The 57,104-nt window shown below is 64.4% G+C and carries 54 protein-coding genes and 1 pseudogene (1 of these 55 running past the window's edge); 30 read left to right on the top strand and 25 right to left on the bottom strand.

Features of this window, described 5'->3' with window-relative positions:
• On the top strand, window positions 1-1,431 hold the 3' portion of the coding sequence (locus CH286_RS10405) for a long-chain-fatty-acid--CoA ligase (protein ID WP_037153015.1). The gene continues 117 nt to the left of window position 1, outside the view; only the last 1,431 of its 1,548 coding nucleotides appear in the window; its start codon lies off the left edge, out of view; its stop codon occupies window positions 1,429-1,431.
• Between the two features lie 21 nt (window positions 1,432-1,452).
• On the opposite strand, the gene CH286_RS10400 is transcribed toward CH286_RS10405, so the two are convergent.
• From CH286_RS10400 to CH286_RS10385, 5 genes and pseudogenes are all read right to left on the bottom strand, one after another.
• Window positions 1,453-1,968 (bottom strand): class II aldolase/adducin family protein, encoded by a 516-nt coding sequence (locus CH286_RS10400; protein ID WP_052058621.1) that lies wholly within the window; start codon window positions 1,966-1,968, stop codon window positions 1,453-1,455.
• Window positions 1,968-2,525 (bottom strand): carbohydrate kinase family protein, encoded by a 558-nt coding sequence (locus tag CH286_RS28160; protein WP_255182633.1) that lies wholly within the window; start codon window positions 2,523-2,525, stop codon window positions 1,968-1,970. Before CH286_RS28160 ends, CH286_RS10400 begins: the two co-directional genes overlap by 1 nt.
• Window positions 2,465-2,839: pseudogene (locus tag CH286_RS28155) on the bottom strand (carbohydrate kinase family protein); the annotation flags it as partial. The pseudogene CH286_RS28155 and the gene CH286_RS28160, both read right to left, overlap by 61 nt.
• Window positions 2,840-3,439: 600 nt before the next feature.
• Window positions 3,440-3,670 carry a hypothetical protein gene (locus CH286_RS10390; protein WP_094609172.1) on the bottom strand — a complete coding sequence of 77 codons (231 nt, stop codon included), beginning with the start codon at window positions 3,668-3,670 and terminating at the stop codon, window positions 3,440-3,442.
• 8 nt (window positions 3,671-3,678) lie between these two features.
• Window positions 3,679-3,957, bottom strand: a complete 279-nt coding sequence (locus tag CH286_RS10385; RefSeq protein WP_094609171.1) for a hypothetical protein — start codon at window positions 3,955-3,957, stop codon at window positions 3,679-3,681.
• Between the two features lie 81 nt (window positions 3,958-4,038).
• Here CH286_RS10385 and CH286_RS10380 point away from each other — a divergent pair, with 81 nt between their 5' ends.
• Window positions 4,039-4,218, top strand: a complete 180-nt coding sequence (locus CH286_RS10380; protein ID WP_094609170.1) for a hypothetical protein — start codon at window positions 4,039-4,041, stop codon at window positions 4,216-4,218.
• Between the two features lie 12 nt (window positions 4,219-4,230).
• Here CH286_RS10380 and CH286_RS10375 read toward each other — a convergent pair whose 3' ends face one another.
• Window positions 4,231-4,803, bottom strand: coding sequence for a TetR/AcrR family transcriptional regulator (locus tag CH286_RS10375; RefSeq protein WP_094609169.1), 573 nt, complete (start codon window positions 4,801-4,803; stop codon window positions 4,231-4,233).
• A 102-nt stretch (window positions 4,804-4,905) separates the two neighbouring features.
• Here CH286_RS10375 and CH286_RS10370 point away from each other — a divergent pair, with 102 nt between their 5' ends.
• The 4 genes from CH286_RS10370 to CH286_RS10355 are packed head-to-tail and all read left to right on the top strand — an operon-like array spanning window position 4,906 to window position 9,304.
• Window positions 4,906-5,820, top strand: coding sequence for a metal-dependent hydrolase (locus CH286_RS10370; RefSeq protein ID WP_094609168.1), 915 nt, complete (start codon window positions 4,906-4,908; stop codon window positions 5,818-5,820).
• Window positions 5,821-5,864: 44 nt separating this feature from the next.
• Window positions 5,865-6,926, top strand: a complete 1,062-nt coding sequence (locus CH286_RS10365; RefSeq protein WP_094609167.1) for a PDR/VanB family oxidoreductase — start codon at window positions 5,865-5,867, stop codon at window positions 6,924-6,926.
• A gap of 12 nt (window positions 6,927-6,938) precedes the next feature.
• A complete protein-coding gene (locus CH286_RS10360; RefSeq protein ID WP_094609166.1) occupies window positions 6,939-8,474 on the top strand; it encodes a flavin-containing monooxygenase in 1,536 nt (511 codons plus the stop codon).
• Complete coding sequence (locus CH286_RS10355; RefSeq protein ID WP_094609165.1) at window positions 8,471-9,304, top strand: SDR family NAD(P)-dependent oxidoreductase; 834 nt, start codon at window positions 8,471-8,473, stop codon at window positions 9,302-9,304. Before CH286_RS10360 ends, CH286_RS10355 begins: the two co-directional genes overlap by 4 nt.
• 18 nt (window positions 9,305-9,322) lie before the next feature.
• Here CH286_RS10355 and CH286_RS10350 read toward each other — a convergent pair whose 3' ends face one another.
• Window positions 9,323-9,976 carry a TetR/AcrR family transcriptional regulator gene (locus tag CH286_RS10350; protein ID WP_094609164.1) on the bottom strand — a complete coding sequence of 218 codons (654 nt, stop codon included), beginning with the start codon at window positions 9,974-9,976 and terminating at the stop codon, window positions 9,323-9,325.
• 123 nt (window positions 9,977-10,099) lie between these two features.
• On the opposite strand from CH286_RS10350, the gene CH286_RS10345 reads away from it, so the two are divergent.
• Genes CH286_RS10345 through CH286_RS10330 form a run of 4 tightly spaced genes read left to right on the top strand, consistent with a single transcriptional unit; the run spans window position 10,100 to window position 14,599 of the window.
• Window positions 10,100-11,233, top strand: coding sequence for a VOC family protein (locus CH286_RS10345; protein WP_094609163.1), 1,134 nt, complete (start codon window positions 10,100-10,102; stop codon window positions 11,231-11,233).
• Window positions 11,230-12,165, top strand: coding sequence for a fumarylacetoacetate hydrolase family protein (locus CH286_RS10340; protein ID WP_094609162.1), 936 nt, complete (start codon window positions 11,230-11,232; stop codon window positions 12,163-12,165). Before CH286_RS10345 ends, CH286_RS10340 begins: the two co-directional genes overlap by 4 nt.
• The gene (gene mhpA, locus CH286_RS10335) at window positions 12,162-13,787 is read left to right on the top strand and encodes a bifunctional 3-(3-hydroxy-phenyl)propionate/3-hydroxycinnamic acid hydroxylase MhpA (protein ID WP_094609161.1); all 1,626 of its coding nucleotides are present in this window, start codon (window positions 12,162-12,164) and stop codon (window positions 13,785-13,787) included. Before CH286_RS10340 ends, mhpA begins: the two co-directional genes overlap by 4 nt.
• On the top strand, window positions 13,784-14,599 hold the full coding sequence (locus CH286_RS10330; RefSeq protein WP_094609160.1) for an SDR family oxidoreductase: 816 nt from the start codon (window positions 13,784-13,786) through the stop codon (window positions 14,597-14,599). The genes mhpA and CH286_RS10330 overlap by 4 nt, the downstream gene beginning before the upstream one ends.
• Here the strand turns inward: CH286_RS10330 and CH286_RS10325 are convergent.
• From CH286_RS10325 to CH286_RS10310, 4 genes are all read right to left on the bottom strand, one after another.
• Window positions 14,596-15,699, bottom strand: coding sequence for a lipase family protein (locus tag CH286_RS10325; RefSeq protein ID WP_141215828.1), 1,104 nt, complete (start codon window positions 15,697-15,699; stop codon window positions 14,596-14,598). The two genes, CH286_RS10330 and CH286_RS10325, sit on opposite strands and share 4 nt — an antisense overlap.
• Window positions 15,700-15,752: 53 nt before the next feature.
• Entirely contained in the window at window positions 15,753-16,880 is a 1,128-nt protein-coding gene (locus CH286_RS10320) for a HoxN/HupN/NixA family nickel/cobalt transporter (protein ID WP_080737395.1), read from the bottom strand.
• A 43-nt stretch (window positions 16,881-16,923) separates the two neighbouring features.
• Window positions 16,924-17,472 (bottom strand): dihydrofolate reductase family protein, encoded by a 549-nt coding sequence (locus tag CH286_RS10315; RefSeq protein ID WP_094609158.1) that lies wholly within the window; start codon window positions 17,470-17,472, stop codon window positions 16,924-16,926.
• Window positions 17,473-17,598: 126 nt separating this feature from the next.
• Complete coding sequence (locus CH286_RS10310; RefSeq protein ID WP_080737392.1) at window positions 17,599-18,216, bottom strand: SACE_7040 family transcriptional regulator; 618 nt, start codon at window positions 18,214-18,216, stop codon at window positions 17,599-17,601.
• A 90-nt stretch (window positions 18,217-18,306) separates the two neighbouring features.
• Between CH286_RS10310 and CH286_RS10305 the strand changes: the two genes are divergently transcribed.
• From CH286_RS10305 to CH286_RS10280, 6 genes are all read left to right on the top strand, one after another.
• The gene (locus CH286_RS10305; RefSeq protein WP_094609157.1) at window positions 18,307-19,884 is read left to right on the top strand and encodes a carboxyl transferase domain-containing protein; all 1,578 of its coding nucleotides are present in this window, start codon (window positions 18,307-18,309) and stop codon (window positions 19,882-19,884) included.
• A 5-nt stretch (window positions 19,885-19,889) separates the two neighbouring features.
• Window positions 19,890-21,884 carry an acetyl/propionyl/methylcrotonyl-CoA carboxylase subunit alpha gene (locus CH286_RS10300; protein ID WP_094609179.1) on the top strand — a complete coding sequence of 665 codons (1,995 nt, stop codon included), beginning with the start codon at window positions 19,890-19,892 and terminating at the stop codon, window positions 21,882-21,884.
• Window positions 21,881-23,047 carry an acyl-CoA dehydrogenase family protein gene (locus tag CH286_RS10295; RefSeq protein ID WP_032405089.1) on the top strand — a complete coding sequence of 389 codons (1,167 nt, stop codon included), beginning with the start codon at window positions 21,881-21,883 and terminating at the stop codon, window positions 23,045-23,047. Before CH286_RS10300 ends, CH286_RS10295 begins: the two co-directional genes overlap by 4 nt.
• Window positions 23,044-23,526: a MaoC family dehydratase gene (locus tag CH286_RS10290; RefSeq protein ID WP_037153056.1), complete on the top strand. Its 483-nt coding sequence runs from the start codon at window positions 23,044-23,046 to the stop codon at window positions 23,524-23,526. The genes CH286_RS10295 and CH286_RS10290 overlap by 4 nt, the downstream gene beginning before the upstream one ends.
• Window positions 23,523-24,341 (top strand): HpcH/HpaI aldolase/citrate lyase family protein, encoded by an 819-nt coding sequence (locus tag CH286_RS10285; protein ID WP_094609156.1) that lies wholly within the window; start codon window positions 23,523-23,525, stop codon window positions 24,339-24,341. Before CH286_RS10290 ends, CH286_RS10285 begins: the two co-directional genes overlap by 4 nt.
• 71 nt (window positions 24,342-24,412) lie before the next feature.
• Window positions 24,413-24,865, top strand: coding sequence for a MarR family winged helix-turn-helix transcriptional regulator (locus tag CH286_RS10280; protein ID WP_032405086.1), 453 nt, complete (start codon window positions 24,413-24,415; stop codon window positions 24,863-24,865).
• Window position 24,866: 1 nt separating this feature from the next.
• On the opposite strand, the gene bla is transcribed toward CH286_RS10280, so the two are convergent.
• Window positions 24,867-25,796 (bottom strand): class A beta-lactamase, encoded by a 930-nt coding sequence (gene bla / locus CH286_RS10275; protein ID WP_094609155.1) that lies wholly within the window; start codon window positions 25,794-25,796, stop codon window positions 24,867-24,869.
• A 103-nt stretch (window positions 25,797-25,899) separates the two neighbouring features.
• Here bla and CH286_RS10270 point away from each other — a divergent pair, with 103 nt between their 5' ends.
• Window positions 25,900-26,754, top strand: coding sequence for a LysR family transcriptional regulator (locus CH286_RS10270; protein WP_094609154.1), 855 nt, complete (start codon window positions 25,900-25,902; stop codon window positions 26,752-26,754).
• Entirely contained in the window at window positions 26,751-27,656 is a 906-nt protein-coding gene (locus tag CH286_RS10265) for a serine hydrolase (RefSeq protein WP_176458205.1), read from the top strand. Before CH286_RS10270 ends, CH286_RS10265 begins: the two co-directional genes overlap by 4 nt.
• Here the strand turns inward: CH286_RS10265 and CH286_RS10260 are convergent.
• From CH286_RS10260 to CH286_RS10250, 3 genes are all read right to left on the bottom strand, one after another.
• On the bottom strand, window positions 27,629-28,324 hold the full coding sequence (locus CH286_RS10260) for a hypothetical protein (RefSeq protein WP_094609152.1): 696 nt from the start codon (window positions 28,322-28,324) through the stop codon (window positions 27,629-27,631). The two genes, CH286_RS10265 and CH286_RS10260, sit on opposite strands and share 28 nt — an antisense overlap.
• 114 nt (window positions 28,325-28,438) lie before the next feature.
• Complete coding sequence (locus CH286_RS10255; RefSeq protein WP_255182632.1) at window positions 28,439-29,248, bottom strand: enoyl-CoA hydratase/isomerase family protein; 810 nt, start codon at window positions 29,246-29,248, stop codon at window positions 28,439-28,441.
• The gene (locus CH286_RS10250; protein ID WP_255182631.1) at window positions 29,232-30,767 is read right to left on the bottom strand and encodes an acetyl-CoA acetyltransferase; all 1,536 of its coding nucleotides are present in this window, start codon (window positions 30,765-30,767) and stop codon (window positions 29,232-29,234) included. Before CH286_RS10250 ends, CH286_RS10255 begins: the two co-directional genes overlap by 17 nt.
• 61 nt (window positions 30,768-30,828) lie before the next feature.
• On the opposite strand from CH286_RS10250, the gene CH286_RS10245 reads away from it, so the two are divergent.
• Complete coding sequence (locus CH286_RS10245; RefSeq protein ID WP_032405118.1) at window positions 30,829-31,434, top strand: TetR/AcrR family transcriptional regulator; 606 nt, start codon at window positions 30,829-30,831, stop codon at window positions 31,432-31,434.
• A gap of 54 nt (window positions 31,435-31,488) precedes the next feature.
• Here CH286_RS10245 and CH286_RS10240 read toward each other — a convergent pair whose 3' ends face one another.
• From CH286_RS10240 to CH286_RS10225, 4 genes are read right to left on the bottom strand one after another with little or no spacing between them, the layout of a single operon-like run.
• Window positions 31,489-32,595 carry an ABC transporter substrate-binding protein gene (locus CH286_RS10240; protein ID WP_032405081.1) on the bottom strand — a complete coding sequence of 369 codons (1,107 nt, stop codon included), beginning with the start codon at window positions 32,593-32,595 and terminating at the stop codon, window positions 31,489-31,491.
• Entirely contained in the window at window positions 32,595-34,355 is a 1,761-nt protein-coding gene (locus CH286_RS10235) for an ABC transporter permease (protein WP_080734495.1), read from the bottom strand. The genes CH286_RS10240 and CH286_RS10235 overlap by 1 nt, the downstream gene beginning before the upstream one ends.
• Complete coding sequence (locus CH286_RS10230) at window positions 34,352-35,467, bottom strand: ABC transporter ATP-binding protein (protein ID WP_032405080.1); 1,116 nt, start codon at window positions 35,465-35,467, stop codon at window positions 34,352-34,354. The genes CH286_RS10235 and CH286_RS10230 overlap by 4 nt, the downstream gene beginning before the upstream one ends.
• 45 nt (window positions 35,468-35,512) lie before the next feature.
• Window positions 35,513-36,643 carry a PrpF domain-containing protein gene (locus CH286_RS10225; protein WP_037153078.1) on the bottom strand — a complete coding sequence of 377 codons (1,131 nt, stop codon included), beginning with the start codon at window positions 36,641-36,643 and terminating at the stop codon, window positions 35,513-35,515.
• A gap of 182 nt (window positions 36,644-36,825) precedes the next feature.
• Between CH286_RS10225 and CH286_RS10220 the strand changes: the two genes are divergently transcribed.
• Window positions 36,826-37,722: a LysR family transcriptional regulator gene (locus CH286_RS10220; protein WP_094609149.1), complete on the top strand. Its 897-nt coding sequence runs from the start codon at window positions 36,826-36,828 to the stop codon at window positions 37,720-37,722.
• Between the two features lie 10 nt (window positions 37,723-37,732).
• Here CH286_RS10220 and CH286_RS10215 read toward each other — a convergent pair whose 3' ends face one another.
• Together CH286_RS10215 and CH286_RS10210 are read right to left on the bottom strand one after the other, a co-directional pair.
• Window positions 37,733-38,869 (bottom strand): PrpF domain-containing protein, encoded by a 1,137-nt coding sequence (locus CH286_RS10215; RefSeq protein ID WP_032405116.1) that lies wholly within the window; start codon window positions 38,867-38,869, stop codon window positions 37,733-37,735.
• Between the two features lie 112 nt (window positions 38,870-38,981).
• Complete coding sequence (locus CH286_RS10210) at window positions 38,982-40,373, bottom strand: SLC13 family permease (protein ID WP_094609148.1); 1,392 nt, start codon at window positions 40,371-40,373, stop codon at window positions 38,982-38,984.
• 136 nt (window positions 40,374-40,509) lie between these two features.
• Between CH286_RS10210 and CH286_RS10205 the strand changes: the two genes are divergently transcribed.
• Entirely contained in the window at window positions 40,510-41,445 is a 936-nt protein-coding gene (locus CH286_RS10205) for a LysR family transcriptional regulator (protein WP_037153086.1), read from the top strand.
• On the opposite strand, the gene CH286_RS10200 is transcribed toward CH286_RS10205, so the two are convergent.
• The gene (locus CH286_RS10200) at window positions 41,429-42,100 is read right to left on the bottom strand and encodes a GntR family transcriptional regulator (protein ID WP_032405075.1); all 672 of its coding nucleotides are present in this window, start codon (window positions 42,098-42,100) and stop codon (window positions 41,429-41,431) included. The two genes, CH286_RS10205 and CH286_RS10200, sit on opposite strands and share 17 nt — an antisense overlap.
• A gap of 166 nt (window positions 42,101-42,266) precedes the next feature.
• Between CH286_RS10200 and glyA the strand changes: the two genes are divergently transcribed.
• The 8 genes from glyA to CH286_RS10160 are packed head-to-tail and all read left to right on the top strand — an operon-like array spanning window position 42,267 to window position 51,254.
• Window positions 42,267-43,547 carry a serine hydroxymethyltransferase gene (gene glyA, locus CH286_RS10195; RefSeq protein WP_094609147.1) on the top strand — a complete coding sequence of 427 codons (1,281 nt, stop codon included), beginning with the start codon at window positions 42,267-42,269 and terminating at the stop codon, window positions 43,545-43,547.
• Window positions 43,544-44,782: a sarcosine oxidase subunit beta family protein gene (locus tag CH286_RS10190; RefSeq protein ID WP_032367894.1), complete on the top strand. Its 1,239-nt coding sequence runs from the start codon at window positions 43,544-43,546 to the stop codon at window positions 44,780-44,782. Before glyA ends, CH286_RS10190 begins: the two co-directional genes overlap by 4 nt.
• A 51-nt stretch (window positions 44,783-44,833) precedes the next feature.
• Complete coding sequence (locus CH286_RS10185; RefSeq protein ID WP_032377699.1) at window positions 44,834-45,112, top strand: sarcosine oxidase subunit delta; 279 nt, start codon at window positions 44,834-44,836, stop codon at window positions 45,110-45,112.
• Entirely contained in the window at window positions 45,109-47,952 is a 2,844-nt protein-coding gene (locus CH286_RS10180) for a 2Fe-2S iron-sulfur cluster-binding protein (RefSeq protein WP_094609146.1), read from the top strand. Before CH286_RS10185 ends, CH286_RS10180 begins: the two co-directional genes overlap by 4 nt.
• Entirely contained in the window at window positions 47,945-48,520 is a 576-nt protein-coding gene (locus CH286_RS10175; RefSeq protein WP_094609145.1) for a sarcosine oxidase subunit gamma, read from the top strand. The genes CH286_RS10180 and CH286_RS10175 overlap by 8 nt, the downstream gene beginning before the upstream one ends.
• 39 nt (window positions 48,521-48,559) lie before the next feature.
• Window positions 48,560-49,468: a dihydropteroate synthase gene (gene folP / locus CH286_RS10170; RefSeq protein ID WP_176458207.1), complete on the top strand. Its 909-nt coding sequence runs from the start codon at window positions 48,560-48,562 to the stop codon at window positions 49,466-49,468.
• A complete protein-coding gene (locus CH286_RS10165) occupies window positions 49,465-49,875 on the top strand; it encodes a glycine cleavage system protein H (RefSeq protein ID WP_094609144.1) in 411 nt (136 codons plus the stop codon). The genes folP and CH286_RS10165 overlap by 4 nt, the downstream gene beginning before the upstream one ends.
• On the top strand, window positions 49,872-51,254 hold the full coding sequence (locus CH286_RS10160; protein WP_094609143.1) for an L-serine ammonia-lyase: 1,383 nt from the start codon (window positions 49,872-49,874) through the stop codon (window positions 51,252-51,254). The genes CH286_RS10165 and CH286_RS10160 overlap by 4 nt, the downstream gene beginning before the upstream one ends.
• 173 nt (window positions 51,255-51,427) lie before the next feature.
• Here CH286_RS10160 and purU read toward each other — a convergent pair whose 3' ends face one another.
• From purU to CH286_RS10145, 3 genes are all read right to left on the bottom strand, one after another.
• Window positions 51,428-52,276, bottom strand: a complete 849-nt coding sequence (gene purU / locus CH286_RS10155) for a formyltetrahydrofolate deformylase (protein ID WP_032405069.1) — start codon at window positions 52,274-52,276, stop codon at window positions 51,428-51,430.
• Window positions 52,277-52,301: 25 nt separating this feature from the next.
• Window positions 52,302-54,767 (bottom strand): GcvT family protein, encoded by a 2,466-nt coding sequence (locus CH286_RS10150; RefSeq protein WP_094609142.1) that lies wholly within the window; start codon window positions 54,765-54,767, stop codon window positions 52,302-52,304.
• Window positions 54,768-54,944: 177 nt separating this feature from the next.
• The gene (locus CH286_RS10145; RefSeq protein WP_052058634.1) at window positions 54,945-56,456 is read right to left on the bottom strand and encodes a BCCT family transporter; all 1,512 of its coding nucleotides are present in this window, start codon (window positions 56,454-56,456) and stop codon (window positions 54,945-54,947) included.
• 495 nt (window positions 56,457-56,951) lie between these two features.
• Between CH286_RS10145 and CH286_RS10140 the strand changes: the two genes are divergently transcribed.
• On the top strand, window positions 56,952-57,104 hold a 153-nt coding region (locus CH286_RS10140), incomplete at its 3' end, for an alcohol dehydrogenase catalytic domain-containing protein (RefSeq protein WP_176458206.1).

Here is a 57,104-nt window from a genome sequence, read left to right as displayed (position 1 = left end):
GCGGCAGGCCTGCAGGCCATCGGCGTGGAGTCCGGCGATCGAGTTGCGATGCTGGCGTTCAACAGTGACCGATACTCCGAATACCTGCTCGCGGTGCCGTGGGCAGACGCCGTGCTCAACCCCGTCAACATCCGGTGGTCGCCTGTGGAGGTCGCGTATGCGCTCAACGACTCCGACACCAAGGTCCTGCTGGTCGACGACACCTTCGGTGCCATGGTCCCGGCACTGCGCCCCGCATGCGCCGGCCTGCAGACCATCGTCTACTGCGGGGACGGTGCCACCCCCGAGGGCATGGTCTCGTACGAGGACCTCGTCGCATCCCACGATCCCGTTCCCGACGCGCGACGCAGCGGCGACGCCCTTGCCGGCCTCTTCTACACCGGTGGCACCACCGGCTTCCCCAAGGGCGTCATGCTCTCGCATGCGAACCTCGTCACCTCGGGCCTGGGAACGGTGGCAACCGGACAGCTGCTCGACGACGCCTCCGTCCTTCTCCACGCAGCCCCGATGTTCCACCTGGCCGATCTGGCCGCGTGGGTGGGTCAGGTCATGCTCGGTGGCACCCATGTCATGGTTCCGTTCTTCGAGCCGACCGCGGTCCTCGGCGCGATCGCACAGCACTCAATCACCGATGTGTTGTTGGTGCCCACGATGATTCAGCTGCTCGTCGATCACCCCACGTTGAGCGCGTTCGATACCTCGTCGCTGAGCCGCGTGCTCTACGGAGGATCACCCATCTCCGCCGGCGTCCTCGAACGCACCCTCGCCCGGCTCCCGCAGGCCCGCCTCACTCAGGCCTACGGCATGACAGAACTTGCGCCGGTCGCGTCGCTGCTGTGGCCCGAACACCATGTGGGCAAACGCATCGGCTCGGCCGGACGCGCGGCCCCGCACTCCGAGATCCAGATTCTCGGACCCGACGACGAGCAGATGCCCACCGGCTCGGTCGGCGAGATCTGTGTCCGCGGTGGACACGTGATGCTGGGTTACTGGAACAAGCCGGAAGAGACTGCCGCGGCAATTCGCGACGGATGGATGCACACCGGCGACGTCGGCTACCTCGACGCCGCTGGATTCCTGTTCGTCGTCGATCGACTCAAGGACATGATCATCACGGGCGGCGAGAACGTCTACAGCGCCGAGGTGGAGAGCGCGTTGAGCCTGCACCCCTCGGTGCTGGCCTGCGCTGTGATCGGTGTGCCCGACGAGGAGTGGGGCGAGCGCGTACACGCGTGTGTCGTTCTGGCCGAGGGACTCTCGCCCACTACTGCCGAACTGCGCGAGCACACCCGCAGCTACGTTGCCGGATACAAGACCCCGCGCACCATCGAGTTCGTCACCGCCCTCCCCATGAGCGGGGCAGGCAAAATACTCAAGCGGGACTTGCGGGATGCGCACGTGGCGAAGGATGCGCTCGGAGCGTCCCTGTGACACCGACGTTATCGGTCGGTCTCATGGCACGGGTGACGTGGTTCCGTAAGCCCGACGCACCACCTCGTCCAGAGTTTCCGCTAGTTGTGCGTCGGTGAGAGCACGTGGGCGGGCCACCGACGCAGCCGATAGGTATACCCCGCACAGCCATTCGAGCAGTTCGATGTTCGACAGCGCCGCCTCGAGATCGTGACCGGTAGCCACCGACCCGTGGTGGGCCATGATGACCGCCGACTTGGAGTCCATCGCCGCCACCACCGCGTCCGCGAGCATGACTGTGCCGAACGGCGCGAACGGCACCACCGGGACCCGGCCGCCGAGGGCCAACTGCGCGTAGTGCACGGGTGGCAGTTCGTCGGTGACGAGCGAAAGAGCAACTGCCGCAGAAGAATGCGCATGCACCACAGCCCGAACCTCGGACGACGAATAGATGCCCAAGTGCAGGCCCAGTTCCGATGTCGGCTCGTATGCGCCCGCGTGCACGGCGCCGTCCATCCCGACGAGCGTGACGTCCTCGATCGTGGCGTCGGCCGGCATCAGATGGTCCTGCAGGTGCGGGCAAATTTCCGAACGAAGTCGAGGTCGTAGGTCCCGACGTCGGTACCGAGACCCTGCGCAACCTGTGCGGCGGTCGCGTTGCCCAACTCGGCTGAGTCGACGAGGCTCATGCTCAGCGACAAGCCACGAACGAACCCTGCCGAGAACGCATCTCCGCATCCACTGGTATCCACCACGTCCACAGCGAACGCGGGTACCTCGACGGTCTCGTCCGGCGTAACGACGAGCGTCGGCGAGGCCCCGGCAGTGGCGACGACGCAGGACGCACCGAGCTCGAGCAGTCGGCGGCGCCCCTCCTCGAGGGTCGCGCAGCCGGTCCAGCCGAGGACCTGCTCGTCGTTCGGCAGTAGGTAGTCGACGTACGGGAGTGCGGGCGCGAAAGCACCGAGGCCCTCGGGAACAGACGGCGCAAGCTGTCGACGGTCACGACGACACCGTCCTCGTGGGCGCGGCGCGCGATGTCGCGCGCGGTGTCCGGTCCGAAGAACTCCGGTCCATCGAGATGCAAGAAGTCGACGTTGTGAAACATCTTCCACGGAACATGCTGAGACAGATAGCCACTGGCACTGATCACTGGCAAGGCCGGTCGCGAGCCATCCGGCCGAATCGGCAACACCGACGCCGAGGTCTGCACCCCGTCCAGACGATGCACCAGGGAGACGTCCACTCCGTCATCGGCGAGGAGCTGGAGGAGAAACGTGCCTGCCGAGTCACCACCGACGACTCCCGCGGTGTGTACCGCAGCACCCAGTCGGGCCAGCACCAGTGCCGTGCCCCCGGCGGTTCCCGCGGCCGACATCGCGATCTGCTCGGGATGTACGGCCTGCTGCCCGGCGGGTATCTCGGTCACCGGACGGACAAGAGTGTCGAGTACATGCACACCCAAGGTGAGCACCTCCGATCTCTCGCCTGTCCGTCACTGTTGCTGGAGTGTGACCGTTCAGCATGAACGGTCACGATTCCGAACGCTTACCGGGAGTTTGGCCCCAGGCTTGTACGCCGGTAGGTAGACGCGGAAGCCCGAGGCTGGTGCAGCGTTTGACTGTTGCAGTGACCACGTGGGAATGCGAACAGCCGAGTTGAGGCGGCGGCCACGGGTGATGGATGCTCGGATAAGCCACCAACGTCAACAGAAATTGATTCTTTTTGACGCTGTTGAGTGCGCAGCGCAGTTCGAATCGGTGCAGCCCGCAGGGGTGCGTGTGGCCCGCTAGGGTCTGCCTGCGAGCTGTGGCGTTGTGTTGCCGGGACGTGGGACGCCGCCGGAGCTGGTGCTCTACGGCGGCGCGATGTGGGGTACGGCTGTAAAGGTGATTGTGCGGGAGCGACGGAGCGTGACCGGGCTCGGTGTCGCGGCAGCTTTCGTTTTCTGTCTGTGGTTGTTCGTCTCGTGAGGCATGTGCAGGGTGCCCCGCAACCTGATTGTGGCGGGGCACCACGGGTTGGTGGGTTAGAAGCCGAACGATCCGGTGGGGAGGCAGACGGAGCCGGTGCAGACGGGTTCGGGTTCCTCGGGTACGACTGCTGGGACCACGAGTGTCGACGGCGCGCTGTAACCGTCCTGCCCTACAGGTTGTGAGGTCCCGTCGACACCGCCGTTGTCGTTACCGTCTTCTGAGAGTAGGCAGAACCAGTCGATTGTGTAGGTGCCATCGGGTACGTCGGTATCGATGACGGTCATGCTGGGAGTCAACGAGTCAACGAGTCGACGTCGTATGTGTTGGCGATAAGTAGGTACTGGCCATTTGCACCGAAGGCACCGCCGTCGAACATCGTGCAGGTGTACGGAATGGTGTCATCTCCGGTGGCGGTGAAGGTGCCGGTGACGGTGTTGCTGCCGCCGGGGTTCGGTGTGGTGGTGAAGACGGCGCTGATGTCGCCGGGTGCTGCTGATGCTGGTGTTGCGGCGAGGAAGGTCAGGGGTATCGCGGCCGCCGCGGCGAGCGTTGCAGTGAGAGTCTTGCGCATGGTGGGCTGCTTTCGGTTGCGTCTGGCTTCCCGACCATTGGTCTGATGCTGCCATAGGCGCTGGATGCACGCGGGGTTTCGGTGGCGTCGGCGCTCGGGGCATTCGGCATCCCGGAACCACATCTACCGGCTCGGCATTTCCTGGCTTTGATCGACGGCTACACCCTGCACGAGATCGCCAGGCCTACACCGGGTGGCAATCGGGCCGAACTGAAGGATCTACTGCTGCGGGTGCTCGACTCGTACGTGCCGCGAGCCTGAGACCGGAGCTCGCTAGCCAGCACCTACGAGAAGCGGCACGATGCTGCGGTGCGCAAATGCAAGCAAGTCGTCGTACGTATCCAGGGCTGCGCCGGCGGCAGGCGTCAACAGAATCGAATGCACGACGCGAACCACGATTTCCGGGGCGTCGGGTACTGCGAAACTATCCGAGCCCACCCCTCCCCGGGCAATCTGGGCGGCAGCGTCTATCGCGGACGCGAGCAATGTCGATGCATTGGTCGTCAACTGTTCGAGCACCATCGCACTCTCGGAATCGAACATCTTGAGCAGAACAGGGTTGGTTCGCACCGAATCGATCGTCGTCGCGAATCCGTGCGCGGCTCGATCCGCCGGTGACGACTGCTCGGCGGCCGCTGCCGCCACGGCGACGAACAGCCTCGTCGATTCACGCGCCATGACCGCCCGCACCAGCTCGTCCTTGGAGCCGATACGGCGGTAGACGGTCACCCGGTTGATCTTGGCGCGCTTGGCCACGTCCCCGATGGTCGTTCTGGGAATCCCGACCTCGCCGAACAACTCCAACGCGGCATCGAGGATCGGCCCGTCGTCACCGTCTGGATGCATTGTCCGATCCTAACGTCACCCTCGGTCGCAGAATGTAACATTGCAACACTAGTTGTTGCTATGTAGCATCAATGCATCAGCATCTCGACGAATGGAGCTCGAATGTCTCGCGACAGAGCGATCGACCCGAACGCGCGCCACACGGACGAGTCCTACGCGATCGTGGCCCGTGCTGTGACGTTCGACTGGACCTGCGTTCCGCTGCAATACATTCCGCACGAGTGGTACGCCACCCACTTCTGGAACGTGATGCATCTGGTTCTGCCCGAGGGCGAACGGGCGATGGCCGACGTGTTCGCCCTCGCGCTCCCCTACATCGACGACCGCAGACTGCACGAAGAGGTGGTCGGATTCGTCGGACAGGAGGCCACTCACGCGTCCTCCCACGAAAGCTTCCGCACCTACCTCGTTGCCCACGGAGTCGACATCGATCCGATTCTGCAGCGGATTCGATTCGCGGTGGGCGTGGTGTTCGGCGACCACGGTCTCACCGGCCGCGCAGGCAAAGCGTGGCTGAACGAGCGACTCGGAATCTACGCAGCGGCCGAGCACTTCACTGCCGTGGTGGGCGAATGGCTCTTGGACAACACCGAATTCGACCGCCTCGGCGTCGACCCCACGATGCTGGACCTGCTCCGCTGGCACGGTGCCGAAGAACTCGAACACCGGAACGTGGCATTCGACGCATTCCAATACGTCGACGGTGGTGGATTTCGCCGCGCCCGCACCGCAGTGATAGCCAGCGCGGGGTTGGCGGTGTTGTGGTTCAGCACCGCCGCGTACCTGTACGAGAATTCGGTCGCCACCCCTCGCACCGGGAAACGCCGACTTCGCGCCCCGTGGCCTCTCGCCTTCGCACGAGCGTCCCGTAAGCAGCTCATCCCGGGCCTGTCGTTCCTGTTCGTCCAACTCGCCCTGTACATCCGTCCGGGTTTTCACCCATCGAAGATGGGCGACATCGACAAGGCCGTGCGATACCTGGCAGTGTCCCCCGCGGCCTTGGCGGCCCAGCAGTGACGACTACAGCGGCTCCGATTCACAGCCATCTGGGTGAGTTCACGGTGACCGAACCCGGTCGCGGTCTGCGAGCCATCGCTGCGGCATCACGGATGTACGCCAGATTGGTCACCGACTCGTCCCTCGTGAGCGCCCTGTCCCCGGCCCGACCACGCAGATGCATCGGCTACGAATTCGAGACCACCATCGACGAGACAGTCGACGAGGCCGAGGACGTACGCTCATTGTTGCTCCGTCGCAGCGACGGAGCTGCATTGCCGACGTGGTTACCCGGTGCGCACATCGACGTCACCACCCCCTCCTGTTCGGTGCGGCAGTACTCGCTCGCCGGGCGCCCCGGCGCAGGCGATCGCTACCGCATCAGCGTCCGCAAGATACCCGGCGGCACGGTCTCCACAGAGATCCACACCCTCTCCCGTGGAGACGTTCTGCGAGTTCGTGGACCCCGCAACGCTTTTCCGATGGCCGCCGCCGACCACTACCTCTTCGTGGCCGCCGGCATCGGCATCACCCCCATCCGGTCCATGATCGAACGCGCGGTCGCCGACGGCATACGGTGGACGCTCTACTACCACGGAAGATCGCGTGCGAGTCTGCCGTTCGTCACCGAACTCCAGCAGATGGCTCTCGTCTCGCATGGTCACGTGATAGTGAAAACCGATGACGTCGAGGGACTTCCGAATCCTGCGGATATCGTCGATCTCGGAACGGGGTCCTCGGCCCTGTACGTCTGCGGCCCCGCGGCGCTCTCACGCAGGTTGCGCGAGGAGGCCGCCCGCAGCACCGCGGTTCGCGAATTCCACACCGAATTGTTCGCACCTGCACCGGTGGTCGACGGCACTCCTTTCGTACTGAAGCTCGACCGCTCCGGCGACACCATCGAGGTCGGTGCGCAGGAGACTGCCCTCGACGCCCTCCGAAAAATTCGACCGGATCAACCGTTCTCGTGCCGGCAGGGCTTCTGCGGGGCCTGCGTCGTGGGTCTCGTCGGCGGACGCGTCGAGCACCGCGACCGCGTACTGAGCAACACCGAGCGCGAAAGCTCACTCACCCTGTGCGTCTCACGTGGCGCGGTCGACGGCGAAGTTCTCGTCCTCGATCTGTAGAAGGAGACCCTCATGACTGCACCACATTCCACTGCCGATACGGCGGTGCCGCACATCGACGTCGCAATCATCGGCGCGGGCTTCGGAGGTCTCGGGGCAGCGATCAGGCTCGAGCAGGAAGGCCGCGGCGACTTCTTGATCTTCGAGCGCGATACGGCCGTCGGTGGAACCTGGCATGTCAACACCTATCCCGGTGCCCAATGCGACATTCCATCGGCGCTGTATTCGTTCTCGTTCGCGCCCAATCCGAATTGGACGCGCTTGTATCCGCTGCAGCCCGAGATCGAGCAGTACCTCGACGAATGCACCGATCGGTTCGGTATCCGCGATCGCATCCGTTTCGGACACGAGGTGCTCGACGCGACGTGGGACGACGAGCGAGTGCATTGGGTGGTACGCACGAGCGGTGGTACATGGACTTCTCGGATTCTGATCGGAGCCCTCGGCCCGTTCAGTGAACCGGCGACTCCCACTATCGCAGGGCTGGATTCGTTCTCGGGCTCGGTGTTCCACTCCGCGAACTGGGACCATGGCTACGACGTGAAGGGGCGACGCCTCGCCGTCATCGGCACCGGTGCATCGGCGGTGCAGTTCGTCCCGCGCCTGGCCCCCGAGGCCGGGCATCTCACGTTGTTCCAGCGGACACCGACGTGGATTCTTCCGCACCCCGACCGGCCCATCTCCGAATCCGGCAGATCCCTGTTCGAGAAGTTCCCACCGGCTCAGCGCGCCATGCGTCGCATGTTCGATCTCTTCCAGGAAGCGTTGGTGCCGGGATTGATTCGGCACCGTTCCCTGTTGGCCCCACTGACCGCACTCGGGCGCGCGCACCTACGCCGTCAGGTGAAGGATCCGGTTCTGCGCGAAAAGCTCACGCCCTCCTACGCATTCGGTTGCAAACGGCCGACCTTCTCCAACAAGTTCTACCCCGCTCTGTGCCGAGAGAGCGTCACTGTCGAGACCACCGGCATCGACGCGATCGTGCCCGAGGGAATCGTCACGAACGACGGAACTGTGCACGAGGTGGATGCGATCGTTCTCGGTACCGGATTCTCCGTCGCCGGCCACTCGGGCTTCCGACGCATCGTCGGGCGAGGCGGAACATCACTGGCGGACACGTGGCCGGGTGGTGAAATGTCGTCGTATCGAGGGACCACGGTGCACGGTTTTCCGAACTTCTTCATGCTGCTCGGCCCCAATTCGGTGGTGTACACCTCGCAGGTCGTCACTATCGAAGCACAGGTGAACTACATCCTGGCGGCCCTGCGCGCCATGGATTCCCACGCGATTTCCGTGCTCGAAGTGAGCAAGCGCGCGCAGACCGAGTTCGCCGATCACACCGACGCACAACTGGCAGGGTCGGTGTGGAACTCGGGCGGATGCAGCAGCTACTACCTGAGCCCCTCGGGCCGAAACGTCACCTATTGGCCGGGTTCGGTCCGCAACTTCACCCGACGCATGTCCACCATCGAGCTCGACCACTATCACTGTCGGAGCGTGGCGGCCGGTGTGGATCCGACGCTCGTGACGACGAAGGACCTCGTATGAACAAGCCCATCGACCTCACCGGCACGGTCGCGTTGGTGACGGGTGGGGCACGCGGCATCGGAGCTGCGACCGTGGAGTCACTACTGTCCGCGGGAGTCCGAGTCGCGTTGGTGGATCGAGACTTTACCCCCGGGACGGCCGGTTCCGACAAGACACTTCACCTCGTCGGTGACGTCACCGATCCGGCAGCGATGGTGGACTGCGTCGCGGCAACGATCGACAAGTTCGGCCGCCTCGACATCGTGATCGCCAATGCTGGAATCACGCCGCTGCCCGCCACGATTCGGTCGATCGACCGCGCCGTCTTCGACTCGGTGATGGCAGTGAACTTCGGCGGCGTCCTCAACATCGTGCGCGCCGCTGCCGACGAGATCGTGGCGAGCGGCGGCCACATACTGCTCGTATCATCCTGTGCTGCATTCACTCCTGGCATGGGCGGGTCTGCGTACATGGTGAGCAAGGCTGCCGTGGAACAGTTGGGACGCGCTCTGCGTATCGAATTTGCGGCTGTCGGCGCATCGGCCGGTCTTGCGTACTTCGGAGTGGTGGATACCGACCTGGCGCGTCACACCCTCGACGACGACCCGATCGGTCAGCGAATCGGCGGATTGCTCCCGTGGCCGCTCAGCCGACGTCTGCCGTCTCGGCGGGCCGCAGAGTTGCTCGTCCGCGCGGTCCGCACCCGTCGGGCACGACTGATAGCCCCTGCTGTGTGGACGCCGTACTTCTGGCTCCGCGGAATACTCAACCCGATTCTGGAACGTCGGCTTGTCCACGACCGCGCGATCGCTCAGATCATTCGCGATGTGGAATCGACTCGCTCACTCTGACATTCGCGCGGTAGTGCGCTAGTCGATCTCGTCGCCCACGCTCGGGACGTCACTCATCGGCGGCAGCGGCCGCGAGCACAGGTCCTGGGCGTCGCCGTCGGACACTCCCAGCGCGAGCAGCACGGTGTGCGCCATTCGATCCACGGCCTCGGCGTCGTCACGATCCGGTTGCTCGAGCAGTAGCTGACCGAGGCCGAGCAGCGCACCTGCCACCAGAGCCAGGGAGAGCTGAATGTCCTCTACCCGGAAATACCCTGCGCCGACTCCGGCCACGATGTCCCGCGCCGCTCGGGGACCGAGACCGTGCTGCGAGGTGATCAACTCGGGACCGGAGTGGATGAGTACCCGGCTCAGTTCCGGTTGCAGGCGAAAGAGCCGGCCGGATATTCGGAACGACCGCGTGAATGCCTCGGCGGGGTCGGCGTCCGCGTCGGTCAACGAGTCCAGGTAGCGCCCCAACAGTTCCAAGGCACCGTCGACCGCCGACTGGAACAGCTGCTCGCGGCTGACGAAGTGGTTGTAGAAGGAGCCCATACCCACGTCGGCTGCCTGGGTGATTTCCGCGATCGGCGCATTCAGCTCGCCACGGGCGATAAAGCCTTGCGCTGCCGTGATCAGCGCGCCACGGGTGCGCGCCTTCCGACGCTCGAGGCGATTCTGGGTTTCCACCATGTTCCCTACCTCTGTCTGGCTGGTCTACCCACTGACCCTTCCTCACCGCTGACGATTCTGTCAATACTCTTGACTGACGGCACTGTCATAGGTGACGATATTCTCACCAACGAGGGAGGATCCATGACACAGGACGTCGACGGCCACAAGGACATGCATGTGGACCAAGGCGCGCTCCCCGGTGAGCATCCCGGTCGAGCGAAGGATCCGATCATCAAGGTCCGCGACATCGCGTGGCTCGAATTTCGCAAGCCGGACCTGGTGAAAGCCGAGGCGTTCGCGGGGGCCTTCGGATTCACCGTTTCGCTGCGCACTCCCGAGGAGATCCATTTGCGCGGCACGCACATCGGCTCGCCGTGCGTGATCATCCGACGAGGCAAGCGAACACGATTCGTCGGAGCGGCTTTCGCTGCCGCCGACAACGCCGATGTCGCAACGTTGGCAGACGCCACCGGGCAGCGAATTCAGCGTCTACCCGAGACCCTCGGCGGTATCGCCGTAACTCTGACCGATCCGGGCGGCCAGCCCGTCCAGGTCGTCTCGGGATACACCGAGCACCCCGAACTACCCGGGCAGGACGCGCACACCTACAACTTCGGCGATCCGCGCTACCGAGTCAACGCGACGCAGCGTCCGCCCCGTCAGCCCGCCAGAGTTCAGCGCCTCGGCCACGTGGTGCTCCAGCGCACCGGCTATCTGGAAAACCTCAACTGGTACCTGCATCATCTCGGGCTGATCGTCAGCGACTTCCTCTACTACGACGGCCAGCGAGACCGGGGCCCGGTGATGAGCTTCATCCGCTGCGATCGCGGTAACACTCCGTCGGACCACCACACTCTCGCAATGACTCTCGGCCCGTCCAACCGCTACGTGCACTCGGCGTACCAGGTGTCGGATCTGGACGCCATCGCTGCGGGCGGTGAGTACCTGACACAACGCGGGTACCGACATTCCTGGGGCATCGGCAGACACATCCAGGGTAGTCAGATCTTCGACTACTGGCGTGATCCCGACGGCTTCCTGGTGGAACATTTCAGCGACGGCGATATGTTCGACAACTCCCTCGAGCCCGGCTGGGCACCGATGACAGCATCCGGCCTGGCTCAGTGGGGGCCGCCTGCGTCCAAGGACTTTCTCGGAATCGCACCGAGCAAAGCGTCTTTGCACGAGCTGAAATCGATCCTCTCCTCGCTACGTAACGACAACGAATTCGACACCGAACGCCTTCGCGGCCTGATGAAAGTGGCTTCCTCATGAGCATCGCTGTACTACGCACCGCCGACGCCTGGTGGGTCGAGACCCCGAACGGAGCGTCGCGCATCGACACGTCGGCAACCACCACCGCCGAGCTCCTCGCCGATCGCACGGCCGTGGATGCAGCGCGCGCCGGCACCGATCTCGTTGCGGTGGAGACACTGTCGCTCGTCTCTCCGGTCACGGCACCGTGCCGCGTGATGGCGAACATGACCAATTTCGTCTCGCACGTCAAGGATTCGGGCATGAACCCCGAGACGGTGCCTCTGACGTTCTTCCGGAAGACCTCGGGTTCGATCAGCGGCCCCACCGACGACGTCGTCAAGCCGCCGCACGTGAAACTTCTCGACTACGAAATCGAGATCGGACTGGTGTTCGGCAAGACTCTCACCGTCGGCACCAAGATCGACGCCACCAATGTGGCCGACTACGTTGCCGGGCTCGTCATCACCAACGACGTCTCTGCGCGCGATGTCCAGTTGCCGAAAACTCAGTTCTACGAGGGCAAGTCGTACCCCACCTTCACGCCGGTCGGTCCGCGCCTCGTACTGCTCGAAGACGGTGAGTTCGACAAGTTCGGCGATCTCGCTCTCACCTTGCGCGTCAACGGTACTGTGCGACAGGACAGTACGGTCGCAGACATGATCTACCGACCGGTCGAATCGCTGAAGGCGCTGAGCAAGTTCCAGCGGATCGACCCGGGCGACCTGCTGCTCACCGGCACGCCGGGAGGCACGGCGTTGAAGGCCCCGGCCAAGCCGATCGAAATGATCGGGTCGCTGGTTCCGCCGTCGGTCAAGTGGAAGGTCTTCTTCAAGAAGCAGGCCAAGAATCCCGACTTCCTGCAGGACGGCGACGTGCTCGAACTGACGAGCTCGACTCCAGACGGAGCCCTGGATCTGGGGGTTCAGCGCACCCGGGTCTCCTACCGATGAGCGAACACGAGCCCGACGGCGCGCACCACCGGGTGGTGATCGTCGGCGCTGGGCCGACGGGGATGACCGCCGCGCTCCAGCTGGCCCGGTACGGCGTACCCACTCTCGTCCTCGACCGCTGGGCAGATGTCTATCCCCAGCCGCGCGCGGTCCACCTCGACGACGAGGTGTACCGAATTCTCCACGACATCGGTGTGGCAGAGGATTTCGCCGCCATCTCACGTCCGGCGCGCGGGCTACGACTGTGCACCAAGGACCTGCGGACCCTGGCCGAGTTCGAGCGCGATCCCGACGACAGACCGCACGGCTATCCGCAGGCCAACATGTTCGATCAACCCGAACTCGAGCGTCTGATGCGTTCTCACATTGCTCGCTACGACGGCATTGCGATGCGCGGAGGATGCGAGATCACCGATGTACAGAATCTGAAGGACAGTGTCCGGGTCTCGTACACGTCCACCGAGGACGGAACGCCGCACTGGGTGACCGCCGACTACGTTCTCGGGTGCGACGGTGCCAACAGTGTGGTGCGCAGGTCCATCGGCTCGAAAATGGAGGATCTCGGTTTCGAGCAGCGCTGGCTGGTCGTCGATATCGAGACCGATGTCGACCTCGACCAGTGGGACGGTGTGCATCAGGTGTGCGATTCCGAGAGATCGGCGACGTACATGCGTATCGGAACCACGCGCTACCGCTGGGAGTTCCAGATGCTCGATGGCGAAACCCTCGACGAGTTCACCGATCTCTCGGCAATACACCCACTGATCGCACCGTGGTTCGTTGCGGCGGAGATCCCTGAGATGAAGCTGATTCGCAGTGCCGAGTACACCTTCAAGGCACAGATTGCCGATCGGTGGCGTGATCGCCGGGTCTTCGTCCTGGGCGACGCCGCGCATCTGACGCCGCCGTTCATCGGTCAGGGAATGGGAGCAGGATTGCGCGACGCCCGCAACCTGGTGTGGAAGTTGGTCGGCGCACTCGACGGACACGTGCCCCAGTCCGCGCTGGACAGCTACGAGACCGAACGAAAGACACACGCCAAGGCCATGATCAGGCTGGCCGTGATGATAGGGCGGGCCATGACCGGCGGGAGCAAGCTCACCGGCATCATGCGAACCAACATCGCGCCCGTCCTCGGACATCTTCCGGTCATCGGCGACAAGGTCACCGCGAGTACTACGCCCTCCCTCGTCGGGTCGCAGTACGTTCTGCGATCGCCGATGCAGCCTCGCTCACTCGCCGGACAACTCTGCCCGAACAGCCTGTTGGACAATGGGATGCGACTCGATGATCGCGCACCTGGGCAGTTCCTGTTTCTCGCGTCGACACCCCTGACCGTGGAGCAGCGACGCGAAGTCCAGCGGCGCGGTGCCGCAGTGGTGGAAGTAGCGGCCTCGTCCGATCTCGGCTTGTGGCTGCGGCGCGGTCGCGCTGTTGCAGCGATCGTTCGTCCGGACCGGACGGTGATGTCGGCAGGCAAGTCGGTGCCGTCCCTGCACACAGTGGTGCCGAGCACCACACTGTGCACCGAAGATCGCCCCTCGCCCAACGCGGCGAAACCTGTTCACACAACCAGTTCCACGCGCACAGCACCTCGCACAGCAACCAAGAGGCGTAGATGAATACTGCAATTGTCACCGGAGCGACCTCCGGAATCGGCGAGGCGATCGCCGAACTTCTCATCGCTCGCGGCTTTCGCGTCATCGGGACGAGCCGCAACAGCTCGAAGGTGTCCGACCCGATCCCAGGCGTCGACTACCGCGATCTCGATCTGACGGATCCGGCATCGATTCGCGCGTTCGTGGACGGAATCGGCGACACCCCGATCGATGTGCTGATCAACAATGCCGGTGAAAGTCAGTGCGGACCGATCGAAGAACTCCCCATCGCGGCGATCACCCGGCTGTTCCAGCTCAACGTCTTCGGCGCGATCGAGCTGACCCAGGCTGTATTGCCGGCCATGCGTGAGCGGGGCCGCGGCAGAATCGTCAACATCGGGTCGATGCTCGCCAGCTTCCCCCTGGCCTACCGGTCCTCGTACGCCGCGACGAAGGCTGCAATCAAGGGGTTCGCCACCGCGGCGCGGTTCGAGCTCGAGCCGTTCGGAGTCGACATCACCACAGTCGAACCCGGCTCGATCGCCACCGGGCTCTCGGCGCGTCGCACCAAGTACTGCGGACCGCATTCGCCGTATCTACGCGATTTCACCACAGTGATCGCGAAGCTCGACGCCAAAGAGGCACAGGGTATCTCGGCCGAGACTGTCGCCAAGACGGTGTTGCGAGCGGTCGAGGACAAGAAAACTCTTCCGATCTACGCCGTCGGCAGCAACGCGCCTGCAGTGTTCCTCGCCCAACGATTGCTGCCGCGCACCGTGCTCGAAAAGTTCACGGCTCGGGCGTACGGTCTGCCCAGCAAGCGCCCGGTCACCTAGCGGAACAGTCCTGCGACGAACGGGATGGTGTCGGCCTGGGACTGAACGAGGGCTCCACTGTGGTCGGTGTTGTAGGCCCGGAACGTCACAGGCTGACCGGCGGCCGTGAGACGGGCGACGTAGGCGGCAGTGGTCGGGAACGGAACGTCGATGTCCTGCAGCCCGTTTCCCATGAAGAAGGGCTTGTCGAACCCGGCTTCGGGCATCGCCATGTAGTCGTCGAGCACGGCCGTGAAATTGGGCAGGCTGGTCAGCGGCGCGGTGAAGAAATCGCCGATCTTCACGCCGTCGAGTTGCTTCTCGAGGTCCGACACACACGCCGTCTCGGCCAGGTCTGCGTACTTCTTTCCGAGGGGGGTCAAGATGTTGTCCAGCCCGAGCTCGGGGTGCGCGTAGCGCAACGAAGCGCCGATGTAGGCGACGTACGCAGTCAGGCCGGCCGGTAGCTCCACGGGCGGAACGCCCGGTCCACCGATCGAGACCAACTTCTCGATGTACGCGGGGGTTCCGGTGCCGACTGCCCCGCGATAGTCCAGATCCGGTCCACCGAATTCGGTTGCGTACCGAGCGGTGTAGATCGCTGCGCCGCCGCCCTGCGATTGGCCGACGGCCACCCAGGATCGCGAGAGGTCTTCGCTGTAATTGCGGCCGGCCTTGACCATGTCCACAACGTTGTGTGCCGTGGTCCTACCGTCGAGATACGTGGGCAAACCGGGTGTTCCGAGTCCGGCGTAGTCACTGGCGACGATGGCGTAACCCTGCGCGAGCCAGTTCCCCAGATACGGCAGATCACGTTCGGCCAGAGCCGGTCCCGCGACGGACGGTGCGCACGAGTCACCGAGTCCGGACGTGCCGTGGGCCCACGAGATCACCGGCCAACCGCCGTCCGGGGCAGTGCCCTGCGGCAGGAAGACGGTGCCGGTGCTGAGCGCCTTCTCGCCGAACGTGTCGGTGGTGACGTAGGTGAGCACTTCGGCCGAGGACGAACCGGGAATCCAGAAGTCCTGTGGCAGCTCACGACTGGAGACGACGTCGCCGATGTCCTGCGTGATCGCCGGTCCTGCGGAGGCCGGGGCCGCGAGCAGTGTCGAACTCGCCATGCTGGCGGCGAGCGCTGCGACGACTGCGAGGACACCGATCCGACGACGAGCAATCACTGATTCTCCATTGCATTCGAGTGTGCGAGAACGCCACCGCGTTCGTCGATGCGCGCCACCTTGTAATACACGACCGCGCCGATCCAGACAACGAAGAACGTGCCGACGACGAGTTGGCCGGCCAGATTCAGATCGATGACGGCCAGTGCGTCCCACAGGCCACCGGTCAGCTCGAACTGCTCGGCAAGCAGGGTCAGCAGCTGCACCGTCCCGATCACCAGGGCTACGAAGACCGAGAGGCCCGTCATCGTCATGTTGTAGTAGATCTTGCGGACCGGGGTGACGAACGCCCAGCCGTATGCCTTGGACATGAAAATGCCGTCGATCGTGTCCATCGTGGTCATGCCCGCGGCGAACAGGACCGGCAGCGCGATGATCGCCATCGGTGGGAGTCCGCCTGCGATAGCGGTGGTGCCGGCGATGGCGAGCAGACCGACCTGAGTGGCGGTATCGAAACCGAGCCCGAACAACAGGCCGAGCGGGTACATCTGCCACGAGTGGTTGATCATCTTGTCGTAGCGGCCCCGGAACAGTCGATTCATCAAGCCGCGCTTGGCCAGCAGCTCGTCGAGCCCGGCCTCGGTGAACTCACCGCGTTTCGCGCGCCGCCACACCCCGACGATGCCGGCGAGGACCGCGATGTTCAGCGCGGCGATGAGATAGAGGAACGTTCCGGACACCAACGTGCCGATGATGCCGCCGACCCCGGCGAAGGCATCCTGGAATGCCGTCGCCTGCGAGGCGACGAAGGCAATAGCGGCGACGAACACGAACACGACGGTCGAGTGACCGAGCGAGAAGAACAGCCCGACGGCCAACGGCCGCTTGCCCTTCTGCAAGAGAAAGCGGGTGGTGTCGTCGATGGCGGCGATGTGATCGGCGTCGAACGCGTGCCTGAGACCGAGGGTGTACGCCAGCACGCCGGCTCCGGCGTAGACGAGGGTGCCGTCGGCTCCGGTCAGGCCGTGAATACTCGGAATGGAGTCGTAATGGGTGAACAGCCCCCACCCGATCACATGCAACGCGGCAATGAAGCCGGCCATCGCCAGCAGCCGAGGAACCTCGTCGAGAGTGAATCGACTCTGCCGTCTGCCGAGCTCGGCGCGCGATAGTTGGGTCGTCATGTCGATCATTGTCTCCGATCGACGCCGGTATGCCGACTCGACTTCATCGACGGACGCTGTACCGCATCAGAGACGCGCCGGATGCGAACGATCGGCATTCCACGAGGTTCAGAGTCTGTGGCGGAGTTCCGTCGAACAATCGTTCGCCATGACCACGCGCGTAGGGGTACTGGAACAGCCGGTACTCATCGACGAGGTCTGCCGCAATCAGGCTGCGACACAGGGTGATACTTCCGGTACACACGATATCGGAACCGTCCAGTTCCTTCAGTCGCGTGATCTCCTCAGTCAACGGCCCCGACAACACGGTCGAATTCACCCAACCAGGGTCTTTCAGTGTCGAGGACACGACGTACTTGGCAACCCTGTTCAGGTGATCGGTGACCCCCGTGGTGTCGTCGGTCTTCGGTCCCCAATAGTCACGCATACCCTCGAAGGTCACTCGACCTACCAGGAACCCGTCCGACATATCGCGCTGAGCGGCCAACGCAGCATCGATCTCCGCATCGTGACCTGCCTGGGCGAACCAGTCGTCGGTGGCTTCGATGACGCCGTCAACGGTGATGTTCTGCGTGATGACCAAGGTGCGCATCTTCGAGTTCTATCACCTCGCGAGGTAACCGGACTGCGGTATCGAGCGTCGCAGGTGACCTCAGCGCCCACTATTTCGTTCCGTAGGCGGGATCGCGATCGGTGAGGTGAATTGTGGACACTCAGGTCAGTGCCGTACCCCCAGAGCCCCCAGTGCCATTGTTCGCAACACCGGCCGAGCACTTCGTGACGGAGTACGCCCCGCGCTGTAGGGCGTCGAGTTGATCAGGCCGAAGACCGCGTGCGCTGTGGTGCGCGCATCGGCCTCGTTCAACTCCGGGTCGACGGCACACAGCACCTCGACCCACAGTTCCACGTACTCGCGCTGCATTCGGCGCACCTTGCGTCGAGCTCCCTCGGGGAGGCTTTGCAGGTCGCGATCCTGGATGCGAATGAATGCCGGTGTCTCGAAAGCGAAATCGAGGTGGAACTCCACCAAGGCCGACACTGTCCCCGAGTCGACGACCTCTCGGCCGACCACCTCGCGGCCGCCGTCGAGCAGATACTCCGAGATTCCGACCATCAATTCGACGAGCACCGCCTCCTTGTTCGGAAAGTGGCGATAGACGGCGGGACCACTGATTCCCACTGCCGCACCCAGATCCTCTAGCCGCACGGAGGTGAACCCGCGATCGGCGAACAGCGATGCCGCGGCGTCGAGCAATTGTTGCCGGCGCTCGGCCTTGCGTTGCTCGCGCACGGTAGTCGGCTTTTCCAACTCCTGCACCCCCTCGACCCTGGACACTCAGTTAATCGTAGTTTACTATCATGTCAGTTATCAACCATTAACTGAACTCCTGCGACACCGACGTCCGACCCCTAAGGCGTGCACCTCATGGCGATCGATACCGCTGCCAACCGCGCAGATCACGAGCTTCTCACCAGCGAACTCGCCGACCGGCTCGCCGCCGCGGCCCTGGGCGGCAACGAGAAGTCCCGGCAGCGACACATCGCCCGCGGCAAGCTGCTCCCCCGCGACCGCGTCGACGAGCTGCTGGATCCGGGCAGCCCGTTCCTGGAAATCGCCCCACTGGCCGCCAACGGTCTGTACGACGACGAATGCCCAGGTGCCGGTGTCATCGCCGGAATCGGCCGCGTTTCCGGACGCGAGTGCGTGATCATCGCCAACGACGCGACGGTCAAGGGCGGCACCTACTACCCGATGACGGTCAAGAAGCATCTGCGCGCTCAGGAAATTGCGTTGCAGAACGCCCTCCCGTGCATCTACCTCGTCGACTCGGGCGGCGCATTCCTGCCGCGTCAGGACGAGGTGTTTCCCGACCGCGACCACTTCGGCCGCATCTTCTACAACCAGGCGACCATGAGCGCCAAAGGAATTGCACAGATCGCGGCGGTGATGGGTTCGTGCACCGCAGGCGGTGCCTATGTACCGGCGATGAGCGACGAAGCGATCATCGTCAGGAACCAAGGAACAATTTTCCTCGGCGGACCCCCGCTGGTGAAAGCCGCCACGGGTGAGATCGTCACGGCCGAGGAACTCGGCGGTGGAGACTTGCACTCGAAGGTCTCCGGAGTCACCGACCATCTCGCCGACGACGACCGCGACGCACTGAAGCGAGTCCGCACAGTCATTTCCACGCTCGGCCCGCGCACCCCGGTCCCGTGGGACATCCTCCCCACACGTGAACCCATTGCCGCTCAGACCGAGCTGTACGACGTCGTTCCCACCGATCCACGAACCCCATACGATGCGCGAGAGGTCATCACCCGCGTCGTCGACGCGGGTCGATTCGACGAGTTCAAGGCCGAGTACGGCAAGACACTCGTCACCGGATTCGCCCACCTCCATGGCCATCCCGTCGGGATCATCGCCAACAACGGTGTCCTGTTCGCCGAATCTGCCATGAAGGGCGCACATTTCATCGAGCTGTGCGACAAGCGCAGCATCCCCTTGGTGTTCCTGCAGAACCTTTCCGGCTTCATGGTCGGCCGTGACTACGAGGCAGGCGGCATCGCAAAACACGGCGCGAAGATGGTGACGGCCGTGGCCTGCGCCCGCGTCCCGAAGATCACCGTCGTCATCGGCGGCTCGTACGGTGCGGGCAACTACTCCATGTGCGGCAGAGCATATTCGCCCCGCTTCTTGTTCATGTGGCCCAACGCGCGCATCTCGGTGATGGGCGGTGAACAGGCCGCATCGGTGCTCGCCACCGTGCGCAGCGACCAGCTCGATGCGGCGGGCAAACCGTGGGGCGACGAGGACCAGGAAGCGTTCAAGGCTCCGATCCGCAATCAGTACGAAAGTCAGGGCAACCCCTACTACTCGACGGCCCGGCTCTGGGACGACGGCATCATCGACCCCGCCGATACCAGGCAGGTTCTCGGACTGGCTCTCTCGGCGTGCGCGAATGCGCCGCTCGAGCCGGTCTCCTACGGCGTTTTCAGGATGTGAGAGACATGACCACGATAGACACCATTCTGATCGCCAACCGCGGCGAGATCGCCGTCCGAGTGGCACGCACGTTGCGTCGCATGGGGATTCGCACCGTCGCCGTCTACAGCGACGCGGACGCCGACGCCCGGCACGTCCGCGAAGCCGATACCGCAGTACGACTCGGCCCCGCCAGCGCTCGCGAGAGCTACCTCGACATCGCCAAGGTGATCGCCGCCGCGAAAGCCACCGGCGCACAGGGAATTCATCCCGGATACGGCTTCCTGTCCGAGAACTCGGATTTCGCAACCGCCTGTGCCGCAGCGGGAATCGCCTTCCTCGGACCTCCGGCCAAGGCCATCGAAGTGATGGGCGACAAGATCGCCGCCAAGGCCGCCGTCAGCGCCTTCGGCGTCCCGGTCGTACCCGGAATTTCCCGACCGGGCCTGTCCGACGACGACCTCATCGCCGGCGCACCCGACGTCGGCTTCCCCGTACTGGTCAAGCCGTCCGCAGGCGGCGGCGGCAAGGGCATGCGTCTGGTCGAGCGCGCCGAGGACCTCCCCGCGGCATTGACCAGCGCTCGCCGGGAAGCGGCCTCGTCCTTCGGTGACGACACCCTCTTCCTCGAACGATTCGTGTTGCGGCCCCGGCATATCGAGGTGCAGATCCTCGCCGACGGACACGGCAACGTCATCCATCTCGGCGAGCGCGAATGCAGTCTGCAGCGGCGGCATCAGAAGGTCATCGAGGAAGCACCGTCACCGCTGCTCGACGAACAGACCCGGGCGCGCATCGGCGAGGCCGCGTGCAACACCGCCCGAAGCGTCGACTATTCGGGTGCCGGCACGGTCGAATTCATCGTCTCGGCGGACAGCCCGGACGAGTTCTTCTTCATGGAGATGAACACCCGCCTGCAGGTCGAGCACCCGGTCACCGAGATGGTCACCGGACTCGACCTCGTCGAAAGGCAGGTCCGGGTGGCCGCCGGTGAAGCGCTCACTCTGAGCCAGAACGACATTCAGCTGACCGGCCACGCCATCGAGGCCCGCGTCTACGCGGAGGATCCCGGCCGCGGATTCCTCCCCACCGGCGGCACCGTCGTCGGATTGCGTGAACCCACCGGTCCCGGCATTCGCGTCGACTCCGGCCTCGCCGTCGGAACCGAGGTGGGTAGCAATTACGACCCGATGCTCTCGAAGATCATTGCCTACGGCCCTGACCGCAGCACGGCGCTGCGTACCTTGGATCGGGCGCTCGCCGACACTGCCGTGCTCGGAGTCGTCACCAACATCGAGTTCGCGCGATTCCTGCTCGCCGACAACGACGTCCGAACCGGCAACCTCGACACCGGACTGCTCGACCGCCGGGTCGAGGATTTCGTCGCCGCCGAGGCAACCGACGAGGCACTGATCGCCGCGGCAGCCATTGCCTGGCTCGATGTGTGGCAGGCGGCAGGCCACGACATCTGGGGTACGCCGTCGGGATGGCGTGTGGGAGCGCACGCGCCGTTCCACTGCCGTCTGGCATCGGGAGGGCGCACTGCCCACGTGTCCATCACCGGGACCCTCGATGCGGCGACGGTCGTCGTCGACGACGGAATGCCGCGTGCCCTGCGCGCCGTGGCCAGCGAAGATTCGGTGGACGTGGTGCTCGACGACCGCCGCGAGACGATGACGTTCGCCCGAAGCGGCTCGGCCACCTGGGTTTCCAACTCTCGGGGTACCTGGCGTGTCGATCGGATCGCCGAGCCCAGTGTGCGCGAGAACGAAGCGCACTCCGGGGACGCCGAGATCCTCTCACCGATGCCGGGTTCGATCATCGCGATCGGAACCACCACCGGCAGCGCCGTCACCGCAGGCTCGGCCATCGTCGTCGTCGAGGCGATGAAGATGGAACACACCTTGACCACACCGATCGACGGCACCGTCGAACTCACCGTTGCAGTGGGGGATCAGGTCCGCGTAGACCAAGTCCTCGCCCGAATCGTTCCCACCGACACCGAACAGGACCAGCCATGACCGATCATCTGTCGTCGTCGAATCTGCCCGACGAGTACCAGCAACTGGTGAAGTCCGTTGCCGACTTCACCCGGACGGTCGTCGCGCCGGTCTCGGCGAAACACGATGCCGAGCACTCGTTTCCGTACGAGGTCGTCGCCGGGATGGCCGAGATGGGCCTGTTCGGTCTGCCGTTCCCCGAGGAATACGGCGGCATGGGCGGCGACTACTTCGCCCTGTGCCTGGCACTCGAGGAGCTCGGTAAGGTCGATCAGAGTGTCGCGATGACGCTCGAAGCCGGCGTCTCGCTCGGTGCCATGCCCGTCTACCGCTTCGGCAACGATGCGCAGAAGGAGCAGTGGCTGCCCAAGCTCACAGCGGGTAAAGCCCTGGCCGCGTTCGGTCTGACCGAGCCCGGTGCGGGTAGTGACGCGGGCGGCACCAAGACCACCGCCAAGCGTGACGGCGGTGACTGGATCATCAACGGCAGCAAGCAATTCATCACCAACTCCGGCACCGACATCACCGAGCTCGTCACCGTCACCGCGGTGACCGGCGTCGACGAGGCAACCGGACGCAAGCAGATCTCCTCGATCCTGGTGCCCACCGACACCCCGGGCTTCGTTGCGGAGGCTGCGTACAACAAGGTCGGTTGGAACGCCTCCGACACACACCCACTCAGTTTCACCGATGTCCGCGTACCCCAGGAGAACCTGCTGGGCCAGGAAGGTCGCGGGTACGCGAACTTCCTGCACATCCTCGACGAGGGCCGCATCGCGATCGCGGCGGTATCGGTCGGAGCCGCGCAAGGCTGCGTCGACGAGAGCGTCAAGTACGCCAAGGAGCGTGAGGCCTTCGGTGCTCCGATCGCCCGCAATCAGGCGATCTCGTTCAAGATCGCCCGCATGGAGGCCCGTGCACACACTGCTCGCACTGCCTACTACGACGCAGCGGCATTGATGTTGGCGGGCAAGCCGTTCAAGAAGGCAGCGTCCATCGCCAAGCTCGTCGCCTCCGAGGCGGCCATGGACAACGCGCGCGATGCCACGCAGATCCACGGCGGCTACGGCTTCATGAACGAGTACGTCGTCGCCCGTCATTACCGCGACAGCAAGATCCTCGAAATCGGCGAGGGTACAACCGAGGTCCAATTGATGCTGATCGCCCGGAGCCTGGGACTGTGAGCGACAAGAAGATTCGCCAACGCGGCCTGTGGTTCGAGGAGATGGAGCTCGGCACCGTCTACGAACACCGTCCGGGACGGACCATCACCGAGGCCGACAACACCCTGTTCACGACGCAGACGATGAACACGCAAGCACTGCATCTCGATGCGGCGTTCAGCGAGTCAACACCTTTCGGCCAGCGCCTGGTGAACTCGATGTTCACGGTCTCGACCCTCGTCGGGTTGTCAGTGACGCAGTTGACTCAAGGCACCATCGTCGCGAACCTGGGTTTCTCTGAAGTGTCCTTTCCCAAGCCGCTGTTCCACGGCGACACGCTGTACGCGGAGACGGTGATCTCGGACAAGCGCGAGTCGAAGTCTCGCCCCGGCGAAGGCATCGTGACGTTCACCCACACCGGTCGAAATCAGCACGGGGACGTCGTCGCCATCGCGGTTCGAAAGACGCTTGTTCGGATGCGCCCCGAGGATGCCGTATGAGTTGGTTACCGACCGGTCCGGCGTGGCTGTTCTGCCCGGCAGACCGACCCGAGCGATACGAAAAAGCCGCAGCCCGAGCAGATGTGGTGATCCTCGATCTCGAAGATGCTGTCGGTGCCGCGGACAAAGCCGGGGCTCGCGAGTCCGTGGTGTCGACCGCTCTGGACCCGTCGCGCACCATCGTCCGCATCAATGCGCACGGCACCGACGATCAGGCCGCAGATCTCCAGGCGTTGACGCACACCGAGTACACAACCGTCATGCTGCCCAAATGCGAATCGGCCGAACAGATTGTCGCTCTGGCTCCGTTGAACGTCGTCGCGTTGATCGAGTCTCCGCTCGGCGCGATGACGGTGTTCGACGCACTCGCGGCCGACAACGCCATCGGTGCCATGTGGGGAGCCGAGGATCTGGTGGCCGCCATGGGCGGCAATTCGAGTAGGCACGGCGACGGCTCGTACCGCGATGTCGCACAGCATGTTCGGTCGCAGACGCTACTGGCCGCGAAGGCGCGCGGGGTGTTCGCGCTCGATTCGGTGTTCCTCGACATCCCCGATCTCGACGGGGTGCGTGTGGAGGCCGACGACGCCGTGGCCGTCGGCTTCGACGGCAAGGTGGCCATTCATCCGAGCCACATCCCGGTCATTCGCGACGCCTACGCGCCGACGCCCGAGGCGATCGAGTGGGCCACCGCAGTGCTCGACGCTGTGGCGCACAATCGCGGCGTCTTCACCTTCCGCGGTCGGATGGTCGATGCCCCGGTGCTCGCGCACGCTCGACGCATCATCGCGCGTCGAACCTCGCAGGAAAGGTAATTGCAGACGCCGTTAATTGTCGGCGCGGTATGGTGGGTGGTCACGAGTACAGGTATCGAGAGGCACGACCAATGAGCGCACACGACCCTGCCCTGACTGCCCTTGCGCAGAATTGGCTTGCGCTTGCCGTCCTGCACGGACGTATCGAGAGCCGCATCGAGCGAGCGCTGCAGACCAACCACAATCTCAGCGCGCGCGAGTACTGGTTGCTCGACGTCCTGGGCAGGCAGCACGACGGGGTCGGCGGTCACCTCCAGATGAAGCAGGTGGCCGACGCCGTCGTACTGAGTCAGAGCGCCACGACCCGCCTCGTCACTCGCCTCGAGGATCGGGGGCTGCTCACGCGGTACCTGTGCCCCACCGATCGCCGCGGTATCTACACCGACGTCAGCGAAGAAGGCCTGGCCCTGCTCGAGGCCGCGCGGCCGACCAACGACGCGGCGTTGCGCGAGGCTCTCGACGACGCATCCGATGAACCGGATCTCGTTCCGTTGGTCGATGCCGTTCGACGCGCCGAGGGCTGATTCACTCCACCTGTTCCACAGCTGCTCTGGTGGCGTCGGCTACCAAGGGGTTCATCGCCGGCGAATCTTCCACCCCCGACGTCGTCGCACTGAGCACGACCAGCAGGATCCTCTGCCCGTCCGGTCCGAGCAGCAGTCCGGCATCGTTCGATACGCCGTAGCTACCGGTGCCGGTCTTGTCGGCCGAAGTCCATTGCGGCGCAATGCCCGCCCGGAAGCGGGCGGTGGACGTCTCGGTATCGCCCATCCACTCGAGCAGCTGCTTGCGCGAGGCCTCGGTCAGAACATCGCCGTCGAGCAGGGATCGGTAGCCGGCGGCCAGCGAGTTGGGTGTCGTTGTGTCCCGTGGATCACCCGGAATTGCCGTGTTCAATTCCGGCTCGGCGCGATCGAGGCGAAATTCGGTGTCACCGAGTGCTCGTGCGAAGTCGGTGAGTGCCGCGGTGCCGCCCGCCTCGCGAATCAGTAGGTTGCCGGATGTGTTGTCGCTCTTGGTCAGTGCGGCCGCTGCCAAGTCTGCGATGGTGACTACCGAGCCTGGGGCCCAATCGACCGCCGATTCGGGCACCTTGTCCTCGGCGGTGATCGTTCTGGTGTCGGTGAGCTGTAACTTGCCTGCATCGACGGCGGCAAGTACGGCACCGACGGCATACACCTTGAAGGTGGAGCAGAACGCGAAACGTTCGTCGCCGCGGTAACTCTGAGTGGAACCGGTCGCGAGATCGAGCACATTGACGCCGAGCCGTGCAGTGTCCCTGGCCTCGAGTTCGAGATAGTTCTGTTCGGCCGAGGCTTGTTCGGTGGTGGACTGGGCGGTGCTCGCGGCCGTCTGCGGCGGTTCGGTGGTGGCCGTCGAGGAACAGGCAACTCCGGCAGTCAGCGCCGCAGCTGCGATCACGGTGATCAGTCGGGTGGATGTCGAAGTACGCATGGGCTCATGCGATCACACCCTCTCGCCTCCGAGCCAAGTCCCGAGGCATGGCTTCGTCATTCCACTTCGGTATCGCGGCAGGTAGACGTGTTTCAATAGGTCGGTGGATCTTGTTCGCCATCTCCAGTACTTTGTCGCCGTCGCCGAGGAACGCCACTTCGGCCGCGCAGCGGCGGCTCTGGGCGTGACGCAGCCACCGGTGTCTCGGGCGATCAAGACCTTGGAGAAGCACCTCGGTGTCGTGCTCGTGGAGCGGACACCCGACGGTGCCGCCATCACCGAGCACGGGGCTGCGCTGTTGCCCCGGGCTCGCTTGATCGTCGACGACGCACGCCGATTGACCACCACGGCAGAGTCACTCACCGCGTCCGAGACGGTCCGCATCGGCCTCATCCCCCAGCTGGACGATGCACTGGCCGCACGTATCGCCGCGTCCGTCGGAGTCCAAGCACGGGTGGAGACCGGCGGTGCAGTGTCTTTGCTGGACCGGGTGCGATCACACGAACTCGACGTTGCCGTGATCGATCACCCGGTGGTACTCGATCGACTGGTGGCCGGACCAGTGATTGCGTTACCCCGGCGGGTCAGCGTTCCTGTCGGTCACAGGTCGGCCCGAGCGGCGCGGCCGCGACTGACCATGTTGTCCGACCTGGCCTTCGCCACCACGCCGCGGGCTGCGAATCCACCTGCACACGACCTGCTGCTCGATGCGTTTCGGCGCCACGCACTCGATCCAGAGGTGTTTGCTGCGAACACCTTTCGCGCCGTCACGATCAGCGTTGCGTCAGGTCGATGTTTCGGGCTCGTACCTGCCGCGAGTCCCGTACTGCCCGGCACCGAACATCTCGACCTCTCGTCCGACGACGTTGCCCTGCGCGTGCGGATCGTGCGCCGCAACGACGAGGCCGAGTCTCTGGTGAATCTCATCGACCGAATCCTGTTGCAGGCCGGCAAGTGAATACGACCGACGAACAGCTGCGCGCCGTATTCGCCGACGCGGGCTGTCGTGGTTGGGTGCGCGCCGAGCGGATCGACGGCACCGGCACGACCGTCGATTACGAGGGAGACGACCCCGTCGTCGCCGCGTCGGTGTGGAAGATCGTGCTGCTCGTTGCAGCTGCGCGTGCGTTCGACGAAGGATCCTTGACTGCAACCGATTCGGTGCGACTCGTTCCGGCACAGTGCAGTCCCGGGCCGACCGGCATCTCGAGTTACGCGGATCCGGTGACCATGAGTTGGCGTGACATCGCACGCTCGATGATCACCGTCTCCGACAATGCCGCTGCCGACGCACTTCTCGGTGCCCTCGGCCTGGATTCGCTTGCCACTGTGATCGAGGATCTCGGGCTCGAGCAGACTCGGATCGTCGGCGGCACGAAACAACTGGGTGATCAGATCGTCCGAGATACCGGCCGGTTGAGCGCGGACGAAGCGGTGGGCCTACTGGCCAGCAACTACACGGTGGTCGACAGCTCGGGTTTCGATCCGGCGTACACCTCGTGCACCACACCTCGTGACAGCAACACCGTTCTGCGCTCGATCTGGCTGGGCACCGCGGCATCACCGACGCAGTGCCTCTACATGAAAGAGGTTCTGTCTCAGCAGGTATGGCCGCACAGAATTCGCAGCGGAATCCCGTACCCGGATGTGCAGGTCGCGGGCAAGACCGGAACCATCGGCCCCATTCGCAACGAGGTTGCCGTGGTGTCGTTTCCAGACGAGACGCCCGTCGCTGTGTCGGTGTTCACCAGGGCAGCGCGGATGGACCTGTACCTCCCGCTGGTCGATCAGGCCATCGGCCATGCGGCCAGAATCGCGGTGACTGCGGTCCGTCAGGCACCGCACTCGGGAACGCCGTGACCGGATCGGCACCACGTGTTGACGCCGGGAGCGTCGCCCAGATCGTAGGTCATCAACACGCGGGTGTCGTTGTACCCGATACTCGGCGAGGCCTCGAATCGTTTGCCCTCGTACAGGGTTCCGCCCAGCCCGTCACCGGCCAGGAACGTGCGCTCCAGCAGCGTGACTACCACGCCGTCTTCCTTGTCGTCACCGATCGGTGTGTAGGTGGCCGTCCAGGTTTCGACGTCGCAGCAACTCGCTCCGGTGGTGAATGTGCTGCTCGCCGGGTCGGGATCGAGGTGAAGAATGCTTGCGTGCCGCTGCCAATCCCCCATGATCGTCGACGCCAGGTCTCCATCGGGGTTCGATACAGGAGGAATCTGCGGCTGCACCGGATCCTGAACGGGCGGCTCGACCGCCACAGGCTGAGTAGGGGGCGCAGCAGCGGTCGGTGCAGGTACCGACGCGTCGATCGGCCCTGATCCATCGCCGGTGCCCGGTTCATCGGCCGCCGGACTCTCCGATGGCGCGTTCTCGACCGGAGACCCTGGTTGGGCACCGCCCACCTGGGTGGACGTCGCCACTGCCTGCGAGGCGGGCCGAGCGTCATTGTCGCCGCAGGCCGTCAGGGCGGCCATGGCCACCACCGTCAACAGGGCGGATCCGATCGAAGAACGCACTCTCATGACGACTCCCCACTCGCGACGAACATCGTGCCCGGTCTATCGCCTCGGGCACGACTCCGTTACTTGCGTTAAGCAGGTCACGCTTGGGTAACAGTGTTCCTCAGCGCTGAGCGCTCACTGCGCGGTCCATGTCGGATCCCGTTTCTGCAGGAATGCGGTGATTCCTTCGACGACGTCCTGGGTGGTGGCCAGTCGATCCAATTCCCGTCGGTTCTGCTGCCACGATTCTTCCTCGTGCGCGATGGTGCCGTCGGAGATGCGTCGAGCGAGCCGCTTGGATGCGCGCACCGCGAGCGGCGCACCCTCTGCGCAGAGGCGAGCGAGACCGAGTGCCGTCGCGAGAACGTCGTCGGGCGCGACAACCCTGTTGACCAGACCCCATCGTGCGGCCTCCTGTGCGGAGCTCGGCTGACCCGTCAAGATCATCTCCAGCGCAACGTGTTCCGGCACCGCAGACATCAGTCGAAAGGTACCGCCCGCACCGGCGACGAGTCCGCGGCGGATCTCGGGCAGGCCGAATACGGCCGTGTCCGAGGCGACGACCATATCCGAGGCCAGAGCGATCTCGGTTCCACCTCCCATCGCGGACCCGTTCACCGCCGAGATGACGGGAACCGAAATCGGGTGTTGGACAATCCCGGCGAACCCCCAATGCTCGGTCTCGGGCGGGGTCACCGCGCCGGGGCCTCCGGTGCCGAGGGCTTTCAGATCGGCACCCCCGCAGAAGGTCGCCGATCCCGCGCCGGTCAAGACGATGGCACGGATGTCGCGGTCGGCCTCGGCCGACTCCCAGGCTCGCCCGAGCAGCGTATGCACGCGTGCGTCGATGCTGTTGGCGGCCTTCGGTCGGTTGATCGTGACGACGAGTACATGACCTTCACGCCTGGTCAGTACAACAGGTTCGATGCTATCGGCCTCGGACACGAATGTTCCCCTCGTTCGACTCGACACTGACTGTTGCTCCGATGATTTCGCGTGCAGGTTCGCCTCGATGGAGGGACAACGCATGCGCACTGGCCGTATCGCCGGGAGCCGTCTGTGCGGCAACGCGTCGTCCGCGCTCGTCCCTCCCGACGAGGAAAGCCTGGTTCGGTTCCCGCTGCCGTGAATGCTCGACGGAGACAGTCTCCACCACAAGATCCCCGTCCTCGACAGGTGCTCGAGGCGGCGGATCCGAGGCCAGCACTGCGGGTTCAGGATCTCCGATGTAGCCGAGCGGATGCTGTTCGGCACCCAACAGCACGGAGTGGTGGTAGGTCAGGTAGCCACCGTTCGCGTGCACCAGCGCACAACTCTTCCCGCCACGAATTTCCCGAACCGATGCGGTGATCGAATGCAGCGAATGACTACTGAGAGGTCCGCCGAAGGACGAATGGCCACCGGTCACCGTGGGAATCAACGACTTCGGCGTTCCGAGGTGACGTGTGGCCAGGGTCGGCACGATCGGAAAGCAGCTGTAGACGTCCAACACGTCCACTTGCTCGACCCCGATCTCCGCGCCATGCATTGCGCGATCCATCGCGCCTTCCATCGCTCGGGACCGGCCGAAACTACTGCGGTCGAGAATGTCGACCGTGTCCTCGGCACCAGCACCGCCCCAGACGTACACGATGTCGCTCTCGGGCACGCCGCATTCGCGGGCTTCGGCCAAGCTCGTCACCACGATGCACGCTGCCTGGTCGACGAACGGCATCGCGTTCATCGACAGCGGATACGGCTCGCACACGATGCGGTTCTTCGGCGACGGCGTGCCGATGTCGGCAGCCGTCCGCGCTCGCCCGTTCCACGAATACGGATTCTGCTCGGAGACAACGGAGAACGTCGCATACAGCTCGCTGCACTCGGCCTGCCGGGCCACCGGATCCAAGCCGGACTCGAAGCGAAATCGGCTCTCGAACAATGGATAGATCCGGACCGGTGAGATCAGACCGGCCTCTTGCATTGCAGCGCTGCCGAGTTGGTCGAGGTCGAAGGTGGGTGGACCGCCCGGATCTGTGCTCCACCCGCCGTCGTCGACGGGGTCTCGACCGGCCTTGACCAGCGCGCTCATCGAGGCCTGGGCTTCACCGCCCGCGATCACCGCCACCGTCGACTCTCCGGAGGCGATGCGCGCGGCTGCGCGATCGAGGAGCCGCGCAGGCCATTGCCCACCGATCGGAGCGTCGAACAGATCTGCTGGTGTGGCACCGAATCCACGTGCCAGTGCCGCGGCGGGACTGGCGTAGGCCCAGCTGGCGATATGACAGAACGCGATGCTGTCCGCGCGGCGAATCCACGGCTCCGACGTCGGCGAGTCCCTGAGTGCCGCAGTCGCAGCGAGCGTAATCAGTTCCATGGGTTCGACGCCCATGGGTTCGCCCCGGCCGCTTGTTTCACCGACAGCCACGATCACCGGAACACGTGTCGGATCCACCGTCGACGCCTCGTGGCGTGCAGAACTCATGACCGGAAACCTATTACAGACAGAGATTGTCTGCAATGCCGTCAGGTGCGACAATTCGGGGGTGACCGACGAAGCCACGAGCCGACGGGGACGTCCTCGCGATCCACATCTGGAAGACCGCGTCTACGACGCGGTGCTCGAGGTGTACTGGGAAAAGGGGTGGTCAGGCTTCACACTCGACGCCGTTGCCCGCCGCGCTTCGGTCGGGAGAGCCGCGCTCTACCGACGCTGGGAATCGAAGGGAGCCTTGGTCGTCGACGCGCTGGAAGCCCGAAGTCCACTCGCGACGCCGATCGACCTCGGCACGCTGCGGGCAGATCTCGTCGAGCTCGCAGTGCAGCTTCTGCAGGGTTACCGAGGGACAGCCGGTCTGGTCAGCCTGAGGGTCGCCCTCGATGCGCGGGTGCACCCCGACCTACTCGGCCGAATGATGGAGACGCTCAACAAGAGCCGTGTGGTCGCGGCGCGCCTCATCGTGCATCGAGCTCAGAGTCGAGGCGAATTGCCCGAGTCCACCGATACCACCCGAATTCTCGAAATGGTGACCGGAGCGGTGTTCAGTCACGTCATCTTCTCGCATCGCACCGATTCCGATCGCGCCGAGACCGACCGCGTCTACGCAGAGAATCTGGTCGACGCGGTCCTCGATGGTGTCGGCACGGCATGACCTGAACGGCCGCCGAGTCCCATGGACTCGGCGGCCGCGAATGAGGTGGTTCTTCTATTCGTTGTAGCCGAAGATCGCGTTCCAGGCCTCCTGGTCGTCCGCGGAGTTCTCGATCGACTCCGACTGCGTTATTCGATTGACCTTGGGGTCGGTGAACTCCGGCAACTCGATTCCGCGAATCACCGGCGGATCGATGTCGTTGCGCACCGAGTACTCACCGAGATCGCTGAACACCTGCTGTCCCCTCTTGGAGAGGTTCCAGTTCATGAAAACCTGCGCGGCCGCGATGTTTTTCGCTGTGGACGCCACTCCGGTGTAGTAGTCGTAGGCGGTGAGACCCTCCTCCGGTACCACGAAGTTGACCGGAGCATTCTCGTTGTTGGCGATGTTGACGCTGCTCACCACCACCGTCCCAGCTTCGATCTCGCCGCGGGCGAGCGCATCGAGCTGAGCTCCGATCGAGTCGAACACTCGTGCCTCCGAGGAATATTCGCGGAGGTAGTCGTCGCCCAGCGTCTCGCGCTGGAACCGAGTCAACGCCAATGCACTACCGCCGGCCCCGGCCTGAGCGATACCCAGATTGCCCTTCCATCGATCGTCGAGAAGATCGGCCCACGATGTGGGCCTGTCGTCTCCCTCGATCAGCGCACTGTTGTAGCCCATCGTGTAGATCGGGTCGAAGGTCCGGTAGTAGTTCCCGCCGTCGAACACCACGTCGTCCTGCAGCTCCGTCGCCGTCGGCGGCGTGAAGGGCTGGAACACACCGCGCTCGCTGAGGCCGCTGACGAAGCCGGCATCGGAGATCCGCACGACGTCCGCGTCGAGCCGTCCTGCGCCGTACTCGGCCACCAGTCGCTCGTACAGACGGTTCGGGGTGAGCCGCACGAGCTTGACGTCGAGTCCGGTGTCCTTCTCGAAGTTCTTCAGCACCGTGGCCTCGGTGACCGCGGTGTAACCGCTGTAGAGGGTGATGCCACCTTCGGCCTGGGCCTGCGTCCACAGATCGGGATCTGCGATCTGCTCACCGTCGATGACGAGGCCGTTGTCGGTGACGATCTCCTCGGCTGCCCGAGCCAAGGCGGGACGTTCGGGTGGCGGCGAGCAGGCCGCGGCAGTTGCCACTGCGACGCCCAGCGCGATTGCTGTTACCAATTTTCTCATCAGACAGTTTCCTTGGATCCGAAGCGACGCGAGAGGATTGCGAGCACACCGATCACAACGCAGTACAGCAGGCTCAACTCGGCAGCCGACTGGAACGAGCCGTTGTCGTAGGCGTCGAAGATCGCGATCGAGAGCAACCGGGTGTCGGAGGTGAACAGGAACAGCGCGGCGGTGAGCTCACGCATGGACAGCATCAGCAGCAACAGGAAGGTCGAGGACAGACCGACCTTGAGCAGCGGCGCGGTGACGAACGAAATCGCCCGGTGCCTCCGCGCACCCAACATGACTGCGCTGTCTTCCAAGTCCTTGTCCAACTGAATGATCGACGCAGAGACACCGCGGTAGCCCTGCGGAATGGTGACGGCAACGAACGCGATCACCAGCACCGCGAGTGTTCCGTAGATCGGCAGCGGAAGCGCCAGCCACGTCCACAGCAGACCCAGGCCGAGCACGATGGCAGGAACGGCCAGCGGCAACATCGCCAGGTATTCCAACAGCTTTCGGCCTGGAGCATTCGTGCGGTACCTCGTGTACGCCAAGGCGAAGCAGAACGCGGTACCGATAGCGGCGGTGGCGACACCGACGATGACGCTGTTGGTCATCACGCTGTGGAAGTCGGCACTGCGCAACGTCTCTCCCAGTCCCCAGAACGACAGCGCTCCCGAGTCGAAGAGCTGACCGATGTTCGCGACGTACGGGCTGGTCTGGAGAGCAGCCAACACCAGGGCGACAAGCGGCAGGAGGACGGCCAGGGCGAAGTACACCCAGGCGAACACTGCAGCCGGGATGCGCCATGCCCGCAGCGGAACCTGACGCGCCCGAACACCTTTGCCGCTGACGGTGGTGTATTCCTTGCTGCTCATCGCGCGCTGCTGGAAGGCGACGACGGCGACCAGCAAGACGGTGAGAACCACTGCGACAGCGGCGGCGTCGTTGCCGCGGGCAGGCGATGCGTTCATCAGTCGATAGATCAGGGTCGGCAGGGTGTCGACTCCGCCGGGCACGCCGATCACCTGAGCCACCGGGAAGTTCTCCACGGTGAGCGCGAAAACCAGGATTCCCGAGCCGATCACGGCGGGCATGACGAGCGGGAACGTGATCTTGCTCAACATTTTCGTCAACTTCGCACCGTGCAGACTGGCGGCGTCCTCGAGGTCCGGATTCATCAACGAGAGCGCGGAGTGGACCATCAGGAACGGATACGGCGCGTAATAGATGCCGAGGATGAAGATCATTCCGCCGAAGCTGTAGATGTCGATGAAGCCGGGGAGACCGATCGCGGTCAGAACCAGGTTGATGTAACCGGTGGCCGGCCCGGCCAGCAATGCCCACGCCAGTGCCCCGACGAGCGCCGGGAGGAAGAGCGGCGCAATACCGATGCCGTAGATCATCTTTCGGCCCGGAACGTTGGTACGTGCTGCCAGGAAGGCGAGCGTGCACCCGATCGTCAGCGCGACGATCGAGGACCCGATGCCGACCAGAGCCGAATTCCACAGGGCGCTCTGCGCGGTCGAGGACCCGAGCAGCGAGAAGTTGTCGAGGGTGAAGTTACCGAAGTCGAACAGCGATGTGCGCTCGGCGTTGTCGGTGAATGCGCCCATCACGATGAAGAACATCGGGAACAGCACGATCACGGTGAGCAGAGCCAACTGCAGAAGCGTCGGAATCCACTTCTTCAGACCCGGCCTGCGTTGGGGTGTCGGAGTGTCGACCGGCGGCTTCGTCGTGGTGACGGGCCGATTGTCGGTGGGGGCGCTCATACCGGCACCGCCTCGGAGGCGACGCGATCGTCGACGAGAACCTGAGCTCCGCCGGCTACTGCTGTGACCCGTGCGCGTTCTCCCATACCCAGGATTCGGCTGGCGTGTCCGGTGGCGACGGCTTCGATCTCCGGGCCGTCGTCCAGTGTGACGCGGTACCGAATGGACGCCCCCTGGTAGCTCGCGACGTCGACTGTGCCCATCCAGGACTGGCCCTCGGGCTCGGCATCGTCCAACGGGGTGACCAACAGATCCTCGGGCCGCAGGCACACCACGACGGGCCCGTCGGCCGCCGACGCTGCATCGACCGACACTGCAATCTGTCCGAAGTCCGTCAGCTCCATCGTCGATCGCGGTCCCGACGCAGGCGTGGCGCGGAAGATGTTGCCGACACCGAGGAACTCGGCCACCGAGGCGGACATCGGCGAGGTGTAGATGTCTTCGGGGGTGCCGATCTGCACGATTCGGCCGTTCTGCATCAGCGCGATTCGGTCGGCAAGGGCGAACGCCTCGACCTGATCGTGCGTGACGTAGACGGTGGTCAGTCCGAGTCGGAGCTGAAGCTCTCGCAATTCCATCCGAAGTCGTTCACGCAGTCGGGCATCGAGGTTCGACAGCGGCTCGTCGAGGAGCAGCACGCTGGGGCGCATCACCAGGGACCGAGCCAGCGCCACCCGCTGCATCTGACCACCACTGAGCAAGCTCGCTCCTCGGTGCGCCATTTCGCCCAACCCGACGAGGTCGAGGGCCTCGAGGACGCGCTGGTTCATCTCGGTCTTGTTGACCTTCTGCATCTTCAACGAGAAGGACACGTTGTCGAACACAGTCCGGTGCGGCCACACCGCGTAGGACTGAAAGACCATGCCCACGTTGCGTTTGTGCGGCGGGATCGTCTTGTTCGTGTTCGAGTCGTGGACGACGCGGTCACCGATGGTGATGCGGCCGGCGCTGGGGGTCTCCAGCCCTGCCACACAGCGCATCGTGCTGGTCTTACCGCAGCCTGACTGCCCCAGCAACACCAGGGATTCTCCGTCGGCGATCTCCAGGTCGAGGTCGCGGACAACAGTGTTTCCCGAGTAAGCGAGGCTCAGATTCTCGATGCTAACCTTCATGATCTTCCTTTTCTTCAGTCGTCGAAGCCGTGTTCACAGGTCGAGCTATCCGATCGAAAGTGCCTTCGCAGCAACGGAAACGAACAATTCTGCCGTCGCGATCCGTCGTGCAGCGCGGTGCAGGGTCACGCTGGTGAGGTTGCCGTCCGCAGCGATGTCGACATCGACGGCCAACACACCTGCCGGCGTCCCCAGCCGTAGGGTCGAGCTGGCGGCACCGCGGATGACCCGATCCACCACACCGCCGCGCACCGTTGCGGCAGCGGCCACCGCCACCGCCGACGTCAGGCCGATCGACGGATGCGGTGCCATCATCGAGAGCATGCGCACGCAGACGTCGTATTCACCGGCCGAGACGAGTGTTCCGTCTTCGAGGCGGTAGTCCACCGGCGGCGCGATGATGCCGACCTTCGGCACCGCGTGCGTGATCGGATCCTGCGGGCGCGACAGCCCCATGAGCAGTGCTGCACTGCGGCGCAATTCGACCAGTCGCGGAACACGTTCCGTCAGCTCGGCAGCGGTCTCGGCCCCGGTCATACCGAGGTCGGATGCATCGAACAATGCAGCGGGAGCGCCGGCGACCACCATCGTGCCGCGGTACTGCGACCCATGTAGCTCCACGGTGTCCTCCACTGACCCGGTGGGGAGCAATCGAGTGCGATCGGCACCGAGGTCGATGAACGTCAGTCCGACCGGAACGCCGAGAGCCGACGTTCCGGCAACCTGAGCCGACCCTTCGGACGGAACGACGCCGCCCGGGGTATCGATCTCGGTGAGCAGCACCGCACCGGTATTGCGATTACGCAGCCGCACGACGGTGGTGATCGGATCGATCGCCACCAGTCCTTGTTGGAGTGCGTACAGGCCGATCGCGGTGGCACAGTTACCACAGTTGCTTCCCCACTCCACCTTTCGATCACCGATGGCGACCTGAGCGAAGAGGTAGTCCACGTCGATTCCGTCCTCGGAGGACCTGCTGACGATGGCCGCCTTCGAGGTGGTCGAGCTGCCGCCACCGACGCCGTCGAGCTGGCGGGGGTCGCCGGATCCGAAGGCGGAGACCAGAATCTCGTCGAGAGATCCTGCTTGTTCGATCAGTGGCTCGACGTCGACGGAGCTGAAGAGCCAGCACTTGCTGGTCCCGCCCCTCATCCACGTGCCACGCAGTGAATACATCCTCGGATACCTTCCGGTCGTTACTCTCGAAAACGTTCTTGGAGTTGAACATTCGAGGAGCCAGTGCGGTCATGTGACGCAGCTCTCGTGCGGTCGCTGTACATAGCCTGCATCACACAGCCGTCGAGTACAATTACGAAAAAGTCGAGATCCCTTAACTTTCACTTAAAGGTGGTTCGATCATGTTCGACACCCGACGCCTGCTGCTCCTGGTCGAGGTGGTGCGCACCGGATCCATCACCGGGGCAGCAACTCGGTTGAGCTTCACCACATCTGCGGTGTCGCAGCAATTGAGCAAGCTCGAGCTCGAAGCCGGCCAACCCTTGCTGGAACGGCATGCTCGCGGGGTGCGCCTGACCGAGGCAGGCGAAGTCCTGGTCCGGCACGCCGAGCGCATCGAAACTCAATTACTCGCTGCGCGTAACGAACTCGAAGATCTGTCCGGCCTACGCGCAGGTACTTTGAGAATCGGCACGTTCCCGACGGCCGGTGCCAGCCTGCTACCACCGGTGGTGAAGCTGTTCAAGTCGCGCCATCCGGCAGTCGCACTGACAGTGCGCAGCTCGCGATTCGCCGGGCTGCGGGGAATGCTCGACACCCGCGAGGTGGAGCTGTCCCTGCTCTGGGATTACGAGTGGGCCAGAATCACCGACTCGGACCTGACGGTGCACCAGCTCATCATCGACCCACCGATGCTGGTCGTTGCAGTCAGTCATCATCTGGCCGAGCGTGATTCGGTGGACATGACCGAACTCGAACACGAGCAATGGATCACCCGGGAAGACACTCACCCGGTCGGTGCCGCGCTCGAGCGCGCGTGCCATGCTGCGGGTTTCTCCCCCACCGTCTCGTTCGCCGCGAACGACTACCAAGAGGCGCAGGCAATGGTGGCAGTGGATCTGGGCGTCTCGTTCGCACCGCGCATGGCGCTGTCGAACATACGAGACGATGTGCGATTGGTCCCGTTGACGGGCGCACCATCACGTCGAATACTGCTGGCGCACTTGGCAGAACAGAAGCTCTCGCCGAGCGCGACCGTACTACTGAGAATTTTCCAGGACGTCGCCGCTCGGTTCTGAGGCCACGAACTCAAGCGGAGTGTGCACCGACCAGAGCGGGCATCGGCACCACGAAGAGGTCTGCGGTTGCGATACGTCGGACTGCGCGATGAAGTGTGACCGCGTGCAGCAATCCGTCGTGGTCCACGGTGTAGTCGACGTCGAGCACCCCGGCCGCCGTTCCGATGCGGAGTGATCCGGGCCAACCGATGCGGGCGTTGGTGGTGACCACACCGCCCTCGACCGTGGCGGCCGCCGCCACTGCCACCGCCGAGGTCAGTCCGATCGCCGGGTGCGGTGCCATCATCGACAGCATGCGTACCGAAATGTCGTAGTCGGCGGCGGCAACATGCTCACCCGTGGTGGTCACGTAGTCTCGCGGCGGGCCCACGATCCCGACCTTCGGAATGGCATGCGAGACAGGTTCTTCGGGCTTGCTCAGCCCCATCCGCAGAGCTGCCTGCCGGCGTAGCGCGATGAGGGTGGGGACGTGCGAGCCGACGACATCGTTGGTCTCCGACGCGGTCAGCCCGAAATCGGCGGCATCGAACAGTGCGGCGGGTGCACCCGCCCGAACGAACGTTCCTCGAAAGCCTCTGTCGCCGAGAGTGACTCGATCGATCTCTGCACCGGTGGGGAGCATCGTCACTCGGTCCGAGGCCGGATCGGTGAAGGTCAATCCCACCGGGACACCCAGAGCGGTGGTTCCGGGGACGGACGCGTCGCCCTCCGCAGGAATGCGTCCGCCGGGAGTTGCGATCTCCGCCGCCAGAATCGCGCCGGTGTTCTCGTTACGCATCCGCACCACGGTGACGTGGTCGTCGACGGCGACGAGACCGGTCTGCACGGCGTAGAGACCGATCGCGGTCGCGCAGTTTCCGCAGTTGCTGCCCCACTCCACGGTGCGGTTCTCGATGGCGACCTGAGCGAACAGGTAGTCGACATCGATACCGGGTGCGCCCGAGCGTCGCACGATGGCTGCCTTGGACGTGGTGGAGCTGCCGCCCCCGACCCCGTCGAGCTGCCGCGGGTCGCCGGAACCGAAGGCTGCGGTCAGGATGTTGTCGAGACCGCCGGCGTCGGCGATGTACGGGTCGATGTCGACCGCGTTGAACAGCCAGCACTTGCTGGTGCCTCCACGCATCCACGTTCCACGAAGAGTGAACATCTGGTGTGCCTTCCGATCAGGATCCGATGCTTCCACCCTGCGACAGAGGATGTTCAAGCACAATTACGAAATATGTTCATGTCGTGCAGCAGCGCTTAACGCGTGTGCTCGGTCAGAACAGGGCAGGAACGACGACCAGGATCAACCAGCACAGGGCGGGCGCGACGGCCACGACGACTCCCGCATTGAGCAGCAGCTGACGGTAGAAGCGCGGGCGCTCGATGTTCTGTGCGTTGGCCAGCACGAGCGCACCGTTGGTCGAGAACGGCGAGACGTCGACGACGGTGGCCGAGATGGCGAGGGCAGCGACGACGCCGACGACCGGCAGTGCACCGGTACCCAGCAGCGGCATGGCCAGCGGGATGACGGCGGCCAGCAGCGCAGTGGAGGACGCGAACGCCGAAGTGATGCCGATGACGTAGCAGAGCACGATGGCTACGATGATCGGCGCGCCGATGGTGATCGCCATTTCGGCGAGATGATCGATGGTGCCGACTTCCTGCAGGATCGAGATGTAGGTGACCATGCCTGCAACCAGCAGAACCGTCGACCAGCTGATGTCTGCGATGGCTTCGTTCTGCTTCTTCAGATCCGTGAACGCCAGGACTGCTCCGGCTCCGATGGCGATGAAGCTGATCGGCAGGTGCAGGACGAGAACGAGCACCAGGAGTGCGCCGATGAGGAACAGCGTGAGCTTCTGTACGAACGTGACCGGGGCCGGCGCGTCGACCAGCGTGGTTGTTTTCGGACGAGTGAGCACCGCAGTGCTGCCGCCCGCTGAGCTGCCGCCGCCGGTACCGCCGCCGGTGGGGACGGACGTCTTGACCGGTGATCCGCCCACCGGGCCACTGCCGGGCGCGGGGTCGGTGGAGCCGGTTGCGGTGTACTCGAAGCCCTTCATGCGGGCCAGTGCTGCGTAGCCGACGACCGTCAAGACCGAGAGCAGCAGGTTGATGCCGTAGCTGGCGAAGAACAGCGTCCACGGGCTGAGCGCGAGGCCGTTGTTCTCGACGATGTCACGAACCAGAACGCCGGAAACGGAAATCGGGGAGAACGCTCCTGCGTGGGCACCGTTGATCACCATGATGCCCATGACCAGCGGGCTCATGCCGGTTCGCGCTGCGAACGCCATGGCTGCAGGCACGATCAATGCGACCGCGGCGGGGCTGAAGGTGCCCAGCGCCGTCAAGACCGAAGCGACGAAGAAGAACACCCACGGAACTACTGTCACTCGGCCGTGTACCGCTCGGATGCAGCTGTTCACCAGCAGATCGATGGTGCCGTTACGTTTGGCCGTACCGAAGAAGTAGGTGACGCCGACGATGGTCAACACTATCGAGCTGGGGAACTCGTTCAGGATTTCCTTGTCGTCGAATCCCAGTGCGAAGTACCCGACCACAAAGGCACCGATGAAGCCCAGGATGCCGATATTGATCGGAAAGAAGGTTGCGATCACGAACATCGCAACCAGTGCGATGAGCGGGAGGATCTCGATGGAAGTCATGGGCGTCTTTCAGGTGGTGGTAAGTGCTCGGTTACATCCGCACTCGAACGTTGTCCCTGTCACATTATTGACGCCTGGCTTTTAGGACAATATCGTTTTGCTACCTAGTCGTTTAGCTGAGCTGAAAGATATCCGCATGAACCACACGTTCGACGTCGTGACGTTGTTTCTTCTGCTCGACATCGCCGAGGCCGGCTCACTGACCGCAGGTGCCGAGCGGGCGAACATGACCCCATCCGCGGCGTCCCAGCGCATCAGCAAACTCGAACACGGCATCAAGCAGCCGGTGCTGACCCGCCTGCCACGCGGTGTACAGCTCACCGAAGCCGGCGAAATTCTCACCAGCCGCGCCCGCCTGTTCAGACGGGAGATGCGAGCGGCGAGCGGTGACCTCGAAGCAATCCGTGGGCTGGAACGCGGTTCGGTTCGGCTCGGCTCGTTTCCCACCGTCAGTGCGTCGCTGCTCTCCGACGCGTTGAAGGACTATCACTCGCGATGGCCCGATGTCGACGTTCGGGTTCGTTCGGCGGTGCGCCCACAGTTGCTCGACATGCTGCATTCGAGCGAAATCGACTTGGCGCTGCTGTGGAGCTATGCCTGGACGGAGGAGGCCGAACGATCGCTGTCACTCGAGCCACTGATGGAAGACCAGACCGTGCTGCTGCTGCCGATCGACGACGATCGACTGGAGCACGACGTGTCGCTGCACGATCTCGAAAGCGCGCGGTGGATCATCCGCAGCAACGACCACCCTGCTGCCGAAGTTCTGTATCGCAGTTGTCGCGTAGCAGGATTCGAGCCCGACGTCGTGTACGAGGCCCACGACTACCAGGAGATCGAGGCCATGGTGGCCGCAGGCGTCGGCATCGCGATGGTTCCTCGTTTGTCGGTGGTGCATCACCGACCCGACGTGACCGCGGTCGCCTTCCCGGAATCGGATCGGGTTCCCACCCGCGTCATCTACATCGCGTCACTCGCTCGGCGTCAGTACACCCCGGCGATGTACGCGATCTCGACCGCATTGAGAGGTGCCGCCGAGCGAATTGCGGCTGCTACTACAGCAACTCCCTGATTGCGTTCTCGAACCCGGTGACGTGTTCGAGGGTCAGTTCCGCCGCCGTGTCGGCATCACCGTCGATGATGGCCTGCAGCAGCACGACGTGTTCACGAACATGGCCGGCGACGTTCGGCAGTCGGTCGAGAAACAGGCACCAGATGCGGGTGGCATGTGCGTCGAGGCTGACCAGAATGTCTTCGAGGTGGGGATTTCCCGACGCCCGATAGATTTCCCGATGCACTGCAACATCTTTGCGCAGCACCTCACGTGAGTCGTCGGTGTCGTCGATGCTCGCAATGGAGGCCGCGAGTTCCGCCAGCCGGTCTCGCGCTGCCCGCGTGGCCGTGCGTGCCGCACGCGCCGAGGCCGCAGGCTCGAGCTGCTTACGAATCTCCGAGATGTTGGCCAGGTCGGTCATGTCGACGGCGGTCGCGAAGGTTCCACGGCGGGGGTACGCAACAACGAGTCGCTCGCGCTCCAGTCGTTTGAGGCCCTCACGAATGGGTGTGCGCCCCAGCCCCAACTGCTCGGCCAGACGGTCGTCGTTGATGGGTTCGCCCGGACGGATTTCCAGCATGATCAGCTGCTCACGCACTATTTCGTACGCTCGATCGGCGTTGGTACCGACGGACTGCGCTGCATCGATCACCGGTGGAATTCCGATTGTCATCTTCTCTGCTCACTCCCGGTCGATGCCCCGCCCTTGACGGCTCTGCGTTGTGATCTTACTCTATTGGCATCTTGATATATCAGTTCCAGATCATTGATCTTCCAGAAGGGCGGCCATCTTGACGCAGGACTTCGCACCGACGGCGACGGCACCGCACCCGAGGGGCGTGACGAACCGCGTACTCGCCGATCTCGATCCCGAGGTGCACCGCGCGATCAGTGCCGAGCTCGGCCGTCAGCAGAACACGCTCGAGATGATCGCCAGCGAGAACTTCGCGCCGCTGGCCGTGATGCAGGCACAAGGTTCGGTTCTGACGAACAAGTACGCCGAGGGCTACCCCGGCCGGCGCTACTACGGCGGTTGCGAAAACGTCGACGTCATAGAGCAACTCGCCATCGACCGGCTCAACGCTTTGTTCGGGTCGACGTTCGCCAACGTGCAGCCGCACTCCGGTGCTCAGGCCAATGCCGCTGCGATGGCAGCACTTCTGCAGCCGGGTGATTCGATTCTCGGTCTCGCACTCGCCCACGGCGGACACCTGACGCACGGCATGAAGGTGAACTTCTCGGGCAAGCTCTACGACGTCTCGGCCTACCACGTCCGTGAGCACGACCATCTCGTCGACATGGAAGAGGTGGAGCGCCTCGCCCACGAACACCGCCCCAAGCTGATCATGGCCGGTTGGTCCGCCTACCCGCGTCACCTCGACTTCGCCGAATTCCGCCGTATCGCAGACGACGTCGGCGCATACCTGATGGTGGACATGGCGCACTTCGCAGGTCTGGTCGCCGCCGGCCTGCACCCCTCACCGGTACCGCACGCACACGTGGTCACCTCGACGACACACAAGACACTCGGCGGCCCACGCGGTGGCGTGATCATCACCAACGATGCCGCTCTGGCGAAGAAGTTCAACTCGTCGGTCTTCCCCGGCCAGCAGGGCGGACCGCTAGAGCATGTCATCGCAGCCAAGGCGGTGTCCTTCAAGCTCGCTGCCGAAGAGGACTTTCGGGAACGACAGCAGCGCACCCTCGACGGTGCGAAGATCCTGGCCGATCGACTGCTGACCGACGACGCAGCGGCCGCAGGCATCGACGTGGTCTCGGGCGGCACCGACGTCCATCTCGTTCTCGTGGATCTGCGCAAGTCCGAACTGGACGGCAAGCAGGCCGAGGACAGGCTGCATCACGTGGGAATCACCGTGAACCGCAACGCAGTTCCGTTCGATCCACGGCCGCCCATGGTGAGCTCAGGCGTCCGCATCGGCACCCCGGCCCTCGCGACCCGCGGCCTGGACGCCACCGCGTTCGCCGAGGTCTCCGATGTCATCGCCCACGCATTGCGTCCCGACACCGACGACCGCGGACTCGATGCACTGCGAGTCCGGGTCGAATCCGTCGCCGCGCAGTTCCCCCTCTACCCCGACCTGACGGAAGGCTACCGATGACCGCCCCCGCAACCCCACCGGGCGCACATCTGCCCGATCACCCGGACTTCCTGTGGCGCAACCCCGAGCCGAAGAAGTCGTACGACGTCGTGATCATCGGCGGCGGCGGACACGGCCTGGCCACCGCGCACTACCTCGCCAAGAACCACGGCATCACCAATGTGGCTGTGCTGGAGAAGGGGTGGCTCGCCGGCGGAAACATGGCGCGCAACACCACCCTGATCCGGTCGAACTACCTGTGGGACGAGAGCGCCCGCATCTACGAGCACTCCCTGAAGCTGTGGGAGGGTCTCGCCGACGACCTCGACTACCCCATCCTGTTCAGCCAGCGCGGCGTCCTCAACCTCGCGCACAGCCTGCAGGACGTGCGTGACAGCGTGCGTCGCGTCGAGGCCAACCGCCTCAACGGCATCGACGCTCAGTGGGTCGACCCCGACGAGGTCAAGAAGCTGTGCCCGATCGTCAACATTTCCAGCGACATTCGCTACCCGGTACTCGGTGCGACGTACCAGCCGCGCGCCGGCATCGCCAAGCACGACTACGTCGCCTGGGGATTTGCCCGACGCGCCGACGCGGCCGGCATCGACATCATCCAGAACTGCGAGGTCACCGGTTTCACCACCGACGGCAACCGCGTCACCGGGGTCAAGACCACGCGCGGCGACATCGCCACCGGCCAGGTCGCTCTGTGCGCGGCCGGGCACACCTCCACTCTGACGGACATGCTCGGCATCAAGACTCCGCTGCAGAGTCATCCCCTGCAGGCCCTCGTCTCGGAGTTGCTCGAGCCGGTCCACCCCACGGTGGTCATGTCGAATGCCGTGCACGTGTACGTCTCCCAGGCGCACAAGGGCGAACTGGTGATGGGTGCGGGCGTCGACTCCTACAACGGCTACGGCCAACGCGGTGCGTTCCACATCATCGAACGACAGATGGCAGCTGCGGTCGAGTTGTTCCCCGTCTTCGCTCGCGCACATCTGCTGCGTACCTGGGCCGGCATCGTGGACGTGTGTCCCGACGCCTCCCCCATCGTCGGGCGCACGCCGTTCGACAACGTGTTCCTCAATTGTGGCTGGGGGACAGGCGGATTCAAGGCCACACCCGGTGCTGGATGGTGCCTGGCCGACACCATCGCCAACGACGAGGTGCACGAGTACATCGCACCGTTCAGTCTGGACCGATTCGTCACCGGCGCGCTGGTGGACGAGCACGGTGCCGCAGGCGTGGCTCACTAGTTTCTCCGCCCCGACACACGCAGCACCCGAACGAGAAATCCTGGAGTGGCAATGCAATTGATCGAATGCCCGTGGTGCGGGAGTCGAGAAGAGACCGAATTCCACTACGGCGGCCAGGCGCACATCGCCTACCCCGAGGAGCCCTCGGCCCTCACCGACGAACAGTGGGCGCACTTCGTGTTCTTCCGCGACAACCCCAAGGGGCTCTTCGCAGAACGGTGGAGCCACAGCGCGGGCTGCAGGCGTTGGTTCAACGCAGTACGAGACACCGCCACCTACCGAATCCACAGTGTCTATCGCCTCGACGACCCGAAGCCGGTGAACCCATGACCGCATTCCGCACCGCATCCGGCGGCCGCATAGACCGCACGAGCACCTTCGACTTCACGTTCGGCGGCTCGGCGCTGCAGGGACATCCCGGCGACACGCTGGCATCTGCGTTGCTCGCCAACGGCATTCATCAGGTGACCACCAGCATCAAGCTCGGCAGGCCCCGTGGATTCACCGCAGCATGGGCCGAGGACACCGGCGGACTCGTGCAGATCGAGGAGCCGTTCCCCGAGCCCATGCTGCTCGCCACCACGATCGAGCTGTACGACGGTCTGGTCGCTCGGGGCATCCCCGGACAGGGGCGTCTCGCCGAGATCTCCGACTCCGCCAAGTACGACGCCATGCACGCCCACGCCGATCTGTTGGTCGTCGGTGCCGGCCCGGCCGGTCTGACGGCCGCTCTGATCGCCGCCCGCAGTGGCGCTCGGGTGATCGTCGTCGACGATCAGAGCGAGTTCGGCGGTTCCCTGCTCGGCTCCGACGACGTCATGGACGGCCGGCCCGCACTGGACTGGGTGACCGACGCGGTGACCGAGTTGTCGACCTTCCCCGACGTGACACTGCTGCGCCGCACCACCGCGTTCGGTTCCTACGACGACGGCTTCGTCCTCGCGCTCGAGCGCCGCACCGATCACCTGGGGTTGGATGCGCCTGCAGCACTGAGCCGTCAGCGCGTCTGGCGCATTCGATCGCGTCACGTCCTGGTGGCCACCGGTGCCCACGAACGTCCGGTCGTCTTCACCGACAACGACCGCCCCGGAATCATGCTGGCGCACAGCGCACGTACGTTCCTGCATCGCTACGGCGTCACAGTGGGCACCGACGCCGTGGTCTTCACCACCAACGACAGTGCGTACAAGGCAGCCGTCGATCTGCACGACGCAGGGGTCCGCATCACGAGCATCGTCGATGCCCGCGCCGCGGCACCCGAGTACTGGATCGGTCTGTGCCGCGAACGCGGCATCGAGGTGCGCACCGGGAGCGTCGTGTCCGGCACCCGCGGCGGCACCCGCGTCACCCATGCACTGGTGACCGGGGCCGACGGTTCCACCGAAGCTCTCGGCTGCGACGTACTGCTCGTCAGCGGTGGTTGGAACCCCGCGGTGCACCTGTTCAGCCAGGCTCGCGGAAAGTTGCGCTACGACGGTGAACTCGGCGCATTCGTGCCTGCGGACGACGTCGAGGGCATCAGTGTCGCCGGGTCGGCATCGGGGGTCTTCGATCTGGCCGGATGTCTACGTGACGGCGGCTCGGCTGCGGCAGGTGCGCTGACCCGTCTCGGCTTCGATGCTCCCGAAACCTCGCTTCATGTGGTCGATTCCGTGCCCAGCAGCGAGTCGCTGGTGCTGTGGCGGGTGCGCGACGACGCAGGTGCCGACAGCCAGTTCGTCGACGTGCAGCGCGACGCGACCGTCGCCGATCTGGTCCGCGCCGTCGGGGCAGGCATGTCCTCGATGGAACACATCAAGCGTTACACCACGATCGGCACAGCGCACGATCAGGGCAAGACCTCCGGTGTGGTGTCCTCGGGCATCGTGGCGGAACTGCTCGACAAGCCGGTGGAGAACCTGGGCACCACCACGTTCCGACCCCCGTACACGCCGGTGGCGTTCGCGGCGTTGGCCGGACGCAATCGCGGCATAGCGTTCGACCCGGAACGGGTTACCGCAGTTCATGATTGGCACGTCGAACGCGGTGCCGTCTTCGAGGACGTCGGGCAGTGGAAGCGGCCCCGCTACTACCCACTTCCCGGTGAAGAGATGCACGACGCCGTGCTCCGCGAGTGTGCGGCCGTGCGTTCGGGCGTCGGCATGCTCGACGGTTCGACTCTCGGCAAGATCGACGTGCAGGGCCCCGATGCGGGTGTGGTGCTGGACATGTTCTACACGAACATGATGAGCACGTTGAAGGTCGGCATGGTGCGGTACGGCGTGATGTGCGGTGCCGACGGCATGGTGATCGACGACGGCACCGTGATGCGTCTGGCGGACGACCGGTTCCAGGTGTTCACCACCACCGGTGGCGCAGCAGGGATGCTCGACTGGATGGAGGAGTGGCTGCAGACCGAGTGGCCGCACCTCGCGGTTCGGCTGACGTCGGTGACCGAGCAGTGGGCCACGTTCCCCGTCGTCGGACCGCGATCTCGCGATCTCGTCGGCGAGATCTTTCCCGAACTGGACGTCACCAACGAGTCGTTCCCGTTCATGGCCTGGCGAGACGCCTCGATCGACGGGGTACCGGTACGCGTGGCACGCATCAGCTTCTCCGGTGAACTGGCCTTCGAGGTGAACATCGATTCCTGGCACGCGCACGCACTGTGGTCGCGGCTGATCGACGCGGGCGAGAAGTACCACATCACCCCGTACGGCACCGAGACCATGCACGTGCTGCGCGCCGAGAAGGGCTACCCGATCGTCGGCCAGGACACCGACGGCACCGTCACCCCGCAGGACCTCGGCATGAGCTGGGCGGTGTCGAAGAAGAAGCTCGACTTCATCGGAAAGCGGTCGTTCGACCGCGCCGAGAACCGAAACCCGTTGCGCAAGCAGTTCGTCGGCCTCCTGCCGGTCGACCGGGAGACCGTCCTCCCGGAGGGCTCGCAGATCATCGAGCATTCCGACAGCGGCGTCCTACCCGAACTTCCGGTGCCGATGCTCGGCCACGTCACGTCCAGTTACGCCAGCGCAGAATTGGGCCGCCCGTTCGGGTTGGCCCTGCTCGAGGCCGGACGTGACCGACTCGGCGACATCCTGCACGTCCCGGTGGGCGACACCCTGATCGCCGTGGAAGTCACCGGCTCCGTACTCGTCGATCCGGAAGGTAACCGCCGTGATGGCTGACCGACTCGCCACCAGAAGCCCACTCGCACAGACAGTCCTGCCGGACTCGCCTGCTGTCCGCATCGTGGAGGAACCGTTCTTCGCCGGGATCGACCTGTGGGTCGACCCGAGCGGACCGGGCGGGGCCGCTGCCTCGGCCGAGCTCGGCACCGAACTCCCCGGCCCCGGCCGCGTCGCCGAAGGAACGAACACCACCGCCATCTGGCTCGGTCCCGAGGAGTGGCTGGTGATCGGAGCCGGCATCGACCCGGTCGACCTGGAACACCGTCTCGGTTCGGCCGTTCGCGCGCACCGGGGCGCGGCAACCGACGTGTCCGCTCAGCGAACCAGTCTGCGGCTGAGCGGTTCTCGGGCCCGCGAGGTCCTGGCGAAGGGATGCTCGATCGATCTGCATCCCGGCATTTTCCCGGCGGGATCGACGGTCCAGACGATGCTGGCGATGGCAGGCATGATCCTGATTGCCTGTGACGACACGGGAACGGACTACCGCATCCTCGTGCGCTCGTCGTTCGCACGCTATCTCGCAACCTGGTTGATCGACGCGGCCGAGGAATACACCGACGTCTGATCGACCCGTTGGACTCGCGCGAGAGAAAAGGTGACCGCAGTGCTCACGACCGTCTCCACAGCAACACGGGCAGCCGATGCCCGCGATCGACTGCTGACTCGACTGACCACCTCACATCCCGTGGTCTGTGGGATCGTCAACGTGACCCCGGATTCGTTCTCCGATGGAGGTCTGTTTCTGGACTCGGATCGTGCTGTGGCCCATGCACTGTCGATGGTCGACGACGGAGCCGAGTTGCTCGACATCGGCGGTGAATCGACCCGGCCCGGGGCTACCCCGCCTACTGTCGAGGAGGAGATCGCCCGAGTCGTCCCGGTGATCGACGCATTGTCCAGACGTACGTCGACACCGCTGTCGGTCGATACCTCACGCCCCGAGGTGATGCGGGAAGCGGTGCGCGCCGGGGCGAGCGTCATCAACGACGTTCGTGCCCTTCGCCTTCCCGGTGCACTCGATGCAGCAGCCGAGCTGGGCGCCGCCGTGTGCCTGACGCATATGCAGGGCGAGCCGTCGACGATGCAACATTCCCCTCGCTACGGCGACGTCACCGCGGAGGTGTGCGAGTTTCTCGAAGACCGGGCTGCCGAATGCATCCGGGCCGGGATACCGCCGTACCGCATTCTGGTAGATCCCGGGTTCGGATTCGGCAAGACCCTCGAGCACAATCTGCAGCTGCTCCAGGGCCTTCGGGCGCTCACCGCGTCCGGCAGGCCGATCATGGCGGGTGTGTCCCGAAAGGGAATGATCGGTGCCATCACCGGCAGAGAGGTCGACGACCGGCTCGCCGGATCACTCACCGCCGCGATCATTGCGGCCCAGCACGGGGCGTCACTCCTCAGGGTTCACGACGTCGCCGCCACCATCGACGCACTGGCCGTGATGCGGGCACTGCGTTCACTCGACTCGAATCCAGGTCAATCCACGAAGAATGCCGAGGCCACCTCATGACTGCAGCCCTCTCCTCTGCCCGCCGACACTTCAGCACCGAACACAGCTGGATGGCCGTCGACCCGTTCGGCTCCCCTGCTCAGACCCCCAGTCGAGTGGGCGTAACGCCGACGGCATTGGGCGGCGCGGCCGACATTCTCGGCGTCGACCTGCCGACGGTGCGTACCGTGCTCACCGCAGGTGAGGCCTGCGGCACCATCCGCACGTCCACTGGGTCGGTCACGGTGTTCGCTCCGGCTAGCGGCATGGTCACCATCGTCAATCCCGTTGTGCTCGAGGATCCCTCGAGCGTCGCCGCAGACCCGCTCGGCACCGGCTGGCTGTTCGCCGTCCTGACCCCCGCTGCCTCGTCGTTCGACGATCTCACCACGCGCGAGCCGACCGACGCAGCTCGGGTGGGCTCATGACGATCAGCGTGTTCGACCTCTTTTCCGTCGGGGTCGGACCCTCGAGTTCGCACACGGTCGGTCCAATGCGTGCGGCTGCTCGGTTCGTCGACGACCTGCGCACCATGTCTGCCTTCGAAGACGTCCGTGAGGTGGCCGTGGACCTGTACGGTTCGCTGGCCGCGACCGGAGCGGGACACGGCACCATGACCGCAGTGCTGCTCGGCTTGGAAGGGCTTCTGCCCGAAACCATTTCCACCGAGGTGATGGAACAGCGGCAAGCGTCGATGGCGGCCACCGGGCGCATTCTGTTCGGCGGTACCCGCGAGATCGACCTCGCGGTGGACGACATCGTGCTGCGCCCGTTGACAGTCTTGCCGTTCCACCCCAACGGAATGAAACTGACTGCGCGCGCCTCGGATTCGACCGAACTGCACACCGAGACCTACTTCTCGGTGGGTGGCGGCTTCGTGGTGACCGAGGCCGAAAGCGTCGAGGCCGTCGCGCCACTCGCCTCCGCGAACGGGTTCGCGTCGGCCAAGGAACTGCTTCAGATCTGCGAACGGCGACGCTGCAGCATCAGCGACGTCATGACCGAGGTCGAGCTCGAACGCCGCACGCTCGACGCGATACGAAATGGGCTGCTGCACATCCGGGACGTCATGGTCGAGTGCGAGGTTCGCGGCATCTCCCGCGACGGCTATCTCCCGGGCGCGCTGCAAGTGCGGCGCCGAGCCAGGGACTGGTTCCTGCGACTCGACGCCGAGGATCCGAACCGTTCGAGCGAATTCGCCGAGGACTGGGTCAATCTCGTCGCGCTCGCGGTCAACGAGGAGAACGCGTCGGGCGGGCGAATCGTGACAGCCCCCACCAACGGCGCGGCCGGCATCATCCCGGCCGTGCTGCACTACGCCACTCGCTACACCGCCAACGGGGTCGCCGATCCCGATGGCAGCACAGTGCGCTTTCTGCTCACCGCAGGCGCGATCGGGTCGCTGTACAAGGAGATGGCGTCGATCTCCGGTGCCGAAGTGGGCTGCCAGGGTGAGGTGGGTTCGGCTGCGTCGATGGCCGCAGCCGGCCTGGCCGAGGTACTGGGCGGCACACCCGAACAGGTGGAGAACGCCGCCGAGATCGCCATGGAACACAGCCTCGGTCTCACGTGCGACCCCATCGGCGGGCTGGTTCAGATTCCGTGTATCGAACGCAACGCGATCTCCGCCGGTAAGGCGATCAACGCAGCTCGTATGGCGTTGCGCGGTAACGGTACTCATCGCGTCAGCCTGGATCAGGTGATCGAGACCATGCGCTCCACCGGGGCAGACATGCACTCGAAGTACAAGGAGACCTCCAGCGGTGGACTCGCGATCAACGTGCCGGTCAACTTCGTGGAGTGCTAGAGCGTGGAGTGCTAGACCCCGGGGACCTCGCACCCCTTTTCGAGGGTGCGCGTCGATTCTCTGCAGAGGGAACCGGCGCGCACTCTGCAAAAAGAGTGTGAGGTTCACGCACCACCGCACCAGATGACCAAGGGCCCGTACCGATTCGGTACGGGCCCGTCGTGGGTGTCGGCTCAGCTGAAGATGACCGTCCGGTGTCCGTGCAGCAGGACGCGATTCTCGCAGTGCCAGCGCACCGCTCGCGAGAGTGCGAGAGCCTCGGCATCCTGTCCGACGGTGGCCAGACGAGACGGATCGTGAGTGTGGTCGATACGAATAACCTGCTGCTCGATGATCGGGCCCTCGTCGAGATCGGGGGTGACGTAGTGCGCCGTCGCACCGACCTGCTTGACGCCCCGGTCGAAGGCCTGGTGGTAGGGCTTCGCGCCCTTGAAGCCGGGCAGGAAGGAGTGGTGGATGTTGATTGCCCTGCCGTGCAACGCTCGACACGTCTCATCGGAGAGCACCTGCATGTACCGGGCCAGCACCACCAGGTCCACCTCGTACTCGGCGACGAGGTCCAGCAGACGCTGCTCGGCCTCGGCCTTGGTACCCGGGGTGACGGGGACGTGGACGAACGGCAGCCCGGCAGCCTCCGCCATCGGCCGCAGCACTTCGTGGTTGCTGACCACGGCCACCAGTTCTCCGCCGAGATTCTGTGAACGCCAGCGGAAGATGAGGTCGTTGAGGCAGTGCCCCATCTTGGAGACCATGACGAGCACGCGCGGCTGACTGCAGCCGTTGAAGGTGTACATCATCGCGAATCGATCGGCCACCTCCCGGAAACTCTCGGTCAGCTTCTCGATGTCGGTGGTTCGGCTGGCCACGAACGACGTGCGAAGGAAGAACGAGCCGTCCGTCGAGTCGTCGAACTGTTGGTGCTCGGCGATGTCGCAGTCGTTGTCGAAGAGGAACGCACTGACGGCCCGGACGATGCCCGGCCGCTGTCCACAGCTGAGCGTGAGAGTGAAGTTCTCGGTCATCGAATCTCCTGGTACTGGTGGGTCGTCAGCTGCGGATCTTGGCCATCTCGGGGTCGACGAGGGGCTCGGCCACGACGGTGGCGGACACGAGCCGATCGAAGTATCGAATCTGTACTGCTGCACCGGGTTCTGCGCTCCGTGCCGGCACCCAGGCGTAGGCGATCGGCGCGCCGACGGTATGTCCGAACGAGGCGCTGGTGATGTAACCGGCAGGTTCGCCGTCCACCAGGACGGGCTCGTGGCCGAGTACCACCGACGTGCCGTCGTCGATCTTCAGGCAGACCAACTTCTTCGAGACGGTGTCGTCGGACATTTCGAGGACGGCATCGCGGCCGCGGAATTCGCCCTTCTGCGGGCGTACCGCGAAGCCGAGGCCGGCCTCGTAGGGGTTGTGTTCGGTGGTCATGTCGGAGCCCCACGACCGGTAGCCCTTCTCCATACGCAGGCTGTTGAACGCAGCGCGCCCACCGGCGATGATGCCGAACTCGGAACCGGCCTGCCACAACATGTCCCAGAGTCGCTGACCGTAGTCGGCAGTGGTGTACAGCTCCCACCCGAGCTCGCCCACGTACGACAACCGCATTGCTGTGACGGGTACTCCCCCGATCCGAACCTGCTTGCAGCGGAAGTACTTGAAGTTCTCGTTGGAGAAGTCGTCCTGGGTCAGCTTCTCGACGACGTCGCGGGCATGCGGACCCCACAGACCGATGCAGCAGGTGGAGCCGGTGATGTCGTCGACGGTGACGCTGCCGTCGCTCGGCGCTTCGCGGCGGAGGTAGTCGTAGTCGAGATTGCCGTTGGCGCCGACTTGGAATTCGTCGGCCGACAACCGCGCAACGGTGAGATCGCTTCGCACGCCGCCCTTCTCGTCGAGAGCCAACGTGTACGTCACGGCTCCGACGGTCTTGTCCATCTTGCCGGACGTCAATCCCTCGAGCAGGGCCAGCGCACCGGGGCCGCGCACCCGCAGCCGCTTGAGCGGGGTCATGTCGTACATGGCGACGGATGTACGGGTCTTCCACGCCTCGGCCGCGGCGATGGGCGAATGGAACATCGATGCCCACTCGTCACGCTTGGGCGGTTGCCACTCGGCGGGAAGCTGTTGCACCAGATCGGCATTGGCCTCGTACCAGTGCGGGCGTTCCCATCCGCCGCCTTCGAGGAACACCGCACCGAGTTGGTGCTGCCGCGCGTTGAAGGGGCTGACCCGAACATCGCGCGGGGACAACCGCGGCTGCGAGGGATGCAGAACGTCGTAGATCTCGACGAAGTTCTGCTGCGAGGTTTCGCTGACGTATGCAGGATCGAGCTGGAAGTCCTCGAATCGGTTGACGTCACACCCGTGCAGTTCCACCTCGGAGCGTCCGTCGACCAGCAGCTGCGCGATGGCCCTGCCGACGCCGGCCGAGTGAGTGACCCATACGGCCTCAGCGATCCAGAAGCCCTTGACGTCCGGAGACTCGCCGAGCAACGGTCCGCCGTCCGGCGTGAACGAGAAGACTCCGTTGAAGCCGTGGTCGATCTTGGCAGTCTCGAGGCACGGCAGCAGGAGCTTGGACTGCTCCCACGACGGGGCGAAATCCTCCTGCGTGAAGTCGAGCATGGACGGCATGGCCTCGTCGGACACACCGTCTCCGCCGGGCAGGGTCTTGGTGTCGACGGGCATCGGGCGGTGGGCGTAGCTGCCGATGCCGAGACGGTCGACGTGCTCGCGGAAGTACAGGTCCTGATCCTGGTGACGCAGGATGGGCATGCCCGCCTCGGCGGCTTCGGTGTTGCGTCCCACCAGTTCCGGGATCTGGTCGGTCTTGGCGTACTGGTGCGCCAGCGGCAGCAGCGGCACCTTCATGCCGACCAGTTCGCCCACATCGGGGCCCCAGAAGCCGGCGCAGGAGACCACGATGTCGGCTTCGATCACGCCGTGATCGGTCGCCACACCGGTGACTCGGCCACCCGTCTGTTCGATACCGATGACCTTGGTGGAACCGCGGAAAACGGCTCCGCGCGATTCTGCGCGTCGGGTCAGTGCCACAACGGCGCGGGACGCCTTGGCAAGACCGTCCGTCTCGACGTACAGACCGCCGAGGACACGCGAACGATCCAGCAGCGGGTGTAGTTTGGCGCATTCGGACGGGTCGATGACCGATCCTTCGATTCCCCAGGACGTGGCCCAACCCTGCTTTCGGTGCAGGTCGGCCAGACGCTCTTCGGTGGTCGCCACTTCGAGGCCACCGAGCTGATTGAAGCACCACTGCCCGTCCACCTCGAGGCCCATGAACTTCTCGACCGTGTATCGGGCGAGTTCGGTCATCGTCTTGGATGCGTTGGTCTGGAACACCAGTCCCGGTGCGTGCGAGGTGGATCCACCCGTGAGAGGGAGCGGCCCCTGATCGAGCACGGTGATGCGATCCCAACCGCGCGCGGTGAGCTCGTCGGCCACGTTGGTACCGACGATGCCGGCGCCGATGATGACAACTCTCGGTGAACCCATGGTGGTCCTTCCGTATCGGGGTGGAGAGATGGAGCTCGGCCGGGACGATCGACGGCCTGCACGACAACTAACCATAGATTGATATATCAAGAGTATGGGCAGGGGTGGATGTGGTCAACCCCCGAAATGCCGTCGGTGCGGGACGCACGTGTACGCGTCCCGCACCGACGGCTCACTTCACTTGTCGGACTTGACTTTCGGCGGAGCCTTGGGGCTCTTGACGATGAACGGGTCGTTCGTGACGTCCTTGTACAGCGAGACACACGTTCCGATCATCACCAGCACGAACGGTGCCGCCACGATGATGGTCATCGTCTGCAACCCGTTGAGGGCGTCCGATCCTCCCGTCCACAGCATCAGGATCGCAATGCCGCCGGTGACCACACCCCAGAAGGCGACAACCCCGCGGGACGGATCCAGGGTGCCTCGTTGCGACAAGGTTCCCATCACGATCGAGGCGGCATCGGCCCCACTGACGAAGAAGATGCCGACCAACACCATCACCAGCACGGACGAGATGCCTGCCAACGGGAAGTGGTCGAGAACCGCGAACAGCTGCGATTCCGGCTTACCGAGGGCCACCAGGTCTTCGGTCCCCTTCTGCTGCTCGCCGATTGCCGCTCCACCGAAGATCGAGAACCAGACCAAGCTCACCGACGTCGGGATGAGAATGACACCGATGACGAACTGGCGGATGGTGCGGCCACGACTGATGCGAGCGAGGAACATTCCGACGAAGGGGGTCCACGAGATCCACCATGCCCAGTAGAAGATCGTCCAGGACGAGAGCCAGGACTCGGTCTCGGGACCACCGGACGCCGCCGAACGCGCCGACATGCCTGCGATGTGGGCGGCATAGTCACCGAGGGTGGTGGGCAGCAGGTTCAGGATCAGCACCGTCGGCCCGAGAACGAACACGAACAACGCGAGCACGAGGGCCAGCACCATGTTGATGTTGGAGAGCCACTGAATTCCCTTGGAGATCCCCGACACTGCCGAGGCCACGAACGCGAGCGTCAGGATGGCGACGACGGCGACGAGCAGAAGCGTCCCCGCTTGGTTGACCCAGCCGAGAACCTCGATTCCCGAACCGATCTGGAGTGCACCGAGACCGAGGGACGCCGCGGTGCCGAACATCGTGGCGAAGATCGCCAGAATATCGATGACCTTGCCGATGGGGCCCTCGGCGTGACGACCGATCAGCGGAATGAACGAGGAGCTGATGAGCTGCTTGCGGTCCATCCGATACGTGCCGTAGGCGATGGACAATCCGACCACGGCGTACATCGACCACGGGTGCAATCCCCAGTGGAAGATGGCCGTCGAAAGCGCAGTTCCCACAGTCGAATCGGTGATTCCGGGCGGTGGGGTGACGAAGTGAGTGAGCGGCTCGGCCACTCCCCAGAAGATCAAGCCGATTCCCATGCCGGCGCTGAACATCATCGCGATCCAGCTGACAGTGTTGAATTCGGGCTTCTCGCCGTCTTTGCCGAGCGGAATCTTTCCGTATCGGCTGAGCGCGAGCCACAGCGCGAAGATCACGAACCCGGTGGCCGAGAAGATGAACAGCCAGCCGACGTTCGTCACCACCCAGTCCAGTACGGACGCGTTGACGGACTTCATGCTCTCGGTGCCGAGGATGCCCCACGTCAGAATCGCGATGACGATGGCGGCGGTGATACCGAACACCACCTTGTCGGTGCGCGGTTTGCCCTCCTCTCCGTGGTGATAGACCTCGAGGGGGCCGTACTGATGAGGGGCATGTTCTTCGGGTGACGCGACCCGAGTCTTGTCGCCCCGGGGTTTGCTGTTCGTTGTCACATCGTTCTCCCTCCGGCTCTCGCCGAATAGGTATGTCGCCCGTGCACGCAGCGTGGATGGTCGGATAGATGCGCGACGCGTTGCTCTCTGCGCAACTTCGATTTGCTTGAACTCGAACAAGACTGAGCCGACCCGAGGGCTATGTCAAGAGATGGCAATGCGCATCGATGCATTCGACACGCTAATTCTTTACCGAACATGGGCTCTTACCTGCGAACACTCAAGTGAACGCGCGACACCTGAACCGAATTCGATACTCGCATTTAACATTCGATACTGTCCGGTAACTGATATATTAACTTGATTCCAACACCTGTAGCGACGTCGAACGCCGCTGCTCAACTACTCCCAGGAGCATCCACCATGCCGCAGCAGGTCCGCGCCGTCGTCGCCAAGAGCAAGGGCGCACCCGTCTCGATCGAGACGATCACCATCCCCGATCCCGGCCCCAACGAGGTCGTCGTGAAAATCCAGGCCTGCGGGGTCTGCCACACCGACCTGCATTACCGCGAAGGC

This window comes from Rhodococcus sp. WWJCD1 (genome assembly GCF_002258735.1).
Classification (GTDB): domain Bacteria; phylum Actinomycetota; class Actinomycetes; order Mycobacteriales; family Mycobacteriaceae; genus Rhodococcoides.
Note: the sequence above shows the minus strand (reverse complement) of the source record. Positions and strands in the feature narration are given on the sequence as shown.

Bases quoted from the DNA above. Each gene is read 5' to 3' on its own strand.
- CH286_RS10400 (WP_052058621.1), bottom strand. From the start codon at position 1,968: ATGCCGGCCGACGCCACGATCGAGGACGTCACGCTCGTCGGGATGGAC.
- CH286_RS10390 (WP_094609172.1), bottom strand. From the start codon at position 3,670: ATGACCGTCATCGATACCGACGTACCCGATGGCACCTACACAATCGAC.
- CH286_RS10385 (WP_094609171.1), bottom strand. From the start codon at position 3,957: ATGCGCAAGACTCTCACTGCAACGCTCGCCGCGGCGGCCGCGATACCC.
- CH286_RS10375 (WP_094609169.1), bottom strand. From the start codon at position 4,803: ATGCATCCAGACGGTGACGACGGGCCGATCCTCGATGCCGCGTTGGAG.
- CH286_RS10370 (WP_094609168.1), top strand. From the start codon at position 4,906: ATGTCTCGCGACAGAGCGATCGACCCGAACGCGCGCCACACGGACGAG.
- CH286_RS10360 (WP_094609166.1), top strand. From the start codon at position 6,939: ATGACTGCACCACATTCCACTGCCGATACGGCGGTGCCGCACATCGAC.
- CH286_RS10355 (WP_094609165.1), top strand. From the start codon at position 8,471: ATGAACAAGCCCATCGACCTCACCGGCACGGTCGCGTTGGTGACGGGT.
- CH286_RS10350 (WP_094609164.1), bottom strand. From the start codon at position 9,976: ATGGTGGAAACCCAGAATCGCCTCGAGCGTCGGAAGGCGCGCACCCGT.
- CH286_RS10345 (WP_094609163.1), top strand. From the start codon at position 10,100: ATGACACAGGACGTCGACGGCCACAAGGACATGCATGTGGACCAAGGC.
- CH286_RS10340 (WP_094609162.1), top strand. From the start codon at position 11,230: ATGAGCATCGCTGTACTACGCACCGCCGACGCCTGGTGGGTCGAGACC.
- mhpA (WP_094609161.1), top strand. From the start codon at position 12,162: ATGAGCGAACACGAGCCCGACGGCGCGCACCACCGGGTGGTGATCGTC.
- CH286_RS10330 (WP_094609160.1), top strand. From the start codon at position 13,784: ATGAATACTGCAATTGTCACCGGAGCGACCTCCGGAATCGGCGAGGCG.
- CH286_RS10325 (WP_141215828.1), bottom strand. From the start codon at position 15,699: ATGGCGAGTTCGACACTGCTCGCGGCCCCGGCCTCCGCAGGACCGGCG.
- CH286_RS10320 (WP_080737395.1), bottom strand. From the start codon at position 16,880: ATGACGACCCAACTATCGCGCGCCGAGCTCGGCAGACGGCAGAGTCGA.
- CH286_RS10315 (WP_094609158.1), bottom strand. From the start codon at position 17,472: ATGCGCACCTTGGTCATCACGCAGAACATCACCGTTGACGGCGTCATC.
- CH286_RS10305 (WP_094609157.1), top strand. From the start codon at position 18,307: ATGGCGATCGATACCGCTGCCAACCGCGCAGATCACGAGCTTCTCACC.
- CH286_RS10300 (WP_094609179.1), top strand. From the start codon at position 19,890: ATGACCACGATAGACACCATTCTGATCGCCAACCGCGGCGAGATCGCC.
- CH286_RS10295 (WP_032405089.1), top strand. From the start codon at position 21,881: ATGACCGATCATCTGTCGTCGTCGAATCTGCCCGACGAGTACCAGCAA.
- CH286_RS10285 (WP_094609156.1), top strand. From the start codon at position 23,523: ATGAGTTGGTTACCGACCGGTCCGGCGTGGCTGTTCTGCCCGGCAGAC.
- CH286_RS10280 (WP_032405086.1), top strand. From the start codon at position 24,413: ATGAGCGCACACGACCCTGCCCTGACTGCCCTTGCGCAGAATTGGCTT.
- bla (WP_094609155.1), bottom strand. From the start codon at position 25,796: ATGCGTACTTCGACATCCACCCGACTGATCACCGTGATCGCAGCTGCG.
- CH286_RS10260 (WP_094609152.1), bottom strand. From the start codon at position 28,324: ATGAGAGTGCGTTCTTCGATCGGATCCGCCCTGTTGACGGTGGTGGCC.
- CH286_RS10250 (WP_255182631.1), bottom strand. From the start codon at position 30,767: ATGAGTTCTGCACGCCACGAGGCGTCGACGGTGGATCCGACACGTGTT.
- CH286_RS10240 (WP_032405081.1), bottom strand. From the start codon at position 32,595: ATGAGAAAATTGGTAACAGCAATCGCGCTGGGCGTCGCAGTGGCAACT.
- CH286_RS10235 (WP_080734495.1), bottom strand. From the start codon at position 34,355: ATGAGCGCCCCCACCGACAATCGGCCCGTCACCACGACGAAGCCGCCG.
- CH286_RS10230 (WP_032405080.1), bottom strand. From the start codon at position 35,467: ATGAAGGTTAGCATCGAGAATCTGAGCCTCGCTTACTCGGGAAACACT.
- CH286_RS10225 (WP_037153078.1), bottom strand. From the start codon at position 36,643: ATGTATTCACTGCGTGGCACGTGGATGAGGGGCGGGACCAGCAAGTGC.
- CH286_RS10220 (WP_094609149.1), top strand. From the start codon at position 36,826: ATGTTCGACACCCGACGCCTGCTGCTCCTGGTCGAGGTGGTGCGCACC.
- CH286_RS10215 (WP_032405116.1), bottom strand. From the start codon at position 38,869: ATGTTCACTCTTCGTGGAACGTGGATGCGTGGAGGCACCAGCAAGTGC.
- CH286_RS10210 (WP_094609148.1), bottom strand. From the start codon at position 40,373: ATGACTTCCATCGAGATCCTCCCGCTCATCGCACTGGTTGCGATGTTC.
- CH286_RS10205 (WP_037153086.1), top strand. From the start codon at position 40,510: ATGAACCACACGTTCGACGTCGTGACGTTGTTTCTTCTGCTCGACATC.
- CH286_RS10200 (WP_032405075.1), bottom strand. From the start codon at position 42,100: ATGACAATCGGAATTCCACCGGTGATCGATGCAGCGCAGTCCGTCGGT.
- CH286_RS10190 (WP_032367894.1), top strand. From the start codon at position 43,544: ATGACCGCCCCCGCAACCCCACCGGGCGCACATCTGCCCGATCACCCG.
- CH286_RS10185 (WP_032377699.1), top strand. From the start codon at position 44,834: ATGCAATTGATCGAATGCCCGTGGTGCGGGAGTCGAGAAGAGACCGAA.
- CH286_RS10180 (WP_094609146.1), top strand. From the start codon at position 45,109: ATGACCGCATTCCGCACCGCATCCGGCGGCCGCATAGACCGCACGAGC.
- CH286_RS10175 (WP_094609145.1), top strand. From the start codon at position 47,945: ATGGCTGACCGACTCGCCACCAGAAGCCCACTCGCACAGACAGTCCTG.
- CH286_RS10165 (WP_094609144.1), top strand. From the start codon at position 49,465: ATGACTGCAGCCCTCTCCTCTGCCCGCCGACACTTCAGCACCGAACAC.
- CH286_RS10160 (WP_094609143.1), top strand. From the start codon at position 49,872: ATGACGATCAGCGTGTTCGACCTCTTTTCCGTCGGGGTCGGACCCTCG.
- purU (WP_032405069.1), bottom strand. From the start codon at position 52,276: ATGACCGAGAACTTCACTCTCACGCTCAGCTGTGGACAGCGGCCGGGC.
- CH286_RS10150 (WP_094609142.1), bottom strand. From the start codon at position 54,767: ATGGGTTCACCGAGAGTTGTCATCATCGGCGCCGGCATCGTCGGTACC.